Here is a 52,567-nt window from a genome sequence, read left to right as displayed (position 1 = left end):
AGAGAAAAAACAAACGGGATTCCCGCTTTCGCGGGAATGACGGTGTTTTTATAGCGATATTCCCCTTTAGCGTCATCCCCGCGAAAGCGGGGATCCCGTTTTTCTTGTTGTTTTTGCGTGTCAGTTCATAGGGGGATTGGTATAACTCGTATTCACTTTCATCGCCATTGGTTTTTCTTTGATTAAGCCGTGGCAAAAAAAGAAAGGGGGACGCTTCCCTGAGCTCTGCTCTCTAAACTCTAATCTCTCTCTATTATCCCTTTTTTTCTTCTTTAGCGGGTGTTGCTGCTCCGACGCGCTCGCGCATCAAGGCAAGCAAAGCGCTGATATCGCCGCCGTTACGCTGAATAACTGAGGAATACTCTTGGCGTTGCGTGACGCTCATGCTCACGCCTTCGACCACGACGTCAAGGATTCCCATCTTGCCGTCTCTTTCGCGCACACGCCATGTGACGGTGGTGGGGGCCGAGCCATCAGGATGCGTAATATCGCTGGTGACGATAACGTCCTTGTCGCCTTCTGGAACGGAAGAACGGACTTTAAAGCCTTCGCCCGTGTACAGGGCAAAGCGGTCGGAATAGGTTTTGACAACCAAAGTTTCAAACAGATCCATGTACTCTTTTTGCTGTTCCGGCGTGGCGGTTGCCCAGCTGTTGCGGCCAAGGACGAAGCGGGCGATGGTGGGCAGGTCAAACGTCTCGCGCAGCATGTTGCGGAACTGGGTGTTGCGTTCTTCAGGAGAGGAGGCTTTGTTCGCCAAAATCGCGATGGCGCGGTCGCCAAGGGACTGAATGAACTTGGCTTGGGGGGAAAGCTCAGTCGCTGCTGCTTCGGTTGGCGCTGTTTTGGCGGCAGGTTCTTGTGCCATAGCGGACGGCATCGCCATAAAGGTGGCAACAAGGAGAAGGGCACAAAAACGCGCAAAAGAGGAAATCTTTAATACCATCGGAATCTAGCTCCATAACAAGGAAAGAATCACCAAACAGCCTAACGAGCCGCCCCCCACATATAGCGGGTGAAGGGCAAAAGAAAAAGGGGAAATTTTCCCCTTTTTCTTATTTAATAACGAGTTCTGGGTCGACGGGCTTGCCTTCTTGCCGCGCTTCAAAGTGCAGTTGGGGCGAGGAAACGCCGCCTGACGTGCCGACTGTCCCGATCATGTCGCCTTTGGCCACAACCGCATCACGGGCGACGACGAGGCGCTCAAGGTGGGCATAGGCCGTGACCCAGCCGCCCTCATGCCGGATCAGAACAAGATTGCCGAATCCCTTCATTTCATTGCCAGCATAGGCGACGATGCCGCCCTCGGCGGCCTTAACGGGCGAGCCTTTGGGCGCGGCAATGTTGATGCCGTCATTGTCGAGGCCCTTGCCCTTGGAGCCAAAGGCCGAGATGACGGTTCCGCGGACTGGCCAGCCGAAAGAGGGTGTTTTTCCCGTAAGGGCGGCAGAGGGGGCTGGCGCTGGCGCAGCCGCGATGGGAGCGGGGGAGCTTTCATTTTCAGGCGCTAAAGACGTTTCCTGCGCGATTGGTTGAGGCGTTTGGTTGTAGTTCGTGATTGGCGGTAAAGCTTTAGTGGCAGGCGGCGGTTCAGAGATCGATTCCAGCGGTATGGCGGTTACGCCAATCGTGCCTGCCAAGCCCGTTGAGGACGGAGCCATGGGGCCTTTGTCGATGTAATCCAGCGGGGCGGCCATAGGCCTAGGCGCGGCGTACTTATCTCTAGAAGAAAGCGTGAGGGTTTGCCCCATGTGCAAAGCGAAGGGCGGCTTTAGCTCATTAAGCGCGATAATATCGCGCATGTTGAGGCCCTCTTTTTGCGCGATGGCATAGATATTTTCGTTGCGTCCGACAGTATAGGTGTCGCCTGCGACAAGGCTATTTGAGTCCGGTAAGTTGTAGCTGGGCGGGCGCGAAGCCGTACAGCCCGCCAATGTGGTCGAAAGAAATAGAACGGCGATAAGGGTTGCTGGCTTCATCATATTTTTGCTGTGACCTCAATCTTTTCCATACCGCCCATATAAGGCTGAAGTGTGGCGGGAATGGCGATGGAGCCGTCCTGATTTTGGAAGTTTTCCATGATCGCGATGAGGCAGCGTCCGATGGCAAGGCCAGAGCCGTTGAGCGTATGGACGAAGGCTGTGCCTTTTTCACCCGTAGGGCGATAGCGAGCGTTCATGCGCCGCGCTTGGAAATCGCCGCAGTTCGAGCAGCTAGAGATTTCGCGGTAGGTGTTTTGTCCGGGAAGCCACGCTTCGATGTCATAGGTTTTTTGCGCCGAAAAGCCCATATCGCCCGTGCAAAGCACGATGGTGCGGAAAGGAACCTCTAGCCGTTTCAGAACCGTCTCCGCGCATTCCGTCATGCGTTCATGCTCGGCCTTTGATTGATCGGGCATCGTGATGCTGACCAACTCAACCTTATAAAACTGGTGCTGGCGCAGCATGCCGCGTGTGTCTTTACCCGCTGATCCGGCTTCCGAACGGAAGCACGGCGTGCGGGCGGTGACGCGCAGGGGTAGTTGCTCAGGCTCTAAAATGTCGCCGTTCACAAGGTTGGTGAGAGGCACTTCGGCGGTGGGGATAAGCCATAGCCCCGTGGTCGTGCGGAAAAGATCGTCCGCGAATTTGGGGAGCTGCGCCGTGCCATAGGCGATTTCATCGCGCACCATAAGGGGCGGCGAAACTTCGGTATAACCAAACTCGCCCGTGTGCAGATCCAGCATAAAGTTGCCAATCGCGCGCTCCAGCTTTGCTAAAGCGCCTGACAGGATCGTAAAGCGTGCGCCGGAAAGCTTGGCCGCATTTGTGAAGTCCATCTGTCCTAAGGCTTCGCCGAGTTCGAAATGTTGGCGCGGCGCGTTGTGGCCTGCGGGCGTGCCGACGCGGCGGATTTCCTTATTGGCGCTTTCATCTTTGCCATCAGGCGTTTCGGGCGCAGGACGGTTAGGCAGGCTTGACAGGATACCGTCCAATTGTGCGCCGATTTCTTTTTCCTGCACTTCTAATTCCGCCATGCGGTCTTTCAGGCTGGCGACTTCCTGCATCAGCCCATCGGCGTTGCCGCCTGTGCGTTTGATCTCGCCGACTTGCTTGGAAAGGTCGTTGCGTTTGGCTTGTGCTTCCTGCGTTGCGGTTTGTGCGGCGCGGCGCTCACCGTCCAGTTTCAGAATTTGAGGTGAGACGGCAGGCAGGCTCCGACGGGCAAGGGCGGCGTCAAAAGCGGCGGGGTCTTCGCGGATCCATTTAATGTCGTGCATAGGCGTGTCCTAAAATAAAAACAGGGTGTTGATTAGTGTCTTAGACTCTAACCTTACCCAAGGTTTCCTTTAGGTTCCACGGTTTTTTTCAACCCACCTCGCGCCTAGGATCGAAATCTCGTAAAGCAGCAGCATAGGCAGCGCTAAGGCGATTTGCGAAAAGACATCCGGTGGGGTCAAAACCGCCGCCGCCACAAAGATGAGGACAATGGCGAATCGGCGAAAGCTGGCCAACTTGGCAGCGCTGACAAGGCCTGCGTGGGCCAGCAAGATGAGCGCGACGGGCATCTCAAACGACAGGCCAAAGGCGAAGATGATGGTCATGGCCAGCGACAGGTATTCGCTGACCCTCGCCTCCATCTGGATGGGGAGAGAGCCTGCTCCGCCTATAACCTCAAAGCTTAGGAAAAACTTCCAAGCTACGGGAAAGACAATGTAATAGGCCATGGCGGCGCCAAGGAAAAAGAGCAACGGCGTGGCGATTAGAAAGGGCAGAAAGGCCTTTTTCTCGGACGCATAAAGGCCCGGCGCGACGTAGAGCCACACCTGTGCGGCGATCACGGGGATCGCCAGAATGAACCCGCCCCACAGCGCCAACCGAATATAGGTGATAAAGGCCTCCGTCAGCCCTGTATAGATCATGCGGTGGCCGTCGCCGCCTGTCACATCGGCCAGAGGTTTGACAAGAAAACCATAGAGTTCCTGTGCAAAAATAAAGCACACGATAAAGCCGACAAGGATGGCCAGCATGGAAAGCACAAGCCGCCGACGAAACTCTATCGCGTGCGCTAAAAGCGATGATGTTTCAGATTCGGTGGGGGGATCAATGAAGAAATCTTGGGTCATTCCGTATCCGGCGGTTTTGTTTTGTCTTCAGAGGATCGCTTGCGCTCTTGCTCTTCGGCTTCATAGCCAAGGCGTTCGATATCATGCTGGATTGCCAGAAAGACGCGCCGCGCCTTGGCTGCCCATGTCCCCAGAGCGTGCATGACTTTGGGCAAGTCTTTGGGGCCGATGGCCACAAGGGCAACCGCGCCGACGACAAGCACTTCAGGCCACGCGACATCCAGCATGGGCTTAGGCCGAGGGAGGGAGGCGCGGTTGATCGTCGTCTTTGTCGCCCTTGCCTTTGTCCTCGCCGTTCAGGCCAGCCTTAAAGCTGCGGATGCCTTTGCCCAGATCGCCCATGACGGTGGGAAGCTTGCCCGCGCCGAACACGACCAAAACGACGATAAGAACGACCAGAATATGCCAGATGCTTAGTCCCATGGGGGAACTCCTTTTCCTGAAACGAGAGGGGAACCTTACCAAACCTTTTGGCAGGCGACAATGTTAACAATTATAGGTTCTTTCATTGCTTTTTTAAGCCGTGGCCTTATTCTCGTTTGTGGATCAGCCATATGGAGCCTGAACACGATGAAAAAGCCTTGGGATAAACGCGGAGCAAGAGGGGTTCTGTTACCGCTGACGGTCGTTTTAGCGATCATAGGCAGCGGCGATCTATGGGCTGCCGTTCAGGATTCTCCCCTTTCACAGGCGGGTGGCGCCGATTTGGCTGGAAGCTGGCTTAACCTGCTATTCCATGGTGACGGCGAAACGACGGGGGGGGCTAACGCGCTCCGCGCTTTGACGGGCGCGCTGCGGGAGGCCTTGGGCATTTATGGCCTTTCCATGCTGACCATCGGCGGCTTTCTTTTGGCATGGCAAGTTGTCACCATGATCGCGGAAACGGCCCAGACGGGCGTTCCGTTGGGGCGGAGGACGAATCAGCTTTGGATGCCCGTACGCTTTATCATCGGCATGGGCCTTCTTATTCCACTCGGTGGAGGGCTTAATGTTGGGCAAAATATCATCGTTAGCGTGGCCACGCGCGGCTCGTCCTTGGCCAGCGAGGCGTGGCGCGGCGCTTTGGATCATTTAGGCGATCAATTTTCTGCGCCCTTATCTCCCCATCTTCCTGACGTTGGGCGCGTCGTTGCGACGTCGGTTGAGATGGAAATCTGTCGCGGGCTTTATCATCATGTCTATACCTCTCTTCAAACGGATCCTGTCGTTGCGGCGGCGGGGGATATGCTCGATTTGGATAAACTTCCGGCTCAAAGACTGCGGGATGAGCAATGGCACTATACGAACGCTTTTTTCCCTGAAGAGTCCCTTTGCGGCGCGTATCGCTTTGCGGCGGCGTCCGGTCAGGATGAGCTGGGCTTAAGCCGCGACAATCAAAACGCCGACACGGTGGTACAGGCGGCTCGTACCGTTGCCGAACGCTTGACGTTGCAAAGTCGCGCCGTGGCGGACAAAGTAGCCACGACATTTTTGCTGACAGGCGCTCAAGCCACCACGCCACCGGAGATGAAGGGCTATCTGGCGGGCTTTATCAAAGAGCAGACCCAACTGATTGAAGCCAAGCTGGCGCAGGTTCAAAAAGAAAGCCAAGCGGCAGAGGCGCCCTCATCGCTTGGATGGATCATGGCGGGAGCCTTTCCTTTTGATCGGGTGCGTGAGCAATTGGCGTTGGGTGAGGTTGCTGCACGGTCGTTCCCCAAAGTCAAAGCGCCGTTGCTGGGTCATTCGGTTCTGACGGAAAGCGCGTGGGTTAAGGCAGCGGGAGAGCAAACCTCGTTGCGTTCTCTTTCTGCGGGACAGCTTGATCGCTATGCGATGCTTTTTGATCGTGTGAGCGAGGCGATGAAAAAGGCGCGAGGATGGCTTTACGGGGAGCAGCTGGACGACCCTCAAACTATTTTACCGGATCAACAGGATTTGCGAGATTTGTTGAGTCCCTATACGGATTCTGAGGTGGCTCAATCGGCCTTTGGCCGTTTGATGACTATCGGGGCGACTTCGTTCGGCGTGTCGGAGTCTATCGCGGTGGGCGATGCCTATCTCAAACAGCCTTTGCAAAGACTTGCGGAAACGGGCCGCCGTTATCTGGCCTATGGCGCATGGGCGATGGGACAGTTAAGTCCCGCCTTATCTGAACCCGCGACAATCGGAACGGCACTAAGTCTGGCTTTTGTGGCGTTTCTTTTCTGGCTGGCGGGGGCTTGTTTGCTTTTTCTGGTTCCGCTCTGGCCATTCTTCCGCTTTACCATGGCGGTGGTTGCGTGGGGGCTTTCCGTTCTGGGCGCTGTTTTGTTTTTGCCTCTTGTCGCGTTGGGTCATTTGTATCCGGCGGGAGACGGCGTCGTCGGGCCTTTGGCACGGCGAGCCTATTGGATGTGGTTGGGTTTGTTCATACGGCCTTGTTTGCTCTTGCTGGCGTTTGCCGGAGGGCTGGCGTTGTTCGTGATGGGCGTCGCGTTCCTGAACGTGGTCTTCTTCGACTGGTTCTCGCCCCTTGCGGCCACATCAAGCGACATTTTCTGGTTCTTACGTGCTGGATTGGCTTTGGCCTATGCGGCGTTGGTGTTGGCGCTTTCGAATGTTGCCTTTGGCGGGGTGTTGACTTTCCCCGCCAAGCTGTTCGATTGGGTCGGCGCGCAAAGCATCATGCCGGAATCGCTTGTGATGGCGGGCGGGAGCCATGGGGCAGCGGAGAATGCCTCAACGCAGGCTCCGCACCCTATGGGGCCAGCGGGCTTTATGCAGGGCGTTCATGGCGTGTGGTCTCATATGACGGGGCATGCGGCAGCTCCAGCGTCCTCGTCTTCGGCCATGACTCCCTCAAGGTCGGGGGCTACACCCAAAGATCAGACGGCGCATTTCCCGACGCTTTTGCAAGACAAAGTGGATCACCGCGCCGAGGCTAAGGCGCAAGCGCAGGCGAAAGCCTATGCTCGCGCCGACAACCCTGCCACGGGTGGGCGGAGCGAAGCGGGCGCGTTTGCCAATGCGGCTACGGATGGCAAGGAACATAAAGCGGCGGCCATTGCGCGGCATTTGCCGGATCTTGAGGATAAAAAGAACCAAAAGCTGCCCAAAATGGAAACGCAAGTTAAGAAAAGCGAAGACAAGAAAGAGTCTGCCCCCAGCGAGTCGCCAGAGCAAATGGCACGCGCCTTGGATGAAAACGCTACGCCTTCTTCAGAGGATAAGGATTAAGTGACCAAGCCGATCCTTTTCCTTATTGGTGGGCCGACGGCATCGGGCAAGACGGCCGCCGCGCTTGAGCTGGCGCGGGCGAAGGGCGGCGTGATCATTAACGCTGATGCGATGCAGGTCTATCGCGGCTTGCCCTTGCTGACCGCGCAGCCCAGCGAGGCGGAAAAGCGCGAGATCCCGCATAAGCTGTTTGAGGCGTTTGATCCGGCTGAGCGTTCCTCAGCGGGGCGGTGGCTGACATTGGCGCGAGAGGCCCTTGTGCAGGCCGCGCATGATGGCCACGCGCCCATCGTTGTTGGCGGGACGGGTTTGTATTTTGCGGCGCTACTGGGGGGGCTGGCCATTATTCCTTCCATTCCCGATGACGTGCGGGCAGAGGTCACGGCGCTTTACGATGCCATCGGGCACGATGCGTTTCGCGCAAAGTTAGCGGAGCGTGATGAGGGAAGCGCGGCGCGGATCGCGCCCAATGATCGCCAGCGTCTTATTCGTGCCCATGAGGTTGCCGTTCATACGGGGCGCACGCTCGCGCAGTGGCAGGAGGAGGGCGCGGCGCATTCCATTGAAAAAGATTTTACGGTTCATCGGCGCGCTCTGATGCCCGACCGCGCCGCACTTTATGCCGCGTGCGATGCGCGTTTTTTGCGTATGGTTGAAGGCGGTGCTCTGAATGAGGTGAGGGCGCTGGCGGCGCAAGGGCTTGAGGCGGGCCTTCCCGCCATGAAGATTTTGGGTGTGCCGGAACTCGCCGCCCATCTGCGCGGTGAGATGTCATTGGATGAGGCTATCACTAAGGCTCAGCAAGCCACACGCAACTATGCCAAGCGGCAGATGACATGGTTTCGCAACCAGTGGAAGGCGAATTAAGGTGGCGTGGCTATCGCCCGCGCCTTAACGAGGCTGTGCTTGGATCATGGCTAGAGACTTCGTCACAATGCTTCGTAGAGGCGAAGATTCCGGAAGCTTCTGCTCTACAAGCTTCACTTTGCCTTCCACCGTCTGTGGCTCTTCTTGAGGAGACCAAAAGGTATCCGTGGGAACATCAAACCAAGAAATAAAATCAGTTTGCAAATTGTCTTCTATTGTAAAAGCTTTCTTGTACCAATCTTTCCACATACGCGTGGCACCAGCATGATGGGGGCCAACGGAATCAACAAGGGCTTCTGAGAATCTTTCGCGAAAAGGAAAGCCACCCTTAATGGCGATTGTAGAAAGCACAATAATGCCATCGGCTGTTAGCGCTTGCTCATTATCGGGAGCGTTCATGACAAGGTTTTCAAAAACAGTTGTCATGCGATGGTCGGGTTGTGGAAACTTTGGTCCTGTCCATGCGCGATAAGCAACGGACTCCAAGAAACTTTCAAAATTTCTTAAAGACAATCTGGTGGGGTTATGTTCCTCTTGTAAATCATACATAATGATCTCCAATGAAATTGTGGGAATGTGAAGGCGTAGGAATAGAACGAGCAATATCTTCTGTCAACGAAGCTTGAGGCAGAAAAGATGGTTAATAATGGTTTATGCTTAACGCGTTCTTTCTTTGTCCCCCTTTATTTCTTCTCCCTCGCCGCGGCGCGCCAGCCGATGTCGCGGCACATCTGGATTCCCGCTTTTCAGTGGGATAACAAAAAAGAGAAGTGCGTGGACTCAAACTTCAAGACATTGAGCGAGTGCGGAGAGCTTGTCGTCAATGCCACTTATCTTCTGAATATCACCTTTGTTCGCTGCGCGGAACGCTGCTGCGCCTTTGACGGTCATCTCTGCAATCTCGCAATAGGTCTTAAGGTAGTTAACCACTGCCGTGCGCGAACCCTCATCGTTGGCTTGTCCTACAACAAGGATAAGCGCCGCCTTGCCTTTCAGCTCTTCATAAAAAGGATCCGTCCTGTCAATCAGGTTTTTCAGATGCGGCGTTGTATTATCAAAATAAGTGGGGCTGCAAAAAACGATGGCGTCGGCCTCAAGCATACCCTTTTTGACGATTTGCATGTCATCGTCAAAATCCTTGTTGCCGATCTCCTCGGTCAGAGAGCCATCGCACAGCTTTATCGTGGCCGTGCTTAACAAGATGGTGCTTGTTTGATGTCCGTTCTTTTCGCAAGCCTCCAAAAGTTTGGAAAGCGCCCACTGCGAATTCCCGTTTTGTCGTGGGCTCCCGCAAATGCCGAAGATTTTCATTTTAGTTCTCCCTAGCCGCGGCGCGCCAGCCGATGTCGCGGCGGCAGAAGCCTTGTGGCCAGTCGATTGTGTCCACGGTTTCATAGGCTTTCTTTTGCGCCTCGGTGATCGTGGCGGCCCAGCCCGTGACGCCCAGAACGCGCCCGCCGTTCGCTGTTATTTCTCCCGCTTCGTTCTTCGCGGTTCCGGCGTGAAAGACGATGCCATCTTGCATCGTGCTGGAGGTCTCTAGGCCGCCTATCACGCTTCCCTTTTCATACGCCGCCGGATAACCGTTCGCGGCCATCACGACGCACAGCGCGGCGCGATCGTGCCAGTGAAGCTCTATGGCATCCAGCATCCCTTTGGCCGTCGCATAAAGCGTGGCGAGCAAATCGGATTTCAGGCGTGGCAGCATCGCTTGCGTTTCGGGATCGCCAAAGCGGCAATTGTATTCGATAAGCCTTGGCCCCGTGGTCGTGATCATCAGCCCCGCAAACAGAATGCCGGTAAAGGGCGTGCCGTTGTCTTCCATGCCTTTGACGGTGGGGAGAATAATTTCACGCATCACGCGCTCTTGCATGGTGGCGTCGATGATGGCGGCGGGAGAATAAGCGCCCATGCCGCCCGTGTTGGGGCCTTTGTCGCCGTCATATACGGCCTTATGATCTTGCGCCGAGGCGAAGTAGAGCGCGTTTTTCCCATCGCATAGCGCAAAGAAGCTGGCTTCCTCACCTGTCATAAACTCTTCGACCACGATCTCGGCTCCCGCCTCGCCGAACGCGCCGCCCGTCATCGTTTCATCGATGGCCGCGCAGGCTTCCTCAACCGTTTGCGCGAGGGTAACGCCTTTGCCCGCCGCAAGTCCGTCAGCCTTGATCACAATCGGCGCGCCTTGCGCCTTGACATAGGCTTTGGCTTTTTCAGGATCGCTAAAGCGCTCATAGGCGGCGGTGGGAATGCCGTTTTTCTTGCACAAATCCTTCATAAAGCCTTTGGACGCTTCCAGTTGCGCGGCAGCCTTGCTGGGGCCAAAGCAGACGATGCCTTCGGCGCGAAGCGCATCGGCTAGGCCAAGCGCGAGCGGGATTTCGGGGCCAATCATCACAAAGTCGATCTCGAAAGTTTTGCAGGCGTCCACAATCTCGGCGGTTTGCTCGACCTTGATGGGCAGGCAGGTGGCGATGCTTTCGATTCCGGGATTGCCGGGTGCGCAGAAAAGTTTGCTGCACATTGGTGATTGAGCAAAAGCCCAACAGAGGGCGTGTTCGCGGCCACCAGAGCCAATAACAAGGACTTTCATAGAGTTTCCCTCTCGCTTTTACCTGAATCTAACGGTACACTTTTCCCATGCCTAAAAAGACAACGCAAGCCCCTGAAGACGATCTTTTGTCCCGAACCCTTGTCGATACGCCAAGGGAAGGGCGCAATGTGCCCGAATGGACGGTTTCTGACCTATCACGCCAGCTTAAACGCATGGTTGAGGACGGCTTTGGCCATGTGCGCGTGCGCGGTGAGATTGGCGAGTGCAAGCTTCACTCCAGTGGCCATTTGTACCTGTCCCTTAAGGATGATAATGCGGTGCTGGCGGCGGTGTGTTGGAAGGGGCAGGTTGCCAAGCTTGGCCTGAAGCCTGCGACGGGCATGGATGTGGTTTGTACGGGCAAGCTCACGACGTATGCGGGGCAGTCGAAATACCAGATGAATGTCGAGAGCATGGCGCTGGCGGGCGTCGGCGCTCTTTTGAAAATGCTCGAGGAGCGGCGCGTCAAGCTGGCCGCCGAAGGCTTGTTTGATGAAAGCCGTAAGAAGAAGCTGCCGTTTCTGCCGCGTGTGATCGGCGTTGTGACATCGCCCACGGGCGCGGTGATCCGCGACATTTTGCATAGGCTAGAGGAGCGCTTTCCGCGTCCCGTGTTGGTGTGGCCCGTCCCCGTTCAAGGTGAAGGCGCGGCGGAGAAAATCGCCGCCGCCATTCGCGGCTTTAACGCGTTGGAGGAGGGCGGAGCGACGCCTCGCCCCGACGTGCTGATTGTGGCGCGGGGCGGCGGCTCGCTTGAAGATTTGATGCCGTTCAACGAAGAGGTCGTTGTTCGCGCCGTGGCGGAAAGCCGCATTCCCGTGATCTCGGCTGTCGGGCATGAAACGGATACGACGCTGGTGGACTACGCCGCCGATTTGCGTGCGCCCACGCCGACGGCGGCAGCAGAAAAGGCCGTCCCCGTTCGCGCCGAGTTGATGGAAAGCCTTGGCGCGGCGGGTTTGCGACTGCACAGCGCGATGCGCCGCGCGTTGCTCACCCGCAAGGATTCTGTGGAGCTTTTAGCGCGGGCGCTGGGCGATCCTATGCGGGCGCTGCGCCCCCTCATGCAGCGGCTTGATGAGCGTGCCGATCGTTTGACGGTAGCGTGGGGCAGTTATTACCGCCGCCTGCAGGCTCGTGTGGCCGAGGCGGGCGGGCGTTTGCGCCATCCACGTGATGTCGTTCATCTTGCCGTGCAAAGGCTGGAGGCGATAACGCAGCGGATGAACGCGCTGGCGCGTGAGCGCGTGCTGCAGGCGGAAAAGAAACTGGATCGTCTGGGCGCGATGCTAGAGGCGCTTTCACCTCGCGCCGTGTTGGGGCGTGGCTATGGCCTGATCTATGATAGTGCGGGGCGCGTGATGACGTCTATCGCCGCCCTAAAAAAGGACGACACTATCCGCATCGAGCTTCACGATGGTTCGCGCAAGGCGCGGGTTGAGGATTAGGGCTGAGGCTGACGCGGATAAGCGTTCGGTTTAAGGAACCCGTGTACGGGGGCAAGCTTTCTTAGGAGGCGTTGTTCGTCAGGAGAGTACTCTTCATAGAGATAAGTATTCGCTCTCGGATTAAGGAGGTCCTCTTTACGAAACAGAGGAACTTTTTTCCCCTCAGCAATTTTCTTATTAGCGGCGGCGAGGGCACGCTTCGCGCCATCGCGGCGATTTTGAAACGCATTTTTGGCGCGCTGCCAAAGGCTGAAACAGCTGGTCGCTCCTAGGATAACTTCACTCATAAAAAACCTCCTTGATAAAACGAGAACAGATAATACCAAACGGCGCATGAAACGACTCGTCGAGCAAGAAAACAAACGGGATTCCCGCTTACGCGGGAATGACGGGTTTTGTTTTTAAATTTATCCTTTTATCGTCATCCCCGCGAAAGCGGGGATCCAGTTTTCTTTTTTCTTTACGCGTCAGTTCACAGGCTCATTGGTATAAGAAGACACATCCTATTTTAAAGGCTTTAACAAGCGCAAGGAGAAAGAGGATGAGTTCTTTGGCGTCCTATTTGGGGACGCCTAAACGGGCATTTTTAGACCCTCAAAAACGGGAAGGCGAGTTTCATATATATCAGCATGTTAGCAAAAAAACGATCACCACAGTCGTCCGGAGCGTGGAATAGTGCCTCTCAGTCGCCTTCAGAACAAAGTTAACGCCGTAAGTCTTTGATATATAACGAAACTGACTCGAATTTTGCCCTTGCCTAACCCATTGATTTCAAACGCTTTTGACAACTTCGCCCGATTTTGGATCGCCAAACACAAAAAATCAGCCTCGTGAGAGAGAATGCCACCCAAGTTTCTCTGCCGTCCAGCGCTAAGAAGCTAGGCAGGTGATAGGGTAGGGGGATGCAATTCTGACACATTTCACGCTTATGGGTTGGGGTGCGAAGATTTTCCCCGTTTGAAGGAGGTTTACGATGAAACCCTTAAAATTCGTTTTGGGAATGATGCTTCTATCATCTCTCCTTGTTTCTCCGGCGTTTGCCAGAAATGACAGGAGTTCTTACCAACCGACGCGCATGCAAAACGTTTCTCAAAGAGACAGGGACGACAATGGTGACCGAGGAGACAATCGGCAAGAGCGCGGCGGACCTTCTGATCGTGCCATGAGATTTGAAGATCAAAAGGCTGAGCACATTCGCGTCTATATGCGGGAGCATTACCGCAACCATTGTCCGCCGGGCTTGGCCAAGAAGCATAATGGATGCCAAGCGCCGGGGCAGGCTAGAAAAACCTATGTTATTGGCGGCTACATTCCTTCGCGGCATTATGAGGTTCCCTATAATCTTCTAAACGTCATCGGCCCGCCGCCGCGTGGAACCTATTATGCGATGGTTGACAGTGATGTTCTGCTTGTATCCGAAGCCACCAAAAAGATTTTGGATGCGGTGGTCTTGCTCTCGGCTGTGCAATAGGAAGGTTTAAACCTCCGTCCATCCCAAAGCGTGTGGAAGGCGTAAGCCGTGACGTTGCGTGGATGGGCGCGACTACCGGCGCATTTTTTTGAAAATATCGGCATAGACCCTTGCGATGGGCGGCCAATCCCATGAGAGCAGCGCAAAATCGGCAATGGACTTAACCGGCTTGGCCAAAGGCAGCGGGTGGGGAAAGACTTTCAGTTTCTCATACCACACGGCGGCGGTTCGCTCGGGATTATCGGGCCACACCTCGGCAAGGTTCAGGTGCGGCGCGGCAGGGGCACAGCCTTGCGCTGTCTCCGGCGCGCATAAAACAGGCAGGCCGCAAGCCATCGCTTCTTGAATGACAAGAGGAAAGCCCTCGCCATAGCTGGGCATCAGCAAAAGATCGGCGGCTTGATACAACTCGGCTAGATTCTGCCCCTTGCGACCTTTAAACACATGGACGTTGGGCAGAAGCCATGCGGTCGGGTCGATACTGCCGTTGCCTGCCAGCCAGAAACGCCAATCGGGAAAGGAAAGAGCAAGGCGACGGATAACGTCTAGGCCTTTCTTTTCGACAAAGCGCCCGACAAAAAGCAAAACCGGCTGATCATTTTTTAAGGCAAATTGCTGACGCAAAAAACGGCGGTTTTCTGCAATAGGCGAGTGAAACAGGCGGACATCGACACCATTCGGAATGACCTTGATCGGTTTCGTGAAGGCGACGCGGCGATAGTAATCGTCGGCGACGCGGTCGCTGATAAAAATAACCTCATCGGCGTTTTTAAGAAGAGGCGCGGTGACGACTTTATCCGCAAGGCGCATAAGGCCGCGCAGCAGCAGATTGCGATAGGGGATCGGCGCGATATGCTGCGTAATCACAACGGGCTTGTGTGCCAGCTTGGCGAAAAGAAAGGCCAAGATGTTGCCGATGTAAAGCGTATCGTGCAGCCAAAGCATGTCGGCTTTTTGGACGGTGTGGCGCAGGGAACGCAGGCTCCTCCACCCCCACAGGGGCATAGGCAGGCCAAGAGCCCGCTCGATCACGTTGCACGATCTCATGGGGGTCATCGTCTGTCCCTCGATAAGAGGCGCGGGATCGCAATCGCTGGCCATCCAGATAAAATGAAAATCACCCATGCCGGAGACTTCATGGATCAGCTTTTGTGCGACTTGTTCGATGCCACCGCCATGGCCGTTATAATAGTGCGTCACAACGACAATCTCGATCGGGTTGTCCGGCGGATTGGAGGCCGTCTGTTTTTTGGGGGGGCGCGAAAGAGCGGCGGTCATGGATAAAGGTTTCCTGAAAGAGCCTGTACGGCTTCTTGTTGCTGCCGCAAAACAGCCATTGCCGAGTCTGGCCCGATAAGGTTATCGGGCGTTCCCGTGCGGATGGCGTTCGCAAAATGGCGTATAATCTCATCATTACCATAGTCTAGGCGGCCTTGCAAAAGGGCAAGGCCATTGGGTAGATGTTGCCCAAAATGTTGGCCAAAAGCGCAGGCGCTTGTGCGCAGGATTTGCAGCGCATTATGCTCGCCGTCATTGGGGAGGCGGATATAGATATCGCGGAAAATGTCCAGAATGCCGACGGCTTTTTCGCCTGTCACCATAACGTGCCATTCGCTGAGTGCGCTGTCGAATTGGCAGTCGATCGTGATGGGGATACCGCCTTCATCATGGTAGAGGAGGTTCACTAAAGAAGGCGTGTTCTCGCCTTTTTGCCCCTTAACGCCATGTGCGTGGACAAGGCTCATGCGGCCTTGCGCCAGCCCTGACAGCAGGTAAAAGAAGTGCGGGCTTTCATCATAGAAAAGGCCTAGCGGTAGGCTTTCATACCATGCGGGTAGGCGGCGTTTGGGGTTGCCCAGCTGCGTGGCTGCGATGCGGCGGAGTGTGCCAAGGCGACCAGCCGCCAGATCGCGGCGTAGTTTTTGCGCGGCGCGGCCAAACTGGAAATTATGCACGATGCAAAGAGCCTTATCGGCTTGTTTCGCGGCGGTAGCCATGGCCTCGCCCTCGGCCAGAGTCAGCGCAAAGGGTTTTTCGATTAGAACAGGCTTGCCTTTGGCGAGGGCCGTTAGAACGAGGGGCGCATGGGCAGCAGGTGGTGCAGCAATGGTCACAGCGTCTACGTGATCCAGCCATTCTACCGCGTCCAAACGATCCGTTTGTGCATAAAAAGGAAGGTTGTGTTTTTTCGCAATGGCGGCGGCCAGTCCTTCATGGTGATCAACAACGCCGACCAGCGAAAACGCGGAAGAGCGATTAAGCGCGGGCAAATGCCTGTGAAGCGCCACCCACCCTAGGCCGATGGCGGCGACGCGAAGGGGGGGGGTCATCCGATGGCCAGCTTATTCAGCCCCGTTTCAGAAGAAAGCGCGGCGGCAATGGAATCGTTATCCAATTCGCCCGTTACGCCTTTCATGGTGGCGTGGGCGCAGGCCTGATCCATCATGATAATCGATTTATCGGGGTTATTGCGGTTGCGAATATAGCGGTCTGTCAGTTTCACAATGCGGTCGATGGTGGCATCCGAAATCTTGAATTGGTAATGCGTTTCAAAATTGGGGCGCAGATAGCGCAAGATGCTGGCGGTCATGACAAGGTCGGGAACCTCCAACGTGACCTTTTGAAAGCGGCGGTCGATGGCGGGTTCTTGCTTGACGTAGTCGTCGTATTCCTCGGCCGTTGTCGCGCCGACGACGAAAAGATCGCCGTTGGTCAAATAGGGCTTCAGCAAATCGGCGATGCCGCTAAAGCTAGAGGCCTTAAAGGAAATCATCAGCTGATGAATCTCATCAATGCAGAAGATGATCGGTGGGCACTGTTTTGTAGCATTGCGTTCCGCGACCCCTTTGACAATGGGGATCAAGCGGCCTTCCAGTTCAGCGCGTGAAGAGGAACCTGCGCCGATCATGGACATTTCAAGCTCAATCACGCGTGAGCCTTGCAAAAGCTTGGGCACTTTTCCTGCGTTGATTAACTGGGCAAGGCCAACAAACAACGCTGTTTTACCGACGCCAGCGGGGCCAATCAGCATCGCGTTTTTGCGCAAGCGCTGAAGGAGGATCAGAACGACGTTTTGAAGCTCTTGATCGCGACCCGAGATGGGGTCAAAGCGTCCCGCCTTGTCCTGCGCCGTGAAATCGCGGGTGTAGCGGGCGATAAGGCCGTTCAGTTCCTCATCACTAATGGTAAAGGCGGGCGTGGTCATGGCAAGGACTCTTTTCTTTTCTCGGCGTTCAAAAAGGGAATCGGGATGCTTGGCGATTCTGTCATAAAAACCATTAAACAGCCACAGGAATCAAGGTTCTGGCCGCCAGCGCCAAAAGAGAACCTTGCTCGTACAAGGCGCGATCCTCTGGTTCATTAAGGCGGGAATTGAGCATATAGCGGTCGATATCACTTCCCCGATCAACCGTCATCATGACCTCGCTGCGCGGCGTGGTCAGTTCGGGGATGCCGACTAAACTAATGGTTTCTTTGCCGGTGAGGTTGATGTCCGCCAGAGCCATGTTGGTTTTAAGCTGAAGGGGCAAGATCCCCATGCGAATGAGATTGTGGCAAAAGGCGGGGTTGTAACTTTGGGCGATGACCACCGTGACGCCGGTAAAGCGGATGGCTTTGGCGGCCCATTCTTGGCCCGCGCCTTTTCCGAAATCAGAGCCCGCAATAATCACCATCGGTGTTTTATCAAGGCTATAGCGCTTGGCGGCCTCGCCTATGGTCATGGTAAGACCCGTGGGGCCGTGAAGGGTCATGCCAACGGGGCTGTTGTCTGGCAACATTTTATTATTAAGCGAGGGATGTTGAAAAGCTCCCACGAGCATTTTTTCAAAATGGCCTGTTGGGGCTATCGTAGATGAATTCATGCGATCAGGGCCAATCCAGCTTGCCTGCACGCCATCGCCCCACAAAGCCACAATTCGCGCATCGATAATGTTTGTTTTTTTTATCGGCTCTTTGGTGAAGCCTTGTAGCGTTGGCGGCTCCTTCAGGGTTGAGGAAAAGTCTTGCCAAGGAAAAGTGTTACCTTCCGGTGGTTGGATGGCCTGCCATGCGGCCAAGGGAAGCGGTGGAGAGGCGGGGGGCGGCTCTGTCAAGGCATGGGGTGGCATCGTTTCACAATAGGCATTGATTTTTGCAGCGCTGGGCCAAATGTCTTTAAGAGTGACGGGCTTGCCATCCGTCCCCATTCCTAAGGGTTTGGCGATAAGGTCGCTTGTTAGATTGCCAGCAAGGGCATAGGCGATGACAAGAGCGGGCGAGGCGATAAGGTTGACAGCGCTGGCTTGACGAAGAGGGGAGGCGTTCGCAAGTAACGCCTCTGTGCCAACCGTACAGGTGGTCAGGTTCTTTTCTTTGATCGCGCTAAGGATCGGAAGAGAAAGTGGCGCTTGGCTCTGGCTTTGCGCATACGCGTCATTTTGGCGAAAGCCAAAAGTGTCCAGAGCCTCTTGAAGCCCCGTTTCCCTTAGGAAAGACGCTAGGCGCGGGGGAAGGGGAGCCATAAGAGGCCGAACCCATGGCTTGATAACAAGCCCCTTTTCTTTGGCTTCACGAGCAAGGAGGGCGGCGATCACCATCTCGGTCGGATGGGGGGGGGATGATACGCTGCTTAGGGCCGCCAGTAGAATGTCCCCGTGTTTGATGGGCGCAAGAGGATCATAAGAACCGCTTGGGGGTGAAACTGTTTTGTCAAAAAAGGGAGCGACCTCGCTCAAGGGGAGAACGGTTCTTGCTGAATCGCAAAACCGGACAACGGGGCGAATGGAATCCAGATCAAGTTCGATAAAGGTGTTGAACGTGGGGTCTTGGGCGGAATCATCGCCGCCTTCACGCCACAAGCCTTGCGCGCGGGCATAGGCTTCGATCAAAGCGGTACGGTCTGGATCTTGGCCTGTCTGGTTTCGATGCGTGATAGTGGCGGCATCGATTGGGAAAAGAGTTGTCAAAACGCCTTCTTGCTGCTCGGCCATCAGCGCAATGGTGGCGCGATCAGAGAGGCTTAAATAGTCAAGGCCAGAGCCGAAGAATTCAATGACCTTACCTTCGGCTTCGCCTCGGTGAAGAAGGAGCATGATGGTAAGGGCTATGTCCGTTGTGCCTACACCTTTATGCGGTTTTCCCGTTATTTTTACGCCAATTAAGGGGGGGACGACCAGCTTCATGGGCTGGCCGAGCATAAGGCTTTCTATCTCCAGAACACCTGTGGGCCAGCCTAAAACGCCTTTGTGGCCAAGGACGGGAATGTCACGTTGTGTTCCTAGGATTGTTTCAGGAAAAACAAGATCCTCTTCCATGGCGACCCCAGCCATAATCCGAATGGTAGAGGTCAGGGAGGATAAAGTTCGTTGGGTTTCTTCGTTGCCTTGCGGCGGGGTCAGGTGGATGGCGGTTAGGTTTTTCTCGGCCCATTTAAGCAGCTTGTAGCGCTCGGTATTTTGATCGATGAGGGCGGGCTCTTGCGTGATGACAATATCCAAAGGATAGGCGGACGCAATAGGCGTTGTGGTCTCACTTTGGTTGGCGGCCAGTGTGCCCGCCAAGCTGGCTATATCGGCAAGCGCTGAAACCCCTTCGTCATCATCCATCGCAAGACGGGAGGGGTGAAAAACAATCTTGGGTTGGCTTTTTTGCAAGGCATGCAAGGCGGTCAAAGAACGAATATCGTCGATCGTGACATGAAGGGTATCCTCATGGCGCAAAAGGTTTTCAAGCAGGATAAGGAAGAAACGGGGAAGATGGGAAAGACTGCCAAGGGTATTTTCAGCGGCTTTCAGATTATAATAGCCATAGGTTTTCTCGCCGACGCGCAAGGTGTCATAGCTGTGAAGCGTATTTAGGCTTGAGGACATAGGGGGAAAGCCTTGTAGAAAAGTCCTTAGGACTTTGGTTGGGGATAGGCGGGCGACTATTTTTTAAAGGAGTCGATTCATTAACCGACTTTCCCTTTCGGATAGGATAGACTATTTTTACGATGATTCTCCAACCGTTTTATTTGTTTTCCATGGCCTTTGTTCGTTCGGTTCTTTTTTTAGCGGTTTTGTTGCTGTCTGTGGCCTTGTCCTCTGCGGCGCAGGCTGCCTTTTTGTTTTGCAACCAGACGGGCGTTGCGATTGAGGCTGCTTTCGGTCATCGGGAAGAAAACATCTGGATTTCCGAAGGCTGGTGGCAGATCCAACCGGGACAATGCTCACGCGTGTATAATAAGCCTTTGTCGCAAAGGTTTTATTTTTACTATGCGCATGCTTTGGCGGCGCCATCCAAAAACGGGAAAGAGCCTATGGTTTGGGCGGGGAAATACTCCTTTTGCGCGGATACCAAGGCCTTTCGAGCCGAAGGGGACGACTGCGCCGCCCAGCACTATCAAACAAAAGGCTTCCAAGAGGTCGATGTCGGGGTTCGCCAAAAGGATTATACCTTGACCTTTCGGGGAGAGGATGGTCAGTAAGGCGCTGTTTATTATGATATGGCCGACCCAGTATAAAGTGATTCAAAAAAATGGGATGCTAGCCTGCGCTGGCATGACGGGGTTTGTGTTTTGGTTTAGCCCTCTACCGTCATCCCCGCGAAGGCGGGGATCCCATTTGTTTTCTTTCTTATGATCACTTTATTTTGGATAGGCTATATGGCGCAAATTCTTGGGAAGTAAAAGATGGCTCTTCAATCCGAAATGACATCAGGAATACGCGCTGTTACGGTCGCTTGGTTGCGTGTGGCTGGTTTTTGGCTTTTAGTTTTTATGACAATCCCCCTTCTTCTGGTCTTGCGCGCCACGCGTAGTCCCAAGGAAAAGGCGATACCTATCCTCTTTCACCGTCTGCTCGTTCGGCTTTTAGGTTTTAAAGTCCGCGTGCGGGGCGACATGGAGCGGCGGAAGGGCGAGGCGCCGATTTTGTTCGTTTCTAATCATTCCTCCTATTTGGACATTCCTGTCTTGGGGTCGGTTATTCCGGCCAGCTTTGTGGCCAAAGCCGAAGTGGCAGGCTGGCCGTTTATTGGCATGATGGCGCGGCTCCAGAAAACGGCGTTTGTTGAGCGCCGTTCGATAAGAGCGGCTAGCCAGCGCGATGGCCTGCGCGAAGAAATGGAAAGCGGTAAAAGCCTGATCCTGTTTCCCGAAGGCACGTCCTCGGACGGCATGCGCACGCTACCTTTTAAAAGCAGTCTGCTCAGCATTGTTGAAAAACCGCTTCAGGATGGGACGTTTATCGCGGTGCAGCCTGTAAGCGTTTTGTGCACGGAAATGGGCGGCTTCCCCATTGGGCGGTCGTGGCGGCCCTATTATGCGTGGTTTGGCGATATGACTCTCGTCAAGCATGTTTGGGATGTGTTCAAGATTGGTGATTTTACGGTGGACGTGATCTTTCATCCGGCAGTAACCGTTCAGGCTTTTGGTAACCGCAAGTTGCTTGCCGAGTATTGCGAGCGCATTATTGCCAAAGGCGTGGATCAATGTGTAACTGGACGGTTTGAGGATTCGGGACTTTTTCCTCTCCCATCGGTGGAGAGGGAAAACAAGCAAGAAAAAGAAAACGGAGTGGCTTGTTAACCTAAACTTGAAAAGGCTTAGTTTTCAAGCGGCAGGGCGTGGTGTTTTGGGCTATGTTTTTGACAGGCTTTTTGATAATAATAAACAATGTCGATGATTAACGGGGAGAGATTAATATGATAAAAAGAAATTATGCCGATGAAGTGTTTTCCGCGATTGAGGCCTATGGTCAGAAAAAGATAAGTTTGGCAGATATGCGAACCTATCTTGAGCGAGTTACTAAATTAGTGCCAGAGGTGATGGTTCAGTCGGCCCCTGCATATCAGAATGCACAGCCTTTTTTAGCGGCGCTAATACATGGTGACGCTGATCTCTATAAGCTTGTCAAAGAGTTTGGTGGAAAGGTTACTAGTCCTGATGGTAGGATACACGTGCCTAGTGAACCTCAAGGAATGAGTCCGTTTGAAGCGGCTATAACTCACGGAAATTTTGGATTGGCAGCGCATATTGCTTATTATGAAAAGCTGAACTGTGGAAATAGTTTGTCAAAAGCTCTTTCTACTCTTGCTCTCTAGCGTGTTTGTGCGTATGCGGTGGTACAAGTGATTTGATGGATGCCATGCGCAAGAAACTTTTTATCAAAACGTGGGGCTGCCAGATGAACGTCTATGACTCGGCGCGAATGGCCGATGTCTTGGCGCCCCTTGGCTATGACCGCACCGAGGATCAAACGCAGGCCGACCTGATCGTTTTGAACACCTGTCATATCCGTGAAAAAGCCAGCGAGAAACTGTTTTCAGAATTGGGCCGCCTTCGCGCCGTTCAAAAAGCGCGCGAGACGCAAGGCGTCAAGGTTATGATTGTCGTTGCGGGTTGTGTGGCGCAGGCGGCGGGGGAAGAGATTTCTCGTCGTGCGCCTTATGTCGGGTTGGTGGTGGGGCCGCAAGCCTATCACCATTTGCCGGAAATGTTGGCGCGTGCGGAGCAGGGGCGGGGCGCGTGCGTTTTGGATACGGATTTTCCGGCTGAATCCAAGTTTGATTTTTTGCCGCAAGAGCAAGCCAACCAAAAGGGCATCAGCGCCTTTCTTGCGATTCAAGAGGGCTGCGACCGTTTTTGCAGTTATTGCGTTGTGCCCTATACGCGCGGGTTGGAATACTCGCGGCCCTTGGCGGCGATTGTGGATGAGGCGCGGGTTCTGGTGGATGGTGGCGCGAGGGAAATCACGCTGCTGGGGCAAAATGTCAACGCGTATCACGATGAAACTAGCGGCAAGCGCCTTGCCGACGTGATCGAAAAGCTTGCTGCGCTGGATGGCCTTTTGCGTATCCGCTATACGACCTCGCACCCGTTGGATATGGATGATGCGCTGATCGCTGCTCACCGCGATATCCCTAAGCTCATGCCGTTTTTACATCTGCCGGTGCAAAGCGGATCGGACAAAATCTTGGCGGCCATGAACCGCAAGCATAAGGCTGATGATTATCGCCGCGTGGTTGAAAAACTGAAAATCGCGCAGCCGAAACTTGCGCTGTCTTCCGATTTTATTGTTGGCTTTCCTGATGAAACCGAAGCTGATTTTGAAGCCACCTTGCAGATTGTGCGCGACGTGACCTATGCGCAGGCTTTTTCGTTCAAGTACAGCCGCCGCGCCGGAACGCCAGCCGCCGTCATGCCCACACAAGTCCCTGAAGAAATCAAGGAGGAGCGCCTTGCGCGGCTTCAAGCCCTTTTGCGGCAGCAGCAAACGGACTTTAACAAAGCCTGCGTAGGACAAACGATGAGTGTGCTGGTCGAAAACCCAAGTCGCCATGAGGGTTTTATGTTTGGCCGCTCGGCCTATATGCAGGCTGTGCGCTTAAAAGGCGATGCGGCGATGGTTGGCACAGAGCACACCGTCACAATCACGCGCGGCGATCCCAATAGTTTGACGGCAGCCTAAACGTCTTCGGGAATGTCGATAGAGGGCGCGCCGCCGTCTGCATAGCGGACGGCGTCCGACCAACAGCGCTCTAGCGTGCGAAGGGTTGTGTACGTGGCCTCGATAGCGGAGGTGTTGTCTTCTGTCATCAGGGGCTGCGCCCATTGCAGCTCTAGCGCCGCGAGCTTGGCCAAAACGGCCTCGCCTTTAGGGGTTGTTTTCAATTGTGCGGAGCGCCTGTCACGGGTTGAGGCTTGCCGCTCGACATAGCCGCCTTCAATCAGGTTCTTAAGGTTGTAAGACGCGTTGGAGCCAAGGTAATAACCGCGCTCGATCAAATCGCGTACCGAGATGGTCTCGGCCCCGATACTGCCCAGCATCATAACCTGTACGGGGCTGATGTCCCGTACGCCCACGCGACCCAGCTCCAGCCTCACCACATCCAGAAAACGGCGATGCATCCGCTCGATCTGGCGGGGGAGTTCCTGCATCAGGTGGGCTGTTTTGCTTTCATTTTCCGTCATAAGGCCGAAGTTTAGGGGCAAAGAGGATAAGGATTGGTAAACGCTTTTGCCCCCCGTTAAATTTCAATAGGCTTCTTGTAACCATTTAATCTTATGTCATCCCCGCGAAGGCGGGGATCCAGCTGCGCCACGTCTGTGGCGCACGTGACTCAAAAAAAAGTGATAAAAACGCAATGGTTCTGACTCATACGCCTCGTGGACACTCGGCGCTGGATTCCGGCCTTCCCCCTACGCTGCTTCGCAGCTTCGGCGCGACAGGTCGCCGGAATGACGGTTTTTTAATACACGGGCGGTAAACGCCCCTTGCTTATCCCCTTGTCACCCGCGATGAGTGTGGCACAATGGGCGAGTCGTCTTCCTTGCCTCCTTATTCTTTGGGGTCTTTCATGTCATCACGCGCTCTTCGCCTTCTTGTCCTGCTTGCCTTTTTGCCGCTTTGCGCCTGTAGCACGGTGGACGAAAAGGACATCAGTTCCTCTGGCGCGGGCATGGCCAAGCTGGGCAATATGATGCGTGAAAAGGGCGAGGTCGGTGCGGCTATCGACTTTTATCGTCGCGCCTTGGCCCAAGACCCTAAGAACCTGACGGCGATTAAGGGGCTGGCGGGCGTGTTGGAGCAATGGGGCGACAAGACGGCGGCGGCGCAAACGTACCGCGACGGCGTTGCCTCGTATCCGAATGATGGAGAGTTACGCCGCAGCTATGGTCGCCTGTTGCTCTCGCTCGACAATCCGGCAGCCGCCAAGCGTCAGTATGAGGCCGCGTTGGATGAGGATAGCGATGACCTTAAGGCGCGCAGCGGCCTTGGCGTCGCGCTCGATCATTTGGGCGAGCATAAAAAGGCGCAGGCGCAGTATGAAAAGGTGCTGCATAAGGATTCGCACAATCTCGCGACACTCAACAATTTGGCTTATTCCTATGTTCTCTCGCATCGCTATGACCTAGCGATCCAGACGTTAGAGCCTGTCCTCAACAATCCGTCTGCTACGGCGGCGTTGCGGCAAAATCTGGCGCTCGCCTATGGCCTATCGGGGATGGAGGCGGACGCGCAGCGCGTTGCCAAAATGGATTTGTCGCCCGAGAAAGTTGCGGCGAACATGGATTATTACCGCCGCCAGCGTGCCGAAATGGCCGTGAGCACCGCGCCCTATGCGGAAGTTGGAACCTATGCAACCGAAGGGATGGCTGTGGCGCAGGCGCAAAAGCTGCGTGCGCAGTTTGGCGGCAAGTCCGGTAGTGATTTGAAGCCCGTGGTGCTGCCGCAAGTTGCCTCTCCGGGCGGCACGCCGCGCTTTGCTGTGCGCATGATGGGCTGTGCGCGTCCCGACGATGTTAGCCGCCTGTGCAAAACCCTCTCCGCTGCTGGCCTGCCTTGCGTGGCACGAGGCAAGGGGGCGGAGTAGGGCGTTCGTGATGCGGCTAGGCGACGGAGGACACGAGTTCGTCGGTTGTTGCCGATAGCGTATTGGCGCGATCTTTAAGCAAATAAAGCTTCATCGGGCTTTCATGATCCCAAACTTGAAGAACATCCAGATTCGCTTTATCGCAGCAAGATTCAAAGAAGGGGGCGGAAAATTTATAAGAGTTCAACAGGTGAAGCTTTTGCCCCTTTTGGACTTGCAATTGATAGTCCCCAAGCTGAAAGTTTTGGGTTTCCGTCGCTTCGGCAATATGGGCGAAGAGCTGATTTTCGGGGATCCATTCAGGCGTATAGCGAAACAGCGATGGATCAAACCCCTTCATAGGCAATTCTTTAGCCGCGCGATGAAAGACGTTGAGAACAAATTTCTCAACGGCTGGGGTTACGTATCCAGCCATTAGCGCATCTTTTTCATGGCTCATATCAACCGACATAAGCATCCAACCATGATTGGTTGTTCGGGATAAAATTCGTAAAACGTGCACAAGGTTCGTGTCGATTGTTTTTTCACGTATAGTGCCTTCTAAATTTCCTATGGTGCTGCATAGCATTATTCCCAGTGATGGGTGGGGTGCTACGATGTCTATCTCCTCTGAGAAGAAATCAGCGTTTATTGCATGAATCTTTGCGTCTGTTAGTTTGGGGCCTATCTCTTTAATGGCCTCCAAATATCTTTGGCAGCAGTCAATGCCATAATAATCAGCACTTTCAAGGTGCGTTAAGATGGGGAGAATGTTCTGATAGAAGGCAGATGTCTCTCCGACGCCAAAGTCAACAATGGGCGTGCCTTCAGGAACAAGGTCAACCAAACCCTTATGCGCTTTATGTAGTAAATTATTGTCCTGACTTGGCAGGTAGTACGTTTTATTATTTTCTACAACATCAAGCCATACGTGTTCATCCGATTTTTGATATGAAGAATTAGCGGATTCATAAATATATTTTCCGATATGTCCTGATCTTAGCTGCATGAATAAATCAAGAGCGCAGTCAAAAAAAACGTTATCACATTCTTGATAGGCAAAAGGGATTGTGGAAAGATTTGCTTGATTATATGTCATTTATTCTCTTTTCTCGGTATACTGGACATGTCCCAGACTTGATCGAATTGGGTTGTGTAGGCCGCTGCTATAATGGGGGACGATATACATATGATTTTGGGGGAGGGTTGTGCCTCAAGAGCGAAAATACAGACAGAATCCCCAAAAATATAATAGGGAATTGGTTTCGGAGCATTTGTAGGATGCCAACGATACTCCGCATAGTCCGTAGAAATAAACTGTGTGTCGCCATAATTTAAAATGGCGCGCACAAAAATATCTTTGCGCGAGTGAACTAAGGGGGCCATTCTTTTTCTGTGAGCTTCTGCAATGTTCGTGTTGCACTTCTCAAAATAGCTTTCTTCAATACCAAGTTGGCGGATCGTGCCGCCTTTCATTTGAAGATGCGTATAAATAAGGTCGGTAAAACGTAAAAAACCACTATCTCCCGATAACACCTCAACATCTTCGGGAATAAAGCGCACGCCTTGGTTGTCCGTGAACTCCAAACGGTGTTCATTAAACGCCCTTGTGATATCCGCAATCGTGCCTTCGCGGGGCTGGACATCGCCATTCTCGATTTTGCGGATGGCTTGGGGGGTGAGGCCTGTCGCCTCGGCCAGTTCATCTTGGCTGATATCCAAAAGGGCTCTGGCGGCTCTGATCTGGCGTCCTGTAATCATAACGTGGCAACCTTCTAACGTCGGTTTTGCGATGCGGCGTTGGCGAGAAAATCTTGGCCGATGCTGCACGCTTTATGTTTCATTTCTTGGCGCAGAAATTAACCCCCCGTTAATGTCTGCGCCGTAAGTTTCTGAAAACGACACTATCACCTTCAAGAAAGTAATGCAACAGAACTTTTTAGTTGCGGAAAACAATCTTTTCGTGTAGTGTACAAAAATCGATGGAGAGCCTAGGCGGCTTTTCAGAGCACAAAATCAAAAGGAAGCGTTGGCAACAGCCTGTTTTACAATAACTTTTTAAAAAGGAGAGCATTATGACCAAACCCACAACCAATAAACGCCCCGTCGTCGACACAACCTCCCGCGAGCATATGGTGAAGGTTGCCGAAACGCTTAAAGTCTCTTGCTCTACCGATATGCCTCAATTTTCCGATAAAACCACAGCCCCTCAAATCGAGCGAATTAACGACCGCGAACTTACTTCTATTTATGCCCTTCTTGCCTATGTTGCCTATAACCAGAATGTCCGCCAAGAAACAGTCCAGATGATCGTCGAAGCCGAGTTTGGCGTCGATCATGTCGCCAAGCTCCGCCGCCACGATTATATGCGTGCTATTGAATTTCTCGTTGACATGAAGATGGATGAGATTATTAATTAAAAAAGAAATTATCCCAGTGATTTGTTATTAGAAAAGGAAACACCCAACATGTTCATTTGTTCTTCCTATATTGGTCGCGATTATGATAGTCAAGGGGCAGAAGAATTAATCGCCTCGGCTCAAAACGCCATAGCACAAGGCGACGTGTCAGAAATGGTAAAGGTAGGCCAGAATTTGGTCGTGGCTGTATCCGAAAAGCAGATGGGTGCGCGTCTTTGTTTAAAAGATGTTACGGATGAGCTTTATAAGAAGGGGGGAAGCGATGCTGTCCGTCCCATAATAATTAAGGCTGCGGAATATGCCGTTACGGTTTTAGCGCCTTATCCCACTCACTAGACCCTTAAGACCCTGCGCTTTCTTATCTTTTTCCCTGTAAGGGCGCGCTGCCGCTGCCATGAATGGTGTTCATGCGGGCAATCTGCTTATCGATATAGGAATTGATCATGCCCACGCGGTTTTCGCGCACGAGAGAGCGAATGGGGTCGCCGTTGTTGTTTTCCTCAGTCATCACATAACGTAAAAACGGCCCCGAGGCATTGAGCGTTTGGTGCATGCCTGCCGTCAGGCCTTGCGCCAGCATATAATTGGCGGCGTTGCCCATGCCTTGTTCGGCAAGGTGCATAAGCCCCATCAGGCTTTCTTCAATTGATCCTGCGTGGATGGTGGTGATTACCAAATGGCCTGTCGTCGCGGCGCGAAGGATTTGCTCAGCCGCGCGGGGCGAACGCACTTCGCCCACCAGTAAGAAGCGAGGCGTCCAGCGCAAGGCGCGTTTGAGCGGCGAGGCCCAATCCTCATCCTTATTCACCTGCACCTGATAGCAATAGCCATACTCGCCCACGGGGCCATCAAGGGCATATTCGACGGGATCCTCGATGGTGATCCCCACGCCGCCAAAGTTTTGCAAAAAGTCGTTGAGAAGGGCGAAGGCCGTGGTCGTTTTACCGTTGCCTGTCGCGCCAGAGATGATGATTAGGCCGTCACGCTGCCCAAGGCGGCGCAGATGCGTGCAGATATGCGGCGCAAAGTTAAGGTCTTCCAGTTTGGGGACGCGCGCGCTGATGCGCCGCAGAACAACCCAGTCCTCGCCATTGGCAAGGCGCTGATAGGAGAGGCGAAAGCGCATCCCGTCATACGCAAAGGCCGAGTCAGGGCTATCGATCTGGCCGCGCAGCTGGTTGGCAAGGCGTTCAATTTCGTCTTTATAGATTTCGGGAAGGACGCGTGTCCAATTGTTAGTGTAATCGCGCGCGGCGCAACGGTATCGCGCAGGCGCGGGATGATCGACGCGGATATAAAGATCCATAAAGGACAGGTCGCAAAGTTTGTTGCTAGCGGGAGGGGTGTCTGAGGTAAACATGATGGGGAGACTCCTTGTAACGGCTATCTGCGGATAGGGGGCAGGGGAGGAAGAGGCGCGTGAGCCTCCACCATTTGTTGTTGCGGTGGCGGATTTTGCCCAAAGGGTATGGGTTGGTTGGCAAGGCGTGCGGCGATACGATCGATATAGGTGGACATCATGCCGATTTTATTTTCGCGGATCAGCGAGCGAATGGGATCGCCGGGAGCACTTTCCTCGGTGAAAAGATAGCGCACGAAGGGGCCTTCTTCTTTCATGGTTTGGTGCAACAGCGCTGTCAAACAGCCTGCCAGAATGTCCGCCGCGCCGCTGCCCATGGATTGCTCCGCCATAAACAAAAGGCCAGTTAAGGCCTCTTCGGGCATGCCACCGTGCAAGGTGGTTATAACGGTGTGGCCTGTTGTTGCCGCGTGGAGCAGTTGTTCGGCAGCCTGTGGCGTGCGGATTTCTCCGACGAAAATGTAACGCGGCCCCCAGCGCAAGGCGCGTTTTAAGGTGGGGGCCCAGTCATCATCATTCTTAACTTCAATCTGGAAACATTGAGCATACTCGCCGTGGCGGCCTTTCAGGATGTATTCGACGGGATCCTCAATCGTGATGGCCGTCCCGCCATACGTTTTCATATAATTGATTAGCAGGCCTGCCGCCGTCGTCGTTTTGCCATGACCGGCTGAGCCGGACACAAGAATAAGCCCCTCGCGCTTTCCTAAAGAGGTCAGATGGCCGCAAATATGGGGGGCAAAGCCCAGCTTGTTAATGTCGGGCAGCTCGGAATTGATCTGCCGTGCGCAAGCCCACAGGGTTCCGTCCGCCATGACCTGTTTGGAAAGGCGGCAGCGAATGCCCTCATAGGTTAGGGTCGTGTCGGAGAGGTTTTGCATCTCGGCACGGATCATCACGCCGAATTGTTCGACGGCGGGGATGAAATCGGCGGGGACGAGCTGGTTATAGATGCTGTTGCCGCGCTCACGTGCGCGATACATGGGGGCCTCCGTCCCATCAAGGCGGACATAAAGATCAATAAAGGGTAGGTCATTGATTTTTTGAGACATAGAAACCTACAAGGGTTCTTTTGGAGCAACGCGCCAAGAAAGGCGCGATTCGGTGGGGAAGGTTACTATTTCTTGCCCGTCTTCCGTTAAAATCGACTTAAGAGGCTCTTCGGGCGCGGCTTGTTTCTCAAGCTTGAGCGAAGCCGCATTGACGGGAAGGTCATAAAAGGCGGGGCCATTGAGGCTTAGGAAGTTTTCAAGGCGATCTAAAGCGCCTGCCTCCTCAAAGACTTCGGCATAAAGCGCGAGTGCATTGGGGGCCGAGAAAATGCCGCCAAATCCATGTGAGGATTCTTTGGCCGTGCGTGGATGGGGGGCGGAATCGGTTCCGGCAAAGAACATGGGCGCGCCCGAGGTGGCGGCTATCACAACGGCTAGGCGGTCTTCCTCGCGCTTGGCAACGGGCAGGCAGAAATGGTGCGGATTCATGCCTCCCTCAAACATAGCGTTGCGGTTGATCCGCATATGGTGCGCGGTGATGGTGGCGGCCAGTTTGCCCCCGCTGCTCTGTGCCTCGCTGACAATATAGTTGGCGGCATAGCGCGTAGTGATATGCTCCATAACGATCTTTAAGGCGGGGAAATTGCGCCGCAGGGGGATCAGAACGCGGTCAATAAACACGGCCTCGCGGTCAAAGAAATCGACGGTGGGGTCGGCCACTTCGCCATGAATAAGCAGCGGCATGCCGATTTTTTGCAGGCGGTCAAGGATGGCCGAGATGGCCTGCATATCCGTCACGCCTTGATCGGAATTAGTCGTTGCGCCAGCGGGATAAAGCTTGGCCGCGAAAAGAACGCCCTCGCTATAGCCGCGCTCTAGATCATCGGGATCGGTAGTGTCCGTCAAATAGGCCGTCATAAGGGGCGTAAAGGTCATAGGCGGGGGAAGGGCCTCCCGTATCCGCTCACGGTACGCCGCTGCCGCCGCCGTGGTCGTGATGGCAGGCTTCAGGTTGGGCATAATGACGGCGCGGGCAAAATGCCGCGCGGTAGTGGGCAAAACTGCCTTCAGTACCACGCCATCGCGCAAGTGCAAGTGCCAGTCGTCGGGTTTGGGGATTGTAAGGGTCAGAAGGGGGGGCATGGATGGGGCTTTCAGGAGAGATTCGAAGTGATTATAGACCAAAATGGCAGAGAAAAAAGAGATTGGTTAAAAAGGGAAGAGGAAGCTATAAATAGGGTGTAACCTCTTTTAACATCAACAGAGTTTTTGCCCTATGTCCCTAATCCCCCCCCGCACGCCGTCCGGTACTTTAGAACTTTTGCCCCGCGATCAAATGGTTTTCCAGCATATGCTGGACGTGATCCGTCGCGGGTACGAGCGCTTTGGCTTTGTGCAGGTCGAAACCCCTGTATTTGAGCTGAAGGACATTATCCTGACCAAATCGGGTGGCGAGACGGAAAAGCAGGTTTACTTCGTCCAATCGACGGGTGCGATCCAGCAAGGGCACGCGCCGGACATGGCCTTGCGCTTTGATCTGACCGTCCCCTTGGCGCGGTATGTCGCGCAGCATGAGCGCGAGCTGGCCTTTCCCTTCCGCCGCTATCAAATCCAGCGCTCCTATCGCGGCGAGCGTCCCCAAAAAGGGCGCATGCGCGAGTTTTATCAGGCGGATATCGACGTGATTGGCAAGGATAAGCTGGATCCCGCCTATGATGCAGAGCTTCCCGCCATCATCGTGCAGATTTTTACCGAGCTTGGGATCGGCGCGTTCACAATCCATTTCAGCAACCGCAAGATTTTGCTGGGCCTGCTAGAGGCTTGGGGAGTCAGCGATGGCGAAGTGCAAAAACTCGTGCTGCGTGAGATCGATAAGTTGGACAAGATCGGCGAGGAAAAAGTCCGCGCTGCGATGGTCGCCCTTGGCGTTGGTGATGATGTTGCGGGCAAGCTTTTGCAGCTTGTAGCGCTTAAGGGCAGCAAAGAGGATATGCTGGCGGCGCTTAGGGATTTAAAGGTTGAAAACGCCTTATTCCAAGAAGGTTTGGCCGAGATGACCACGATGGTGACCTCGCTTCGCGCTCTTAGCGTGCCGGAGGCGCGCACGCGCATCAATCTGGCGATTGCGCGGGGCCTCGATTACTACACGGGCACGGTTTACGAAACGCTGATCGATGCGCACCCTGAAATCGGCAGCGTATGTTCGGGCGGGCGTTATGAAAATCTGGCGGGGCTTTACACGAAATCCAAACTACCGGGCGTTGGCTTGTCCATTGGGGCAACGCGTTTGTATGAACAGTTGGCTTCGCTTAACCTATTGCCGCCCGTGCCGCATACGACGCAGGTGCTGATCACGCAGCTTGAAGCCTCGTTGTCGGCAGACTATTTGGCCTTGGGCGCAGAGCTTCGCGCAGCGGGCTTTTCGGTTGAGAATTATCTTGAGCCCGCCAAGCTTGATAAGCAGCTTAAATACGCCGATAAGGCGGGGATGCCATTGGCCATTCTGTTTGGCGTGACCGAGGCGGCCGCGGGAACAGTGCTGGTCAAGGTGCTTGCCAAGAAAGAGCAACATGAAGTCAAACGGGCCGATCTGGCCTCTATGCTTCATGCACTTTTGACTCTTTAAACTTTTAGCGATGCAGGTTTTTTGGGTATGACGTCCTCCCGTTCGAAGCATAAAGGAAAACTGCCCCATGCTTCAAAGCGTCGTGGGGGGCACGCGCAGACGTACAGGCCCTATAAAATGCGTGTGCCAAGGATTATCTGGCTTGCGCCTCTTATTCTTTTGCTGGGGCTTGGCGGCGTAGTCGGTTTCTTTGTTGGCGAGGAAATCCGCACCTCAAGAATGCAAGCCGACTATCTTTCCTCGTTGGCCCCTTCGCTGACCTATGTGGTGAAGGACGGCGCGGCGGTTGATTTTCTTGCGCCCCATGCAGGCCCGTATAACCAGCGGCTCGGTTACAGCTATCTGCCCTTTTTTATGAAGACGCTGGAAAGCTACGACTATCATATTATCGAGCAGGCGCGAACGTCGGAGCTTTACCGTGAGCTGGTTAAAAAAGGTCTTTATCCTATTTATCGGCCTAAGATTGATGCCGGACTGATGCTGCGTGACCGAGGCGGCAGCCTTTTGTACAAAACAAGCTACCCCTCGCATATCTTTCCCGATTTCAAAAGTATCCCCAAGCTCCTTGTTGATACGCTCCTTTTTATTGAGGATCGCGATCTGCTTAAGACCGACAAAGTGGTTACGCGCAATCCAGCCATTCAATGGGATCGTTTCTTTTATGCCGCGCTTGGGCAGGGGCTTAAACTTTTTGCGCCTAACATCAATTTGGGTGGTGGCAGCACGCTGGCCACGCAGATTGAGAAATTCCGTTTTTCTCCGGGTGGCCAAACGGCAGGCATTACGGATAAGCTGCGCCAGATCGCCTCGGCCAGCTTGCGCGTTTATCTGGACGGAAAGGACACCCGCGCTGCGCGCGAGCATATTGTCTTAGAATACTTGAACAGTACGCCGCTAAGCGCCCGCCCCAGCTTTGGCGAGATTAACAGTATTGGTGATGGACTATGGGCGTGGTTTGGCCGTGAGTTGCCGGAAATGATGACGGCGTTGAACCTTCCTGAAACGGATGAGGATTCCTTGCGGCTTAAGGCGGCGGCCTACCGCGAGGCTTTGGGGCTTATCCTCTCGCAGCGCCGCCCGACCTATTATCTGCTGACGGATAGGACGGCTTTGGATGATTTAACGGATCAGACGCTAGAGAACCTGACGAAGGCGGGCGTGATTTCGATGGCCTTGCGCGATGCGACGCGGTCGGCCACTTTCCGCTTTTTACCAGAACCGCCTCCGTCACCCTCCATGGCTTTTCTGGATCAAAAGGCCACGAACGCGCTGCGCGCCCACCTTCTCAAGATGTTGGGCCTTCGCAATTTGTATGAGCTGGATCGTCTTGACCTGACCGCGCAAAGCACGCTGGATCAGACGGCTCAAAAAGGCGTGACGGCGTTTTTGAAGAAAATGGGAGATCCTGAGCATGTTAAGGCAATTGGCATGTATGGCTTCCGTCTCCTTGACACCGCCAATGACCTGAGCAAAATCAACTGGAGCGTTTTGCTGTACGAGCGAGGCGCGGATGGCAACAAGCTGCGCGTGCAGGCCGACAATATCGATGCGCCCTTGGACATGAATGAAGGAGTGAAACTGGATTTAGGCTCCACGGCAAAACTCCGCACGCTGATCACCTATCTTGAAATCGTCGGCGAGCTTTATCGCCGCTATGCGGGATTGTCCGTTGAGGACCTTAAGGATCTGACAGAGGAAGCGCCCGACGTTCTGACCTCATGGGCGACGGTGTGGCTTTCCTCGCATCCTGACGCGTCCTTGGATGAAATGCTGCAAGCCGCGATGGATCGCAAGTATTCTGGCAACTCAGGCGAGACGTTTTTCACGGGCGGCGGCGCGATGACGTTTGTGAATTTTGAAAAAGCAGAAGATTTCCGGATTATGGATTTGCGTGAAGCGATGCGCGATTCCGTCAACCTTGTGTTCATCCGCCTGATGCGCGACATCGTGAATTACACTATCGCGCAAGGCCAGCAAACGAAGCAGGAATTGCTTAGTGATCCTGACCATCCCGCCCGCAAAGACTATCTTGAGCGTTATGCGGATAAGGAAGGGATGACCTTTCTGAACAAATACATTTCCGATTACGCCAAGCTTAGCGTTGACGAGATGATCGATAAAGCGACCAAGCGGGCGCATAAGGGCGCGACCGCGCGGGCGATCCTTTTCCGCTCGCTGCAGCCTAAGGCTTCCTATGTTGCGTTTGAGTCTTATATGAAACAAGCCGTGCCCGTTCCCTTGGATCAAGAGCGATTGCGTAAGCTGTATGATTCCTATCCGGTGGATCGCTATAACCTTGCGGACCGCGGCTATATCACGGGCCTTAATCCGCTGGAGCTTTGGCTTGTGTCTTATAAGATGGCCAACCCGAATGCGTCGCGGAGCGCCATGCTTGCGGTAAGTAAACCCATCCGCCTTGAAAGCTATGCATGGCTTTTCCATCCCAACAAAAAAGGGGCGCAGGACACGCGCATTCGTATTTTGCTTGAGTTGGACGCGTTTGCGCGGATTCAGCAGCGTTGGGCGCGGCTTGGCTATCCCTTTGACAAACTGACGCCCAGTTTCGCCACGGCGATTGGAAGCTCAGCGGATAGGCCGGGCGCTTTGGCCGAGCTGGCAGGCATCTTGCTGAACGATGGGTTGCGTAAGCCGATGCAGCGTTTCGAAGAGTTGCACTTTGCCACGGGCACGCCGTTTGAAACTGTTTTAGCGCCAGCAGGCAATAAGATTGAGCGCGTCCTAGACCCTGCCATCGCCCGCGTGGCGCGCGCCGCGATGATGGAGGTCGTGGAAAACGGCACGGCGCGTCGCTTGCGCGGCGCGTATGTTGATGAAGAGGGGAGGCCGTTGATCATCGGCGGTAAGACAGGGACAGGCGATCATCGCTATGACGAATATGGCGCGGGGCATCGCCTGATTTCATCGCGCGTTGTGAACAGAACGGGCACGATCGTTTTTTATATCGGCGATAAGTTTTTTGGAACGGTCACGGCGCATGTCGCGGGCGAGGAGGCGGGCAACTATAAGTTTACCAGCGCCCTTTCGGCTCAGATGCTTAAATCTCTTGCGCCCGTGTTGCAGCCGCTCATCGCCGCGCCCAAGCCAAAGGAGCCAGAACCTGTGCCAGCCTCGGCAACGCCAGCGCCGGAAACGACGCCAACAACGCCACAGGCTCCCGTTGTTGCCGCGCCGCCTGTCGTGGTGGAAAAACCTAAACCCGTGAAGCCGCCCAAGCCTAAGGCCGCGCCCAAACCGACCTATGTCCCGCCGGAATCCAATCAAGACTTGATGATGGATATCTTGCCACAATAGACAAAGGGCGGCTTTCTGCCGTATGGTTTTCCTATGATTCGACGGATTGTCTTTTTCTTTGTCTTTGGGACACTGTTGGCGGCTTTTAGCGCGCCGACTATGGCGGCTGGGCCTAAAAGCCTTGGCCAATTTGGCTATTGGTCAGCCTATCAGATGACGGAAGGCAATGCCTCTGCTTGTTATATGACGATTACGGCCAAGCCGCCCGTGAAAAAGGGCGAGAAGAAAACCAAGCGCGGCGACATTGTTTTGATGATCACGCAGCGTCCTTCCGAAGGGGCACTGGATGTTGTTAGCTATGCGGCGGGTGCGAAATTTAAACCCGCCAGCGACGTGTCGGTTCAGATTGGCGGTAAGAAGTTCGATATGTTCACGCAGGACGACACGGCGTGGTCGCGTGACAGCGCAACGGATCGCGCCATCGCTTCTGCACTGCGGACAGGGCAAAGCGCTACGCTTACGGGGACGCTGGCCTCCGGCGCGGCGCTGGCCGATGTGGTCAATTTGAAGGGAGCCGGAGACGCCTATTACGCGATCGGCAAGGCTTGTGGGCTTGATGTCGCTAAGCCCAAGGCGGCGGTTCAAAAACCGGCTCAAACGACACCAAAAGTGACCCAAAAGAGCACCAAAACGCCGCCTAAAACGGTCAAAAAGACGCATTAACGCAACTTTTGACAAACATGCCGATTATAGGGCATTGATGCGCCCATGACATTCCCTATGAACACCGATAACATCCTTGGCCATGCGGCGCGGTTTGCGCCGTCCGAAATCCTGATTGACGGCAAGCGCAACCTTGTCGGCCTGACGCTGGATGAGCTGAAGGCCGAGATGGCCGCGCTGGGCCTAGAGGCTTTCCGCGCCAAGCAGCTGTGGACGGCGATGTACTGCCACGGCCATACCGATTTTAACGACATGACGACGCTGGCCAAGGCGGCGCGGGAAAAGATCGCCGCGCATTTTGTGGTGGGGCGGCCAACCGTGAGCGCCGCGCCTGTGTCAGTGGATGGCTCGCGTAAGTGGCTTCTGGCGATGGCGGATGGGCATGAGGTCGAGGCCGTCTATATCCCCGAAGAGGATCGCGGCGCGCTGTGTGTTTCCTGCCAAGTTGGCTGCACGAACAAATGCAGCTTTTGCCACACGGGGACGATGCGCCTTGTGCGCAATCTGGATGCGGCCGAGATCCTTATGCAGGTGATGCTGGCGCGGGACGTGCTGAACGAATGGAAAATCCCCGACCTTGAAAAGCGCATGCTCTCCAACATTGTGATGATGGGCATGGGCGAGCCTTTGTTCAACTACGACAATGTTGCCAAGGCGCTGAAGATTGTCATGGATGAAGGCGGTCTTGCAATTGGCAAGCGCCGGATCACGCTGTCCACTTCTGGCGTTGTGCCGATGATCCGTCGTTGTGGTGCGGAGCTGGGCGTCAATCTGGCGATTAGCTTGCACGCCGTGACGGATGAGGTGCGCGATGTTTTGATCCCGCTGAATAAGAAATACCCGATTGCCGAATTGATCCAAGCGTGCCGCGACTACCCCACAGCGACAAACGCGCGGCGTATTACGTTCGAATATGTGATGCTGAAGGGCGTGAACGACAGCCCCGCCGATGCGCGGGCGCTGGTGAAGCTCTTGGAAGGCATTCCGGCCAAGATCAACTTGCTGCCCTATAACCCGTGGCCCGGCAGCCCTTATGAATGTTCGGACGAGGCGACGATTCAAAAGTTTGGCGATATCGTCAATCGCGCGGGCTATGCCAGCCCCATCCGCACGCCGCGAGGCCGCGATATCATGGCCGCTTGTGGCCAGCTCAAATCCGCGAGCGTAAAAGAACGCGCGACCCACGAGCGTGACGAGTAGACCTTCGCTTAAGCTTTTACGAAAACGTATTGGTCCGTGGGAAGCCGTTGGGGGGCAGGTGGCCCATGCCTGCCCTGTTGCCCATCCACAGGCGAAGGTCGATCTCGGTGCGCGTGCGCTCACCCGAGGCCCATGTCAGGCCCTCTTCAAGGTTGAAGGTTTTGATGTCCGACAGCTCACCTTCTTTATATTTTTGGATCATAACGCCTTTGCCGCGCCCAAGCTCTGATAGTTGATCAAGCGGGAAGACGAGCAATTTCCGGTTCGTGCCGATCACGGCGACATGATCGCCATCGACAGGCGCGAAGTTGCTGGCTTTCGCTTTGTCCCCAAGGTTGAGGACTTGGCGTCCGTTTTTGGTCTGCGCCAAAACATCCGATGCTTTGACGATAAAGCCATAACCATTGGTGCTGGCGACGATGTATTTCGCGGCTTCTTCGTATTTGATCATGCCGATAATCTCATCCTCTTGCGCCAAATCGATCATCAGGCGCACAGGCTCGCCAAAGCCGCGCCCGCTGGGCAGCTTATTGGCAGAGAGCGTATAAAAGCGCCCGTTCGTTGCGAACAGCAAAATCTTGTCGGTCGTTTCCGCTTCAAAGATAAAACGCTCCTCATCACCTTCCTTGTATTTGATGGATTCCCGCGCAAGTTCGTGGCCGCGCATCGTGCGCGCCCAGCCCTTGTCAGACAGCACGACGGTGATCGCTTCGCGCACCACGGGTTCTTCGAAGACGACATCCGCCAGCGCTGGCGCGTCGGCCAGCTGTGTCCGGCGTGCCCCCAGCGTGGTGTTCTTGCCAAAAGTCTTTTTCAACGCCACCAGCTCTTCATCGATATGCTGCCAGCGCAAGGTTTCGTCTTTCAGGAGTTTCTTCAGATCGGCCTGCTTGCCAGAGAGTTCCTTTTGCTCACCCTTGATTTCCATCTCTTCCAGCTTGCGCAAGGAGCGCAAACGCATGTTGAGGATGGCTTCGGCTTGGCCGTCCGTCAGCGCAAAGGCTTTGATCAGCACAGGCTTTGGCTCGTCCTCGGTGCGGATAATCTTGATGACCTTATCAAGGTTGAGGTACGCGATCAGGTATCCCGCCAGCATCTCTAGCCGCTCTTCGATCTTGGCAAGGCGGAAGCGTGAGCGCCGGATTAGCACGTCTTGGCGGTGGTCAAGGTAACAACGCATCGCGGCGCGAAGATCCATCACCTGCGGCACGCAATCTTTGTCCAGCAAGTTGAGGTTAAGCGGAATCTTGACTTCCAAATCCGTCTGGCGGAACAGGCTTTCCATCAAAATCGCAGGATCGACGTTACGGCTTTTGGGAACCAGCACAAGGCGGATATCGTCCGCCGACTCGTCGCGGATATCGTCAAGCAAAGGCAGCTTGCGGTTTGTCAAAAGCTCCGCCACTTTTTCGATGAGGCGGGATTTCTGCACCTGATAGGGGATTTTGGTGACGATAATCTGCCACGCGCCGCCCTTCATCTCTTCCTTCTCCCACTTGGCGCGAAGGCGGAAGGAGCCGCGACCCGTGCGATATGATTCAACGATGGAAGCGCGAGGCTCGATCATAAGGCCGCCTGTCGGGAAGTCGGGGCCGACCACAAAATCCACCAGCTTATCAATGCTCGCGTTCGGGGTCTTGATCAGATAGCGCATGGCGTCGCACAGCTCGGCCACATTATGCGGCGGTATGGACGTGGCCATGCCGACGGCTATGCCTGCCGCGCCGTTGGCGAGCAGGTTGGGAAAGGCGGCGGGGAGGACGACAGGCTCACGCCCGCTACCGTCATAGGTCTCGCGGAAATCGACCGCGTCCTCGTCAATGCCGTCCATGAGCAGGCGGGCGACTTCTGTCAGGCGCGCCTCGGTATAGCGCATCGCGGCGGCGTTATCGCCGTCGATGTTGCCAAAGTTGCCTTGCCCCTCGATCAGGGGATAACGCTGGTTGAAATCTTGTGCAAGGCGAACGAGCGCATCGTAGACCGAACTATCGCCATGCGGGTGATACTTACCAATCACATCGCCGACGACGCGCGCGCATTTCTTGGGGGGCAAATTGGGGGCAAGCTTTAGCTCCGTCATCGCAAACAGCAGGCGGCGGTGAACGGGTTTCATGCCATCGCGGGCATCGGGCAGCGACCGCGCCATAATCGTGGACAGGGCATAGGACAGATACCGCCCTGACAGAGCCTCGGACAGCTTGGTGTCCAAAATGGGTTGCGGCGGCAGATCGCTGCCTTTGGTCTTGGTGGTCGTGCGAGACATGGTGACGCGAAATTCCTTTGGATTTGATCAGATTGCTTTTGATGAGATGGAAACAAATTTTTCCATTATCGTCATTCCGGCGAAGGCCGGAATCCAGTGCCGCGCGTCCGCGCGGCATAAGACTCTTATGCGCCGCAGACGCGGCGCAGCTGGATCCCGCTTTTCAGCGGGATGACGCTAAGGGGAAAATCGGATCCCTACTAAACGAGCTAGGCTTTAGCCTCGCAATGTATGCGCTCCAAGTGATTCACGCAACCGCAACGGCTCGCTCAAGGCGGTTTTTATAATAGGCCGCAAGGCGCTGGCGGGCTTGGGGCAGCGTTCCATCTTCGGGCACAAGGCGGCGGTTTTGCGGGTTGGCAAAGACATGGCGCGAGAGGAAATGACCCGTCAGGTCAAGGCCTTGCAGGATGTCGCTCTCATCCCACATTGGGTTGCCGCACAGGAAAGAGGGCAGGGGCAGCAGCTTGCCGTGATAGGGCGCGGCGGCCTCTTGCGTGACGGCGCGGCCTGTGCGCGGACTGATAAAGGCAAGGCCGTTCTTGGCCCCGTCAGGGCGCAGCAGGACAAATCCATGCCGTAGCCCAGCGCCTCTAACACGCCCATTTCCCACCGGATATAGGCGGGGGCCCACAGACTCCTATCGGGCAGAGAGAACAACGCGATCAGGCTGTCGAACAAGCGCGGCATGGGCTGGCGCTCTGGCAGGCTGGCCTCAATGATTGTGGTCGCGCTGGCAAGGAGGGCAAGGATTTCGGGGTCGCTCAGCCACGGCGCGGCAAAGGCGGTCAAAGGCTCTAGCGTATAGTTGCCAAGGTGATCGGTTAGCCGTGCGTTCCACCGCGCCTCAACATGGTTGCCTGCCTGAAGCAGGCTTTGGCGGCGGCGGCTTTGCCCACCGTGCACCAGCCCTGCATGGCAGCCATGAGCCGCCGTGAGCAGCGTCACGATCATGGCTGTCTCGCCATGCGGCCTTGCCGATAACACGATGCCTTCGTCTTTCCATTCCATGGGGAGCGAGTCTAGCAGACTGGCCAAAGGGATCAAGATCGGGGTTTGGGGGTTGACAGGCTCGACCTTATCAACTCATTTAACCCTATGCCTACCATCCTTCCTTTTCGTGGGGTCATGCCCCAAATCGCCGAAAGCGCCTTTCTGGCGCCGTCTGTTGTCGTGATTGGCGATGTTGTGATCGGCGCGGAAGCGTCTGTTTGGCCGATGTGCGTTTTACGTGGCGACGTTGCGCCTATCCGCATCGGGGCCAAGACAAACCTTCAGGACGGCACGATTGTGCATGTCACCGAAGGCGGGCAGGGCACGATCATTGGGGACGGCGTGACCATCGGCCACGGCGTTCTTTTGCATGATTGTACGGTTGAGGACGGCGCGTTTATCGGCATGCGGGCAACGATGATGGATGGCGCACGGGTTGAGCGTGGGGGGATGCTGGCGGCGGGGGCTTTGCTCACGCCCCATAAGGTTGTGAAGAGTGGGCAGATATGGGCGGGCTCTCCGGCCAAGTACTGGCGCGACATCAATGATGCCGAACGGGCCGAATTCACCTTCCGCGCCGAGGAATATGTGATGTTGGCCAAGGCGTATCAGTAATAGACGTTTTTATAACCGTTGTTATACCAACGGCACTATGACGTGACTCATTAAGAAAGAAACCAAACGGGATTCCCGCTTACGCGGGAATGACGGATTTGTTTTTAATATCAATTCACAAGCGTCATCCCCGCGAAAGCGGGGATCCCGTTTTCTTGTTTTTTAAATGGATCATTTTAAAAGGCGGTTGGTGTTACCCCCAAAATGCATCGTCATTCCGGATCATCGCGTCTCGCTAAAGCGAGGCGCTCGTCCGGAATGACACGGAGGGTTATGCAAGAGGTCTATTTTTCTTTCCCTATTGACCAAGACCTTATTTTGTCTCATTCTATCCCTGCAAGGTAGGAATGCTCCTACCTTTGTGGGGTGTCAGAACCCTTCCGTTAGCGGTTAGCCATACAAAACCTGTCCGAAAACAGGATTGTTTTCAAAACAGTTTTGAATGGCGTGTGGCATTGGCTCTTGAGTCAGTGTTCACATAGCGTTGCCGATACAAACGCTGCCTCCGGCCCCTATGGCTGGGAGGCAGTGGCGTATGTCCAAGCCTCGCGGCCAAAGGCCTCTGCAATCGTCTAACGGCGGTTTCTGAACTCCCAGCCACCAGCGGAAATTCGTCCGCTGGCCTTTGGGGGAAGTGGGCTTTGTTTTTCATTCATCAAAAAAAGGGGTTCCGTCTGTCAGGAAAGACAGGGCGGCGGTTTGCTCTTCTTTTGGGTCTGGGAATTGGTTTGCTTGTTGGATTAGGGATCGGGTTGCACGTTTCCCTTGCTTTAGCCGCAAGTCATCCTTGTGGACTCCCTATCTCTCCTCCCAATGGTCAACAGTTCGATGTTTCGCCGCCAAAGGATTGCGATGCGTACCTCAATTCCCTTGACGATTTACGACCACACCCAACAGATGAAAGGAATCCGCTATGAATAAATCCCTTGTTCTCTTAATCGCGCTTATCGGTCTATGTGCCTCTGGTTCTGTCGAGGCCTCATCCTATAGGCGTTCCCCCGATGATGTTTATGTTAACGGGTACTCTCGCCAAGATGGAACTTATGTTGAACCGCACTATCGTTCAGCGCCAGATGGCAATCCATACAATAACTATGGGCGCGGAGACTAAACACTTTTTCGTCATGCCCGCGTTGTTGTTTTTGCCTTTTTCAAAAGCAGAGGAACATGGGCGCGGGTATGACGCTAAAGGAAAAGGTATATCCACAAGAGCCAGTATTTATTAAACGACCAACGCCTTAAAGCACCCTTGTCTTCACATAGCTGCCGGGGGCGTCTTCGGTTGCGTTCGGGTTCGTGGCGGGATCGCGTGGAGCGACTTTTTCTCCGGCGTACTGCGAGAGCCATTTGATCCACTCCGGCCACCATGAGCCTTCGTGCGCACTTGCGCCCTTAAGCCATTCGTCGGGATCGGCGGGGCACTTGGCCACGTCGTTTGTCCAATAGCCGTACTTCTTCTTGGCAGGAGGATTGACGACGCCCGCGATATGACCGCTTTTTGACAGGCAGAACGTCACGGGGCCGCTATAGGTCTGCGTGGCGACGTAGGTTGAGCGCCACGGCGTGATATGATCCTCGAACGTGGACAGGCAGAAGGTGGGAACCTTGATCTTGGTCAGGTCGATCGGCACGTCCTTCATAGAGAGACGGTTGGGTTGGATCAAATTATTTTCAAGATACATATTGCGCAGGTAATAGCTGTGCATCGCCTGCGGCAAGTTGGTGGAGTCCATGTTCCACGACAGCAGATCGAACGGGAAGGGATCGTGACCCATCAGGTAATTGTTGACGACGAACGACCAGATCAAATCGTTAGCGCGGAGCATGGCAAAGGTTGATCCCATCACACCAGCGGATAGATAGCCTTGGCCTTCCATCATAGATTCAAGAAGCGCGATTTGGTCTTCGTCAATGAACACGCCCAGATCACCCGGCTCGGCAAAGTCGATGAGCGTGACCAGATAGGTGGCTGAGGCAATGGCGGGCATGCCTTCGGGTTTGGCGCTGCCCGCGTTTTCCAGCCAAGCCAGCGCACTGGCAACCAGCGTGCCGCCGATGCAGTAGCCAAGGATGTTTAGCTCTTTTTCGCTTGTGGCCTTGGCGATTTCGACGGCGGCGGCGATGGGGCCTTGCATCATGTAATCGTCAAAGCCCATTTTCGCGTGGCGAGCATCGGGGTTGATCCATGAGATGCAAAACACCGTGTGCCCTTGTTCCACCAGATAGCGTATAAAAGAATTCTCGGCCTTCAGGTCAAGGATATAGAATTTATTGATCCATGGCGGCACGATCAGGAAGGGCGTCTTGTTGACGCTTTCCGTCAGTGGCGCGTATTGGATCAGCTGGATCAGATCGTTTTGATAGACGACTTTGCCTTTGGTTGTGGCGACATTCTCGCCAAGATGAAAGACGGAGCTGTCGCTCATCGAAATCATCAATTTGCCGTGTCCGCGCTCAATATCGCTTAGCAGATTTTCAAGGCCGTGAATCAGATTTTCACCGCGTGTTTGAAGCGTCGTGCGCAGTACTTCGGGGTTCGTCATCCAGAAGTTGGATGGCGCCATCGCATCAAGCATCTGGTTTGTATAGAACTTGACCTTGTGGGCGATCTTGGGATCAAGACCGTGGCTGTCCTCGACCAGCGTTTGCGCCCAGCGCGAGGTCAGAAGGTAGGATTGCTTGATATAGTCAAAGATCCAGCTCTCTTCCCACGCGGGGTCTTTAAAGCGCCTGTCGGAAGGATCGCACGCAATGACGGGCTCGGCTTTTTGGGAGGCCGAGGCGGCTGCCACGGTGCGTTTTAGCAGCGTGACGTAATCCTGCCAAAAGGCGATTTGCGTTTCTACAAAGCGATGGGGATCCGCCAGTGTTTTTTGGGCAAACTCGGCAAAGGCCTTGCCAATATGCGCGGAATCAGAGGCGGGCATCTTGCCCATCGTCATCTTGTTGCGCTCGATGTAGGCGGTAAGCAGCTTTTGGCTTCGCGCGGCGATGGTCATAATCTTGGCCGTCATAGCGCCGAAATCGGGGGCTTGAGCTTCGGGAGAGGGGGCATCGTTTGTTTTGTTTGTCATACGGTTACCGTTGAGTCTTTTTCTTTGATAGGAAGAGCGGAAGACTGCTATGATGATGAAGGTAAACTCAGGTGGGATCTCCTCATACCATGAAAAGTGAATCGAAATCAGCCCCAAAGTGTAAGAAACTTGTTTTTTTCTTCCTTACCCTTTTTCTTAGCGCGTGCGCCGACGTGCGCGGGCCGCAGTGGCTGACAGGTGAGCCGGACGAGCCCGTTCTAAACGCGCCGCGCGTTGTCGGTGTGCCATCGGGGGCGAGCGACCAAAGCTGGCCGAACCTTGCCGATGTGCCTGACAAAAAACCAAGATTCTCCAAACTGTCGACGCGTGAAGCAGACAGGCAAACGCTTGCTTCTGACAACATGAAGGCTCAGGCCGAAATGGAACGCATCCGAAACATTCAGCTTGATGGTGAGGAAGGCCGAACGCAGGAGACGACACAACAAGACGATGTGCCTTTTTCTGCCCTCAAGCCATAGGAGTCCTCTCATGAAAAGCCTCAACGTAGCCATCGCCGGTCTTGGAACCGTTGGCGGGGGAACCTTTCAATTACTCAAGGACAATGAGGCCTCAATTGAGGCCTCGGTGGGGCGGGCGATCAAGGTCGTTGCCGTGAGTGCGCGGGATCCCCAAAAGGCGCGCTCCTTTAATATCTCGGGCGTTCGCTTTGTGGATGATGCGGCTTTGCTGGCCGATTTGCCGGATGTTGATGTGGTGGTGGAGCTGATCGGCGGCGTGGAGGGCATTGCCAAGACGTTATGCGAACGGGCGCTATCTTCTGGCAAAGCCGTGGTGACTGCGAACAAAGCTATGCTTGCCCATCATGGCGTTGCGTTAGGGGCTTTGGCTGAAGCGAACTACGTTAGCCTGTCGTTTGAGGCAGCGGCTTGCGGTGGCATTCCTATTATTAAGACCCTGCGCGAGGCCATGATGGGGAACCGCATCCTTTCTGTTCAAGGAATCATGAACGGAACGTGCAACTACATTTTAACCCGCATGGCGCGTGATCATCTGGAGTTTGCGGATGTGTTGCAAGAGGCTCAAGCGCTTGGCTATGCCGAGGCTGATCCTTCGGCAGACGTGGACGGCTTTGATACAGCGCACAAGCTTTGCATCCTTACGGCTCTGGCTTTTGGTGTGAAGCCGACGATGGAGGCCGTTTCGATTGAAGGCATTCGCCGGATTGCCAGCGTTGATCTTGCTTATGCTGCCGAGCTTGGCTACCGCCTTAAGTTGTTGGGGGTCGCCAAGCTTCATGAGGGCGGAATTGAACAGCGGGTCAGCCCGTGTCTTGTGCCGCTGTCCTCGCCGCTTGCCTCTGTTGATGATGTTATGAACGCTGTGCAATTGCAGGGTGATGCCGTGGGGCCGCTCAACCTGATTGGGCGCGGCGCAGGGGCTGCCGCCACGGCCAGCGCTGTGGTGGGCGATCTGGTTGACATCGCGCGGGACATAAAGGTCAAGCCTTGGATCCGGCCTGCCGCAAGTCTTGAGGACATCAAGCCCCTGCCGTCAGAGGATCGCGTCGGGCGTTGGTATTTGCGCCTTCAGGTGAGGGATCAAGTGGGTGTTTTGGCCGATATTGCTGCGATTTTGCGCGATCACGCCATTTCCATCGAGTCCATCATACAAAGGGGGCGCGAGCCGGAAAGTAGCGTACCTGTCATTATCGTGACTCATAAGACAAACGAGTCTAAGCTGCGCGAAGCGCTTACGCGCATGGCTCAATTGGATGTCGTGTGGGAAGAGCCGCTTTGTCTTCGTATCGAACAGGAATAGGGGAAGACCATGCATAAAGACGCCTATATGGATCGTAATTTGGCTTTGGAATTGGGCCGCGTGGCCGAGGCGGCGGCGCTGTCCTGCGCTACCATGGTTGGACGCGGCGATGAAAAGATGGCGGATCAAATGGCCGTGGACGGCATGCGCAGGGCGCTGAATGTTCTCGACATTGAGGGTACGGTGGTGATCGGCGAGGGTGAGCGCGATGAAGCCCCCATGCTCTATATCGGCGAGAAAGTCGGCACGGGTAAGGGTATTAAGGTCGATATTGCGCTGGATCCTTTGGAAGGCACGACAATTTGCGCGACGGGCGGCTACAACGCGATGGCGGTTGTGGCGATGGCGCAGGCGGGCGGCTTTTTGCATGCGCCGGACGTTTATATGGATAAAATTGCCGTGGGCGTGGGCTTGCCCGATGGCGTCGTCGATCTTGATGCCTCACCGGAAGAAAACCTGAAGAACCTTGCCAGGGCTAAGGGCGCGGAACTTGCTGAGCTGCAAGTGTGTATTCTTGATCGTCCGCGTCATCAGGAGTTGATCGCCCGCGTTCGCGCCTGTGGCGCACGCATCATGCTGATTGGCGATGGCGATGTGGCGGGCGTGATCGCAACATCCGAACCCGATAGTGGCATCGATCTTTATATTGGCACAGGCGGCGCGCCAGAGGGTGTTTTGGCCGCTGCCGCCTTGCAGTGCATCGGCGGGCAGATGCAAGGCCGCCTTGTGTTCCGTAACGATGCGGAAAAAGGACGTGCCGCCAAGGCGGGCATTACGGATTTGGGTAAGAAATACGAGCTAAATGAGTTGGCCTATGGCGATGTGATGTTTGCCGCGACGGGTGTGACGAATGGCGCGACGCTAAAGGGCGTGCGGCTCTTTGCAGGCGGCGCGATCACGCATAGCGTTGTGATGCGCTCACGCACCGGTACGGTGCGTTATATTACCGCGCACCATAACTTTAACCGCAAGCCGTTTGCGTGATGGATAAATAAGAGAGCGAAGGGGTTTTACATGATTCAAAGCGAAGATATTGAAAAATTGATTGTCACCTATCAGCCCCCACAAGGTGAGGAGCGCGATGCGATACTCTTTATGCTCGCGAAGGAAGGATTTATATCAAACCCCAGCATTATTGCTCTAATCGGCATTGGTGGGACGATTTCGTCTTCTTACTCCCCAACATTGGAAACGATCATCCCTTCTCAATCGAAGCCGTCCATACGTGTGATGAATGAGATTCAAAAATGGGGGATCAATGACGATATCTTTTCGGCCTTTGATCCTTTTGCAAAAGATAGCCGCGATCTTGTCATAAATGATATTAAACAACTGCTCGATATTGTGGCTTGCATTGATAATCAACGCGTTCTTGTTACCGTAGGCACTTATCTGCTTCCAAAGGTTACGGAGGCGCTTTATCGCTTAACCCCCGTCTTGGATAAAAAAATCATTGCCGTGACGGGCAGTTCTTTGCCCCTTGGCTTTTTAGGAAGCGATGCTCCACAAAACGTTTTGGCCGCGATTGCGACGATGAATTATATCTTTGGTCAAGAAACAACGGGTGGAGGTAAAGTCTTTGCTGCTTATCATGGCAAAGTGTATCAGTCCCTTGAACATATTCGTGCATTGGAGTTGCACCCAAAAGAATCTTCAGAAAAACTGGTTGTTTATCCAAGTATTTCGATTCCATTTGTGTAGAGCGTGGTGGAATACGTTATGTCCTGTCGTTTCCTTTTACCGTCATCCCGCCCTTCGGCGGGATGACGATTGTGAGAAAATGAACCACTAACCTTTCGAACCTCTAACCTTTAGCAGAGCATGACCCATTCCTCCTTCCTTGGCATTGAGGCTTCTTTTTCCGGACGGCGGTGGGTGGCGCGTGCCTATGATGAGCGGCAGACGCTGGCCATCGCGCAGCGTTACAGTTTGCCTGACATTCTGGCGCGGAGTCTTAGCGCGCGCGGCCTGACGGTTGAAACAGCGGAGTCATTTCTTGCGCCACGCTTGCGGGATTCCATGCCCGACCCTTCGCGTCTTCAAGATATGGATAAGGCCGTCTCGCGCTTTGTTCTGGCGCTAGAGAATAATGAGCACATGGCGGTGTTTGGTGATTATGACGTGGACGGCGCGACGTCCTCGGCGCTGCTGGTCCGTTTTGTGCGGGCGCTGGGGCATAAGCTTGACCTCTACATTCCCGACCGCCTGACCGAAGGCTATGGCCCCAATGAGGCCGCCATGAAAAAGCTGGCGGGGCAGGGTATTACGCTCGCGATATGCGTGGATTGCGGCACGACGGCGCACGCGCCGCTGGCTGCTGCGCGTGAGGCGGGGCTTGACGTGATCGTGATCGATCATCATGCGGCAGAGCCTTCGCTGCCGCCCGCTGTCGCCATCGTGAATCCCAATCGCCTTGATGATGAGATGATGGACACGTTGGGGACGTTGGCCGCCGTGGGCGTGACGTATCTGTTTGTCGTGGCGGTCAACCGCGCCTTGCGTGAGGCGCGTTTTTATAGCGATGCGCGGCCAGAGCCTGACTTGAAACAATGGCTGGATCTCGTCGCCTTGGGAACCGTGTGCGATGTCGTAAAGCTGACGGGCCTTAACCGCGCCTTTGTCACGCAAGGGCTGAAGGTGATGGAAGCGCGGGGCAATGTAGGGATCGCCGCGCTGGCGCGGGTTAGCGCCGCCACGCCGCCATTTGATGCCTATACGGCGGGCTTTCTGTTGGGGCCGCGCCTGAACGCGGGCGGGCGCGTTGGCAAGTCCGACACGGGCGCGAAGCTTCTGGCGATGGAGGATGAGGCCGAGGCCATCGGCATAGCCGAGTATCTGAACCAGCTGAACGGTGAGCGCCGCGCCATCGAAGCCGACGTGCTGGCGCAGGCGGAGATGATGATTTTTGACGAGGACGCGCCGCTTACGTTTGTGGCGTCGGAAAACTGGCACGCAGGCGTGATCGGCATTGTGGCCTCACGGCTTAAAGACAAATTCCATCGCCCCGCGATTGTCATCGGCATCGATCAAGCGATTGGCAAAGGATCGGGGCGTAGCGTCGGCAACGTCGATCTGGGCGCGGCGGTTATCGCGGCGCGGCAGGCGGGCCTGTTGATCAATGGCGGCGGGCATAAGATGGCGGCGGGCCTGACAGTCGCCAAGGATAAAATCGACGCGCTTCATGCGTTTTTGGTCGAGCGTATTGGAAAGCAGCTAGAGGCCGAGCCGTTCGTTCCGACCCTGACGCTGGATGGCCTCGCCTCGGCGGGCGCTTTGGATAGCGCGTTTATTGATAGGCTGTCGGCCCTCTCGCCCTTTGGCACTGGCAATGCCGAGCCGCGCTTTGCTCTGGCGGATTGCAAAATAATTCGCGCCGATATCGTGGGCGAAAAACACGTCAAGGTGATCGCCAGCCAAGGCGGGGCATCGCTTTCCGCCATCGCCTTTCGCGCAATGGAAAGCGACCTTGGCGCGTCGCTTCTGGCGCATGTTGGGCATAGTGTTCATCTGGCGGGGCATGTCCGCCGCAACGTATGGCAGGGCCGCGAGACAGTCCAGCTCCTTATCGACGATGCCGCAAAGGGTGGGTAACCAAGTCAACCAAGGAGTGGTATGAAACGGCTTTTCTATAGGAAAGGGAATATCTCTATACACATCAAGGGTAACATGTATAGAAAAAGGCTGTTTTCTATACATGTTCTGAGGACGTGTATAAACGGTTTATGCTTCAGGACCATTCTTAAGTAAATCAAAGAGTTGGACGTTGATATAATAATTGCTTCGTCCGATTTTGTGCTTACTTAGAAGGCCCATAGTGACCAATATGTCCAAATAGCGAGTTGCCGTGAGGCGGCTGATTTCCAGATCACGGATCAGAAACTCAATCTTACTATAGGGATGGCTAAACAAGACATTGATCAAATCTTGAGAATACATTCTTGGCTGTTCGGAGCGGATTTTGTGTTTATAGGATAGCATCAGGTCGCGTATGTTTTCGATCAATTGTGTTGTTTGTTTGGCTGTTTTTTCGATTCCCATGAGGATGTACAGAACCCAATCTTGCCATGCCCCATCGTCGCGGACAGCTTGCAGTAAACGATAATATTCATTTTTGCTGCGGTTGATGTAGCGAGATAGATAAAGAACGGGCGAGTTAAGCAGCTCCTGCTTGACGAGATAGAGGATGTTGATAATGCGTCCCGTGCGGCCGTTGCCATCGTAAAATGGATGGATGCTTTCAAACTGATGGTGAATTATGCACATTTTTATCAAGGGATGCCAATCACAAACGCTTTCATCATTAATGAATCGTTCAAGGTCTGCCATCAAAGAGAGAACTTGTTGGCCGTCTTGAGGTGGTTCATAAACGATCTCGCCCGTTTGATCATTTTTGAGCGCCGTTCCAGGTATTTTTCGAAATCCCGCTCCGTTTTGTTCTAGAGTTTTTTGAATTTCTAAAATGTGGTTATTTGTCAAAAGGTGAGCCTTTTTAACCATGGAGAATCCGCTGCGTAACGCATCGACATAGCTGTAGACTTCCTTTGATGCTGAATTGGCAAATTCTTTAGCAATATTATCGCTGCGATAAAGAGCATCGTGGGTGGTTATGATATTTTCGATAGCAGAGCTTTCTTTTGCCTCTTGTAGTGAAAGAGTGCTGATTAAAATGTCTTGGTTGGGAATGCTAACACAAACCCCGCGTAGTTCTGCCAAAGCATCTCTCGCATCCCCAAGCTTTTTTAGGATGGCAATGGTCTCAAAACTAATGCTTGGGGGAAGACCTTTGGGAACGTAGGGCATGCGATACCTTGTAATGGTTTCTATGTTAGGTGGATAAAGTACCACTTTTTCCTTCACTAAGCCAATAGGCACATGCATCTCTACGCAGGTATTTTAACCATTTCCTTATAAATCGTCATGGATACTGCTGCTGGTTTATCTTTTTCTGGCAGAGGAGAAGCATCATGACGTGGCTCGACAACGCGCGGATTCTGGCGATCTTTGCCGTCATTTTTGTGCATGTGTCCGTGGGCGTGCCGTGGCACAGCGAGCCCGGCTCTTTCCTTTGGCTGTATGGCAGCAGTTTTGATGTTTTGGTGCGCTGGTGCGTGCCTGTCTTTGTGATGGTCAGCGGCGCGTTGCTCCTTGCGCCGCATGACAACGAAAGCCTTGGCGATTTTTATAAAAAGCGCATGAGCCGCGTGCTCATCCCCATCCTGTTCTGGTCGGTGCTTTATATTGTGTGGGGTTACTTCCGCGAAAACGTGCAAGAGCCGTTCACGTTTTCCTATGTTGTGGAGAAACTGGCGTCGGGCAAGCCTTATTATCATATGTGGTTTATGTACATGCTGCTGGGCCTCTACCTTTTCACGCCCGTGTTCCGCGCCATCATCGCCAAGTTGACAACCAGAGAGCTTGTTTTCTTCATCGGCGTGGCCTTTGCCATCGATGCCGTTCAAACGATGTATGAGGCATGGTATGTCGGCGAATCCAACCTGTTTTTGACGTGGTTTTTGACCTATGTGCCCTATTACCTGACGGGGTATCTGGTGCGTTATCATGACCTGCCGATCTCGACGCGCAAGCTGGCGCTGGCGACCGTGGGGATGGCTGTTGTGACTCCGGTGGCGTTATATATTGTCAATATGACAACGCAGCATGGTGAGGCCGCGTACTTCTTCAAGAACCTTAGCGTGACGAACATTTTCCTCTCGCTCAGCTTGATGTTCTTGCTGCGGCGGATGGATTTTCCGTTGCTGGGCGCGAAGCTAACGCCCGCTGTGGCCAAGCTGACCTTTGGCATCTATCTGCTGCACATGATCCCACTGGCTTATTTGCATGACATGCAGGGCTTTTGGGGGATGTTCTCGCCGTACATCTATATTCCGGCGTTTAGCCTCGCCACGCTTGTTGTCACGGCGGCGCTGGTGTGGATCATCAGCCGCGTGCCGTATCTAAGGCGCACGATTTAAAGTAAAATAGGCTAGGCAAACACTATTAACAAATGGCGTCATGCCCGCGAAAGCGGGCATCCCGTTTGTTTTAAAAAGAAAACGGGACTCCCGCTTGCGCGGGAGTGACGGAATATGGGTACGATTGGTTCCAACTCATCAGCTTTCGCTACAGATGAATCGTGCAGTGCTAAAGACCCTGTTTCATCCATTGGCCAAAGCGGTTGATCAATCCGCCGCTATTGCCAAGATCAAAGCCTGATTGCGGGTCAAGGCCGTCGGGTTGAAGCGCCGAAATAAGAAGGCCTGCCGTCGTCGCAAAGG

The 52,567-nt window shown here is 54.5% G+C and carries 50 protein-coding genes (1 of these 50 only partly in view); 24 read left to right on the top strand and 26 right to left on the bottom strand.

The window, feature by feature from the left end:
* Positions 1-253: 253 nt before the first annotated feature.
* From WC612_05720 to tatA, 6 genes are all read right to left on the bottom strand, one after another.
* Positions 254-946 (bottom strand): ABC transporter substrate-binding protein, encoded by a 693-nt coding sequence (locus tag WC612_05720; protein MFA6280271.1) that lies wholly within the window; start codon positions 944-946, stop codon positions 254-256.
* A 109-nt stretch (positions 947-1,055) separates the two neighbouring features.
* The gene (locus tag WC612_05715; GenBank protein MFA6280270.1) at positions 1,056-1,982 is read right to left on the bottom strand and encodes a M23 family metallopeptidase; all 927 of its coding nucleotides are present in this window, start codon (positions 1,980-1,982) and stop codon (positions 1,056-1,058) included.
* Positions 1,979-3,259, bottom strand: coding sequence for a serine--tRNA ligase (gene serS / locus WC612_05710; GenBank protein MFA6280269.1), 1,281 nt, complete (start codon positions 3,257-3,259; stop codon positions 1,979-1,981). The genes WC612_05715 and serS overlap by 4 nt, the downstream gene beginning before the upstream one ends.
* A gap of 69 nt (positions 3,260-3,328) precedes the next feature.
* Entirely contained in the window at positions 3,329-4,105 is a 777-nt protein-coding gene (gene tatC / locus WC612_05705) for a twin-arginine translocase subunit TatC (protein ID MFA6280268.1), read from the bottom strand.
* Entirely contained in the window at positions 4,102-4,332 is a 231-nt protein-coding gene (locus WC612_05700; GenBank protein ID MFA6280267.1) for a twin-arginine translocase TatA/TatE family subunit, read from the bottom strand. Before WC612_05700 ends, tatC begins: the two co-directional genes overlap by 4 nt.
* A gap of 4 nt (positions 4,333-4,336) precedes the next feature.
* Positions 4,337-4,528 carry a twin-arginine translocase TatA/TatE family subunit gene (tatA, locus tag WC612_05695; GenBank protein MFA6280266.1) on the bottom strand — a complete coding sequence of 64 codons (192 nt, stop codon included), beginning with the start codon at positions 4,526-4,528 and terminating at the stop codon, positions 4,337-4,339.
* Between the two features lie 147 nt (positions 4,529-4,675).
* On the opposite strand from tatA, the gene WC612_05690 reads away from it, so the two are divergent.
* Entirely contained in the window at positions 4,676-7,303 is a 2,628-nt protein-coding gene (locus tag WC612_05690) for a DotA/TraY family protein (GenBank protein MFA6280265.1), read from the top strand.
* Positions 7,304-8,170, top strand: coding sequence for a tRNA (adenosine(37)-N6)-dimethylallyltransferase MiaA (gene miaA / locus WC612_05685; protein ID MFA6280264.1), 867 nt, complete (start codon positions 7,304-7,306; stop codon positions 8,168-8,170).
* Positions 8,171-8,194: 24 nt separating this feature from the next.
* Here miaA and WC612_05680 read toward each other — a convergent pair whose 3' ends face one another.
* From WC612_05680 to purD, 3 genes are all read right to left on the bottom strand, one after another.
* Complete coding sequence (locus WC612_05680; GenBank protein MFA6280263.1) at positions 8,195-8,719, bottom strand: hypothetical protein; 525 nt, start codon at positions 8,717-8,719, stop codon at positions 8,195-8,197.
* Positions 8,720-8,950: 231 nt separating this feature from the next.
* The gene (locus tag WC612_05675; GenBank protein MFA6280262.1) at positions 8,951-9,481 is read right to left on the bottom strand and encodes a flavodoxin family protein; all 531 of its coding nucleotides are present in this window, start codon (positions 9,479-9,481) and stop codon (positions 8,951-8,953) included.
* Between the two features lies 1 nt (position 9,482).
* The gene (gene purD / locus WC612_05670; GenBank protein ID MFA6280261.1) at positions 9,483-10,763 is read right to left on the bottom strand and encodes a phosphoribosylamine--glycine ligase; all 1,281 of its coding nucleotides are present in this window, start codon (positions 10,761-10,763) and stop codon (positions 9,483-9,485) included.
* A gap of 47 nt (positions 10,764-10,810) precedes the next feature.
* Between purD and xseA the strand changes: the two genes are divergently transcribed.
* On the top strand, positions 10,811-12,211 hold the full coding sequence (gene xseA / locus WC612_05665; GenBank protein ID MFA6280260.1) for an exodeoxyribonuclease VII large subunit: 1,401 nt from the start codon (positions 10,811-10,813) through the stop codon (positions 12,209-12,211).
* Here the strand turns inward: xseA and WC612_05660 are convergent.
* Positions 12,208-12,498, bottom strand: a complete 291-nt coding sequence (locus WC612_05660; GenBank protein MFA6280259.1) for a hypothetical protein — start codon at positions 12,496-12,498, stop codon at positions 12,208-12,210. The genes xseA and WC612_05660 overlap by 4 nt on opposite strands.
* Positions 12,499-13,184: 686 nt before the next feature.
* Between WC612_05660 and WC612_05655 the strand changes: the two genes are divergently transcribed.
* On the top strand, positions 13,185-13,682 hold the full coding sequence (locus tag WC612_05655) for a hypothetical protein (GenBank protein MFA6280258.1): 498 nt from the start codon (positions 13,185-13,187) through the stop codon (positions 13,680-13,682).
* A 72-nt stretch (positions 13,683-13,754) separates the two neighbouring features.
* On the opposite strand, the gene WC612_05650 is transcribed toward WC612_05655, so the two are convergent.
* The 4 genes from WC612_05650 to WC612_05635 form a co-directional block, all read right to left on the bottom strand.
* A complete protein-coding gene (locus WC612_05650) occupies positions 13,755-14,960 on the bottom strand; it encodes a glycosyltransferase family 4 protein (GenBank protein ID MFA6280257.1) in 1,206 nt (401 codons plus the stop codon).
* Entirely contained in the window at positions 14,957-16,012 is a 1,056-nt protein-coding gene (locus WC612_05645; protein ID MFA6280256.1) for a Gfo/Idh/MocA family oxidoreductase, read from the bottom strand. Before WC612_05645 ends, WC612_05650 begins: the two co-directional genes overlap by 4 nt.
* Complete coding sequence (locus WC612_05640; GenBank protein ID MFA6280255.1) at positions 16,009-16,887, bottom strand: AAA family ATPase; 879 nt, start codon at positions 16,885-16,887, stop codon at positions 16,009-16,011. The genes WC612_05645 and WC612_05640 overlap by 4 nt, the downstream gene beginning before the upstream one ends.
* Before the next feature lie 73 nt (positions 16,888-16,960).
* Entirely contained in the window at positions 16,961-19,531 is a 2,571-nt protein-coding gene (locus WC612_05635) for an aconitase family protein (protein MFA6280254.1), read from the bottom strand.
* A 122-nt stretch (positions 19,532-19,653) separates the two neighbouring features.
* Between WC612_05635 and WC612_05630 the strand changes: the two genes are divergently transcribed.
* The 4 genes from WC612_05630 (at position 19,654) to miaB (ending at position 23,110) form a co-directional block, all read left to right on the top strand.
* Positions 19,654-20,127, top strand: coding sequence for a DUF1036 domain-containing protein (locus WC612_05630; GenBank protein ID MFA6280253.1), 474 nt, complete (start codon positions 19,654-19,656; stop codon positions 20,125-20,127).
* A gap of 204 nt (positions 20,128-20,331) precedes the next feature.
* Positions 20,332-21,228 carry a lysophospholipid acyltransferase family protein gene (locus tag WC612_05625; GenBank protein MFA6280252.1) on the top strand — a complete coding sequence of 299 codons (897 nt, stop codon included), beginning with the start codon at positions 20,332-20,334 and terminating at the stop codon, positions 21,226-21,228.
* Between the two features lie 116 nt (positions 21,229-21,344).
* A complete protein-coding gene (locus WC612_05620) occupies positions 21,345-21,743 on the top strand; it encodes a hypothetical protein (GenBank protein ID MFA6280251.1) in 399 nt (132 codons plus the stop codon).
* Positions 21,744-21,787: 44 nt separating this feature from the next.
* On the top strand, positions 21,788-23,110 hold the full coding sequence (gene miaB, locus WC612_05615; GenBank protein ID MFA6280250.1) for a tRNA (N6-isopentenyl adenosine(37)-C2)-methylthiotransferase MiaB: 1,323 nt from the start codon (positions 21,788-21,790) through the stop codon (positions 23,108-23,110).
* Here the strand turns inward: miaB and WC612_05610 are convergent.
* Positions 23,107-23,613: a MarR family transcriptional regulator gene (locus WC612_05610; GenBank protein ID MFA6280249.1), complete on the bottom strand. Its 507-nt coding sequence runs from the start codon at positions 23,611-23,613 to the stop codon at positions 23,107-23,109. The two genes, miaB and WC612_05610, sit on opposite strands and share 4 nt — an antisense overlap.
* A gap of 386 nt (positions 23,614-23,999) precedes the next feature.
* Between WC612_05610 and WC612_05605 the strand changes: the two genes are divergently transcribed.
* Complete coding sequence (locus WC612_05605; GenBank protein MFA6280248.1) at positions 24,000-25,016, top strand: tetratricopeptide repeat protein; 1,017 nt, start codon at positions 24,000-24,002, stop codon at positions 25,014-25,016.
* Between the two features lie 16 nt (positions 25,017-25,032).
* Here WC612_05605 and WC612_05600 read toward each other — a convergent pair whose 3' ends face one another.
* The gene (locus WC612_05600; protein MFA6280247.1) at positions 25,033-26,094 is read right to left on the bottom strand and encodes an L-histidine N(alpha)-methyltransferase; all 1,062 of its coding nucleotides are present in this window, start codon (positions 26,092-26,094) and stop codon (positions 25,033-25,035) included.
* A complete protein-coding gene (locus WC612_05595; GenBank protein ID MFA6280246.1) occupies positions 26,091-26,756 on the bottom strand; it encodes a helix-turn-helix transcriptional regulator in 666 nt (221 codons plus the stop codon). The genes WC612_05600 and WC612_05595 overlap by 4 nt, the downstream gene beginning before the upstream one ends.
* Positions 26,757-27,070: 314 nt before the next feature.
* Between WC612_05595 and WC612_05590 the strand changes: the two genes are divergently transcribed.
* The gene (locus WC612_05590) at positions 27,071-27,415 is read left to right on the top strand and encodes a hypothetical protein (protein ID MFA6280245.1); all 345 of its coding nucleotides are present in this window, start codon (positions 27,071-27,073) and stop codon (positions 27,413-27,415) included.
* 48 nt (positions 27,416-27,463) lie between these two features.
* On the top strand, positions 27,464-27,751 hold the full coding sequence (locus tag WC612_05585) for a hypothetical protein (GenBank protein ID MFA6280244.1): 288 nt from the start codon (positions 27,464-27,466) through the stop codon (positions 27,749-27,751).
* A gap of 22 nt (positions 27,752-27,773) precedes the next feature.
* Here the strand turns inward: WC612_05585 and WC612_05580 are convergent, their stop codons facing one another.
* The 3 genes from WC612_05580 to pyrC are packed head-to-tail and all read right to left on the bottom strand — an operon-like array spanning position 27,774 to position 30,910.
* Positions 27,774-28,775 carry an ATPase, T2SS/T4P/T4SS family gene (locus tag WC612_05580; protein ID MFA6280243.1) on the bottom strand — a complete coding sequence of 334 codons (1,002 nt, stop codon included), beginning with the start codon at positions 28,773-28,775 and terminating at the stop codon, positions 27,774-27,776.
* 23 nt (positions 28,776-28,798) lie between these two features.
* Positions 28,799-29,827 (bottom strand): ATPase, T2SS/T4P/T4SS family, encoded by a 1,029-nt coding sequence (locus WC612_05575; protein MFA6280242.1) that lies wholly within the window; start codon positions 29,825-29,827, stop codon positions 28,799-28,801.
* A 6-nt stretch (positions 29,828-29,833) separates the two neighbouring features.
* Entirely contained in the window at positions 29,834-30,910 is a 1,077-nt protein-coding gene (gene pyrC / locus WC612_05570; GenBank protein ID MFA6280241.1) for a dihydroorotase, read from the bottom strand.
* Positions 30,911-31,043: 133 nt separating this feature from the next.
* Here pyrC and hisS point away from each other — a divergent pair, with 133 nt between their 5' ends.
* From hisS to rlmN, 4 genes are read left to right on the top strand one after another with little or no spacing between them, the layout of a single operon-like run.
* Positions 31,044-32,393: a histidine--tRNA ligase gene (gene hisS, locus WC612_05565; protein ID MFA6280240.1), complete on the top strand. Its 1,350-nt coding sequence runs from the start codon at positions 31,044-31,046 to the stop codon at positions 32,391-32,393.
* Between the two features lie 27 nt (positions 32,394-32,420).
* Complete coding sequence (locus tag WC612_05560; GenBank protein ID MFA6280239.1) at positions 32,421-35,705, top strand: transglycosylase domain-containing protein; 3,285 nt, start codon at positions 32,421-32,423, stop codon at positions 35,703-35,705.
* A gap of 33 nt (positions 35,706-35,738) precedes the next feature.
* Positions 35,739-36,368, top strand: a complete 630-nt coding sequence (locus tag WC612_05555; GenBank protein ID MFA6280238.1) for an invasion associated locus B family protein — start codon at positions 35,739-35,741, stop codon at positions 36,366-36,368.
* 45 nt (positions 36,369-36,413) lie between these two features.
* Positions 36,414-37,568, top strand: a complete 1,155-nt coding sequence (rlmN, locus tag WC612_05550; protein ID MFA6280237.1) for a 23S rRNA (adenine(2503)-C(2))-methyltransferase RlmN — start codon at positions 36,414-36,416, stop codon at positions 37,566-37,568.
* A 16-nt stretch (positions 37,569-37,584) separates the two neighbouring features.
* Here rlmN and parC read toward each other — a convergent pair whose 3' ends face one another.
* Entirely contained in the window at positions 37,585-39,831 is a 2,247-nt protein-coding gene (parC, locus tag WC612_05545; protein ID MFA6280236.1) for a DNA topoisomerase IV subunit A, read from the bottom strand.
* Here parC and WC612_05540 point away from each other — a divergent pair.
* Positions 39,830-40,006 (top strand): hypothetical protein, encoded by a 177-nt coding sequence (locus tag WC612_05540; GenBank protein ID MFA6280235.1) that lies wholly within the window; start codon positions 39,830-39,832, stop codon positions 40,004-40,006. The genes parC and WC612_05540 overlap by 2 nt on opposite strands.
* A gap of 72 nt (positions 40,007-40,078) precedes the next feature.
* Here WC612_05540 and WC612_05535 read toward each other — a convergent pair whose 3' ends face one another.
* Both WC612_05535 and recO read right to left on the bottom strand, forming a co-directional pair.
* On the bottom strand, positions 40,079-40,261 hold the full coding sequence (locus WC612_05535; protein MFA6280234.1) for a hypothetical protein: 183 nt from the start codon (positions 40,259-40,261) through the stop codon (positions 40,079-40,081).
* Positions 40,222-40,842 carry a DNA repair protein RecO gene (gene recO / locus WC612_05530; protein MFA6280233.1) on the bottom strand — a complete coding sequence of 207 codons (621 nt, stop codon included), beginning with the start codon at positions 40,840-40,842 and terminating at the stop codon, positions 40,222-40,224. Before recO ends, WC612_05535 begins: the two co-directional genes overlap by 40 nt.
* A gap of 117 nt (positions 40,843-40,959) precedes the next feature.
* On the opposite strand from recO, the gene WC612_05525 reads away from it, so the two are divergent.
* Positions 40,960-41,439: a gamma carbonic anhydrase family protein gene (locus tag WC612_05525; protein ID MFA6280232.1), complete on the top strand. Its 480-nt coding sequence runs from the start codon at positions 40,960-40,962 to the stop codon at positions 41,437-41,439.
* A 913-nt stretch (positions 41,440-42,352) separates the two neighbouring features.
* The gene (locus WC612_05520) at positions 42,353-42,550 is read left to right on the top strand and encodes a hypothetical protein (GenBank protein MFA6280231.1); all 198 of its coding nucleotides are present in this window, start codon (positions 42,353-42,355) and stop codon (positions 42,548-42,550) included.
* A gap of 127 nt (positions 42,551-42,677) precedes the next feature.
* Here WC612_05520 and phaC read toward each other — a convergent pair whose 3' ends face one another.
* Positions 42,678-44,513, bottom strand: a complete 1,836-nt coding sequence (phaC, locus tag WC612_05515; GenBank protein MFA6280230.1) for a class I poly(R)-hydroxyalkanoic acid synthase — start codon at positions 44,511-44,513, stop codon at positions 42,678-42,680.
* An 89-nt stretch (positions 44,514-44,602) separates the two neighbouring features.
* Between phaC and WC612_05510 the strand changes: the two genes are divergently transcribed.
* From WC612_05510 to recJ, 5 genes are all read left to right on the top strand, one after another.
* The gene (locus WC612_05510; GenBank protein MFA6280229.1) at positions 44,603-44,992 is read left to right on the top strand and encodes a hypothetical protein; all 390 of its coding nucleotides are present in this window, start codon (positions 44,603-44,605) and stop codon (positions 44,990-44,992) included.
* A gap of 10 nt (positions 44,993-45,002) precedes the next feature.
* Entirely contained in the window at positions 45,003-46,292 is a 1,290-nt protein-coding gene (locus WC612_05505; GenBank protein MFA6280228.1) for a homoserine dehydrogenase, read from the top strand.
* A 9-nt stretch (positions 46,293-46,301) separates the two neighbouring features.
* On the top strand, positions 46,302-47,276 hold the full coding sequence (glpX, locus tag WC612_05500) for a class II fructose-bisphosphatase (GenBank protein ID MFA6280227.1): 975 nt from the start codon (positions 46,302-46,304) through the stop codon (positions 47,274-47,276).
* 30 nt (positions 47,277-47,306) lie between these two features.
* The gene (locus tag WC612_05495; protein ID MFA6280226.1) at positions 47,307-47,993 is read left to right on the top strand and encodes an asparaginase domain-containing protein; all 687 of its coding nucleotides are present in this window, start codon (positions 47,307-47,309) and stop codon (positions 47,991-47,993) included.
* Between the two features lie 120 nt (positions 47,994-48,113).
* Positions 48,114-49,883, top strand: coding sequence for a single-stranded-DNA-specific exonuclease RecJ (recJ, locus tag WC612_05490; protein MFA6280225.1), 1,770 nt, complete (start codon positions 48,114-48,116; stop codon positions 49,881-49,883).
* Positions 49,884-50,012: 129 nt separating this feature from the next.
* Here recJ and WC612_05485 read toward each other — a convergent pair whose 3' ends face one another.
* Entirely contained in the window at positions 50,013-51,092 is a 1,080-nt protein-coding gene (locus WC612_05485) for a Fic family protein (GenBank protein MFA6280224.1), read from the bottom strand.
* Between the two features lie 164 nt (positions 51,093-51,256).
* On the opposite strand from WC612_05485, the gene WC612_05480 reads away from it, so the two are divergent.
* Positions 51,257-52,264, top strand: a complete 1,008-nt coding sequence (locus WC612_05480; GenBank protein ID MFA6280223.1) for an acyltransferase family protein — start codon at positions 51,257-51,259, stop codon at positions 52,262-52,264.
* A gap of 169 nt (positions 52,265-52,433) precedes the next feature.
* Here WC612_05480 and ftsA read toward each other — a convergent pair whose 3' ends face one another.
* On the bottom strand, positions 52,434-52,567 hold the 3' end of the coding sequence (ftsA, locus tag WC612_05475) for a cell division protein FtsA (protein ID MFA6280222.1). It continues 1,195 nt past the right edge of the window; the window shows 134 of its 1,329 coding nt (coding positions 1,196-1,329); its start codon lies off the right edge, out of view; its stop codon occupies positions 52,434-52,436.

The organism is Bdellovibrionales bacterium (assembly GCA_041662785.1).
Taxonomy (GTDB): domain Bacteria; phylum Pseudomonadota; class Alphaproteobacteria; order UBA9219; family UBA9219; genus UBA8914.
This window is presented reverse-complemented; position numbering and strand designations above follow the sequence as displayed.

Coding starts and splice junctions, on each gene's coding strand:
- WC612_05525 (MFA6280232.1), top strand. CDS start 40,960: ATGCCCCAAATCGCCGAAAGCGCCTTTCTGGCGCCGTCTGTTGTCGTG.
- WC612_05675 (MFA6280262.1), bottom strand. CDS start 9,481: ATGAAAATCTTCGGCATTTGCGGGAGCCCACGACAAAACGGGAATTCG.
- WC612_05720 (MFA6280271.1), bottom strand. CDS start 946: ATGGTATTAAAGATTTCCTCTTTTGCGCGTTTTTGTGCCCTTCTCCTT.
- WC612_05650 (MFA6280257.1), bottom strand. CDS start 14,960: ATGACCGCCGCTCTTTCGCGCCCCCCCAAAAAACAGACGGCCTCCAAT.
- WC612_05640 (MFA6280255.1), bottom strand. CDS start 16,887: ATGACCACGCCCGCCTTTACCATTAGTGATGAGGAACTGAACGGCCTT.
- glpX (MFA6280227.1), top strand. CDS start 46,302: ATGCATAAAGACGCCTATATGGATCGTAATTTGGCTTTGGAATTGGGC.
- WC612_05645 (MFA6280256.1), bottom strand. CDS start 16,012: ATGACCCCCCCCCTTCGCGTCGCCGCCATCGGCCTAGGGTGGGTGGCG.
- WC612_05690 (MFA6280265.1), top strand. CDS start 4,676: ATGAAAAAGCCTTGGGATAAACGCGGAGCAAGAGGGGTTCTGTTACCG.
- WC612_05560 (MFA6280239.1), top strand. CDS start 32,421: ATGACGTCCTCCCGTTCGAAGCATAAAGGAAAACTGCCCCATGCTTCA.
- WC612_05510 (MFA6280229.1), top strand. CDS start 44,603: ATGAAAAGTGAATCGAAATCAGCCCCAAAGTGTAAGAAACTTGTTTTT.
- WC612_05495 (MFA6280226.1), top strand. CDS start 47,307: ATGATTCAAAGCGAAGATATTGAAAAATTGATTGTCACCTATCAGCCC.
- WC612_05620 (MFA6280251.1), top strand. CDS start 21,345: ATGATAAAAAGAAATTATGCCGATGAAGTGTTTTCCGCGATTGAGGCC.
- pyrC (MFA6280241.1), bottom strand. CDS start 30,910: ATGCCCCCCCTTCTGACCCTTACAATCCCCAAACCCGACGACTGGCAC.
- WC612_05505 (MFA6280228.1), top strand. CDS start 45,003: ATGAAAAGCCTCAACGTAGCCATCGCCGGTCTTGGAACCGTTGGCGGG.
- parC (MFA6280236.1), bottom strand. CDS start 39,831: ATGTCTCGCACGACCACCAAGACCAAAGGCAGCGATCTGCCGCCGCAA.
- hisS (MFA6280240.1), top strand. CDS start 31,044: ATGTCCCTAATCCCCCCCCGCACGCCGTCCGGTACTTTAGAACTTTTG.
- WC612_05535 (MFA6280234.1), bottom strand. CDS start 40,261: ATGTGGGATGAGAGCGACATCCTGCAAGGCCTTGACCTGACGGGTCAT.
- tatA (MFA6280266.1), bottom strand. CDS start 4,528: ATGGGACTAAGCATCTGGCATATTCTGGTCGTTCTTATCGTCGTTTTG.
- WC612_05580 (MFA6280243.1), bottom strand. CDS start 28,775: ATGTTTACCTCAGACACCCCTCCCGCTAGCAACAAACTTTGCGACCTG.
- WC612_05655 (MFA6280258.1), top strand. CDS start 13,185: ATGAAACCCTTAAAATTCGTTTTGGGAATGATGCTTCTATCATCTCTC.
- WC612_05595 (MFA6280246.1), bottom strand. CDS start 26,756: ATGATTACAGGACGCCAGATCAGAGCCGCCAGAGCCCTTTTGGATATC.
- miaB (MFA6280250.1), top strand. CDS start 21,788: ATGCGCAAGAAACTTTTTATCAAAACGTGGGGCTGCCAGATGAACGTC.
- WC612_05520 (MFA6280231.1), top strand. CDS start 42,353: ATGAATAAATCCCTTGTTCTCTTAATCGCGCTTATCGGTCTATGTGCC.
- WC612_05625 (MFA6280252.1), top strand. CDS start 20,332: ATGGCTCTTCAATCCGAAATGACATCAGGAATACGCGCTGTTACGGTC.
- purD (MFA6280261.1), bottom strand. CDS start 10,763: ATGAAAGTCCTTGTTATTGGCTCTGGTGGCCGCGAACACGCCCTCTGT.
- WC612_05480 (MFA6280223.1), top strand. CDS start 51,257: ATGACGTGGCTCGACAACGCGCGGATTCTGGCGATCTTTGCCGTCATT.
- WC612_05600 (MFA6280247.1), bottom strand. CDS start 26,094: ATGACATATAATCAAGCAAATCTTTCCACAATCCCTTTTGCCTATCAA.
- serS (MFA6280269.1), bottom strand. CDS start 3,259: ATGCACGACATTAAATGGATCCGCGAAGACCCCGCCGCTTTTGACGCC.
- recO (MFA6280233.1), bottom strand. CDS start 40,842: ATGGAATGGAAAGACGAAGGCATCGTGTTATCGGCAAGGCCGCATGGC.
- WC612_05660 (MFA6280259.1), bottom strand. CDS start 12,498: ATGAGTGAAGTTATCCTAGGAGCGACCAGCTGTTTCAGCCTTTGGCAG.
- WC612_05585 (MFA6280244.1), top strand. CDS start 27,464: ATGTTCATTTGTTCTTCCTATATTGGTCGCGATTATGATAGTCAAGGG.
- WC612_05590 (MFA6280245.1), top strand. CDS start 27,071: ATGACCAAACCCACAACCAATAAACGCCCCGTCGTCGACACAACCTCC.
- WC612_05635 (MFA6280254.1), bottom strand. CDS start 19,531: ATGTCCTCAAGCCTAAATACGCTTCACAGCTATGACACCTTGCGCGTC.
- WC612_05630 (MFA6280253.1), top strand. CDS start 19,654: ATGATTCTCCAACCGTTTTATTTGTTTTCCATGGCCTTTGTTCGTTCG.
- WC612_05575 (MFA6280242.1), bottom strand. CDS start 29,827: ATGTCTCAAAAAATCAATGACCTACCCTTTATTGATCTTTATGTCCGC.
- WC612_05700 (MFA6280267.1), bottom strand. CDS start 4,332: ATGCTGGATGTCGCGTGGCCTGAAGTGCTTGTCGTCGGCGCGGTTGCC.
- WC612_05605 (MFA6280248.1), top strand. CDS start 24,000: ATGTCATCACGCGCTCTTCGCCTTCTTGTCCTGCTTGCCTTTTTGCCG.
- WC612_05715 (MFA6280270.1), bottom strand. CDS start 1,982: ATGATGAAGCCAGCAACCCTTATCGCCGTTCTATTTCTTTCGACCACA.
- xseA (MFA6280260.1), top strand. CDS start 10,811: ATGCCTAAAAAGACAACGCAAGCCCCTGAAGACGATCTTTTGTCCCGA.
- WC612_05485 (MFA6280224.1), bottom strand. CDS start 51,092: ATGCCCTACGTTCCCAAAGGTCTTCCCCCAAGCATTAGTTTTGAGACC.
- tatC (MFA6280268.1), bottom strand. CDS start 4,105: ATGACCCAAGATTTCTTCATTGATCCCCCCACCGAATCTGAAACATCA.
- recJ (MFA6280225.1), top strand. CDS start 48,114: ATGACCCATTCCTCCTTCCTTGGCATTGAGGCTTCTTTTTCCGGACGG.
- phaC (MFA6280230.1), bottom strand. CDS start 44,513: ATGACAAACAAAACAAACGATGCCCCCTCTCCCGAAGCTCAAGCCCCC.
- WC612_05540 (MFA6280235.1), top strand. CDS start 39,830: ATGGTGACGCGAAATTCCTTTGGATTTGATCAGATTGCTTTTGATGAG.
- WC612_05555 (MFA6280238.1), top strand. CDS start 35,739: ATGATTCGACGGATTGTCTTTTTCTTTGTCTTTGGGACACTGTTGGCG.
- rlmN (MFA6280237.1), top strand. CDS start 36,414: ATGACATTCCCTATGAACACCGATAACATCCTTGGCCATGCGGCGCGG.
- WC612_05680 (MFA6280263.1), bottom strand. CDS start 8,719: ATGTATGATTTACAAGAGGAACATAACCCCACCAGATTGTCTTTAAGA.
- WC612_05610 (MFA6280249.1), bottom strand. CDS start 23,613: ATGACGGAAAATGAAAGCAAAACAGCCCACCTGATGCAGGAACTCCCC.